Below are 54,496 nucleotides of genomic sequence, written 5' to 3'. Positions count from 1 at the left end.
CGCCGAGGGTGTCCGCCACCCGTCCGGCGAAGGGCCGGCTGAGCAGGGTGGCCAGGTACTGCAGGCCGATGGTCAGGCCGGCGATCACCGCGCCGAAGCCCAGCTGGTCGTGCACATGGCCAGGCAGCACCGCGATCGGCAGGCCGATGCAGAGGAAGGCGATGAAGGTATAGAAGACGATCGAGAGGATCTGCAGGGTGACGCTGGAGGCGTGTGGCGCGGTCATGGGGCTCGTTCGCGGGCGGGCGGTGGGGCTGTGCCCATCATGGCCGCTGCGCGACGGAAAAGAAAGCAGGCTAACTAATTGGCCGCCCTGGCCAAGGATTTCACTGAGGCATTCGCGGGTAAATCCGCTCCCGCAGGGCTGCGCTGTGCTGGGCCGCAGCGCGATACCTGTGGGAGCGGGTTTACCCGCGAAAGGGCCAACCCGGTCGCCGCAAGACCACCAGGCAAGCTTGGTTACATCAGACCACTACACCCTGGCTGCGCAGGTAGTCGTCGTAGGTGCCGCTGAAGTCCACCACGCCATCGGCCGTCAGCTCGATGATGCGGGTGGCCAGCGACGACACGAACTCACGGTCGTGGCTGACGAACAGCAGGGTGCCCGGATAGTTCTCCAGCGCCAGGTTCAGCGCCTCGATCGATTCCATGTCCAGGTGGTTGGTCGGTTCGTCCATCACCAGCACGTTGGGTTTTTGCAGGATCAGCTTGCCGAACAGCATGCGGCCCTGCTCACCACCGGAGATCACCTTCACCGACTTGAGGATCTCATCGTTGGAGAACAGCATGCGCCCCAGGGTGCCGCGAATCACCTGCTCGCCGCTGGTCCACTGGCCCATCCAGTCGAACAGGGTCACGTCGTCTTCGAAGTCGTGGGCGTGATCCTGGGCGTAATAGCCCACCTCGGCGCTGTCGGTCCACTTCACTTCGCCCTTGTCCGGGGTCATCTCACCGACCAGGGTGCGCAGCAGGGTGGTCTTGCCGATACCGTTGGGGCCGATGATGGCCACGCGCTCGCCGGCTTCGATGGTGAAGCTGAAGTCCTTGAACAGCACCTTGTCGTCGAAGGCCTTGGCCATCTTGTCGACGATCACTGCCTGGCGGTGCAGTTTCTTGGTCTGCTCGAAGCGGATGAACGGGCTGACCCGGCTCGATGGCTTGACCTCGGCCAGCTGGATCTTGTCGATCTGCTTGGCGCGCGAGGTGGCCTGCTTGGCTTTCGAGGCGTTGGCCGAGAAGCGGCTGACGAAGGTCTGCAGTTCGGCGATCTGGGCTTTCTTCTTGGCGTTGTCCGACAGCAGCTGCTCGCGGGACTGGGTCGCGGCGGTCATGTACTCGTCGTAGTTGCCCGGGAACAGACGCAGCTCGCCGTAGTCCAGGTCGGCCATGTGGGTGCAGACGCTGTTGAGGAAGTGACGGTCGTGGGAAATGATGATCATGGTGCTGTTACGCGCCGTGAGGATCGTTTCCAGCCAGCGGATGGTGTTGATGTCCAGGTGGTTGGTCGGTTCGTCGAGCAGCAGCACGTCCGGATCGGAGAACAGCGCCTGGGCCAGCAGCACGCGCAGCTTCCAGCCCGGGGCTACTTCGCTCATCGGTCCGAAGTGCTGTTCCAGCGGGATACCCAGGCCCAGCAGCAACTCGCCGGCGCGGGACTCGGCGGTGTAGCCGTCCATCTCGGCGAATTCGGTTTCCAGCTCGGCGACGGCCATGCCGTCTTCCTCGCTCATCTCAGGCAGCGAATAGATGCGGTCGCGCTCGGCCTTGACCTTCCACAGCTGCTCGTGGCCCATGATCACCGTGTCGATCACGGCGAACTCTTCGTAGGCGAACTGATCCTGGCGCAGCTTGCCCAGGCGGGTGTTGGGCTCGAGCATCACCTGGCCACCGGACGGCTCCAGGTCGCCGCCGAGGATCTTCATGAAGGTCGACTTGCCGCAACCGTTGGCGCCGATCAGGCCGTAGCGGTTGCCGTTGTTGAATTTGACCGAGACGTTTTCGAACAGGGGCTTGGAGCCGAACTGCATGGTGATGTTGGCGGTAGAAATCAAGTGCTTGTCCTGCGGGGGTTCCAGAGGTGTATTTAGGCCCTCTCGTCAGTTTTGGGCCAGTTCTTGGCCAATTCGACTCGGGGCGGCAGCTTCTCCAGCTCCCTCCAGTCCGAGGAGGAGCTGATCCATTTCGCGTAGGTAGAGAGCAACATCTCGACGCTATGGCCGAGCAGGTTCGCGATGAACGCTTCGGTTCATCCCAGCTCTCAGGCACATGGTTGCGTAGGTGTGGCGGGTGTCGTACTGCCGGCGTTCACGGATGTCCAACGCCTTGGGCGCTGATTTGAAAGGCGGATTGTAACACTTGGTTCGTTGATCCACAGCCCACCTTTGCTCGGTTGGAGCACAAATGGGCAATCTGCACATGCCGCCGCCGGAGCGGTATGCGTTGATCCCACCAAACCCGCGTACACTCATTCGCTCCGTTGGTTGCCGTCGGGCGCGAATGGCCGTGAATTCGGACGGCGTCGGGGGAAAGGGGTGACTAACGCTACGCAATAGCGTCTATGCGGGTCGGTGCAAGGAATAATAAGGACGTTACGTGGTTCGGAAGGTGACTTTACTGGTGCTGATGGCCAGCTTGAGCGGGTGCATGGCAACCGCGATGCGGATGGACTATGACAAGCACCGTTGCCCCTACATCGGACTCAGGTTCGATTGGTGGCTGGTAGGCACATCCAAGGGAAAGCTGATCCCGTTCTTACTCATGGACGCGCCGTTTTCCCTGGTGGTCGACACAGTTTTCTTTCCCTTCGAATATGAATACACCTGCAATTTTTAACGTATCTGACTCGTCCGCCCAGGGGGGATCTGGCCGGCACCGGGGTCATCGCAAGGGCTGATGCTTCACTCGCCAAAAGAGAACGTGTATCCAAGACAGGACACCCGGTAGATGACGAGAGGAGAAGAGGCCTCAGAGCGACGTTGCGATTGCCAACGCCAACTGCTTGTCAGACATATACGGCTGGCGATACGCCGCGTGGTAGTAACGAACCGCTTGCTCAAATTGAGCGCCGCGGATCTCGCCATCTGAGCCGATGAACGCCAGCGCGTCGGCCTTTGCCGACTTCATGTTCGAAGGGCCATAGACCGTTAGTGCAGTGGTGCCGCCGACAATAAGCGTGGGAACAATCGTCGTGATGAACATCGCTCTTTCGATGGGATCATTGTTTTCGTGTGCCACGGATGGAGCGCTGGCCAACGCCAGCAACATACCTAGTGTTTTCAGGGGATCCATTCCTAATTGCTTCCTGCCGCCTGGTGACGATGTCTGAATAGCTGATCCAGTGCCGATAAAAAAACTAGCGCCGTGTCCCTTCAAGACCGGAGATATTATGCAAAAGGATGAGTTTATGAGGAAGGCCCAGGCATGGGCCATGGCGATGCTCTAGTCTGAGGGATCGCTCTGTCGTGCCCGGTGGTCCGATATAAAACTTCTCTGGGCGCCCAAGGCGCACACTCGAATTCGCTCAGAGCTTCTGAGCATTGAGAGGTGAGTATGACCAGAGACAGGTATGGGATAGATAACAATCGGTTGGGTAGCAAGCCTGCGAAAAGCGATGGTTCGCCAGGTGGTCAAGACGTCGAGAGCGAAAGAGTGCTTCCAGAGGATCGTGATGGCCACATCGACAATCACCCCTTTCGTCGCGGGCATAGGCAAGGGCCGCCGGACCCATCGAGGGCATCCAATGCCGAGCGCTATAGCCATCACAAGCAGCCATTGGAGTAATGGACAAGCCGGCCTCTGAAGCTGACTGAAGGTGTCCCTCATGAAGGCTCTGCGCATCGTTCTTCCTCATCCCCGTGGACCTCGCATGGGGTGCTGAGCGTTGAGCCCTGGGCCGCCGCCGCTCATCCGTCACGGAATCGGCTTGATCAATTCAAGTCCTTGGTTGCGGATGTTACCCACTGCAGTTCCCACCCGGTGCCAGACAAAAGCTTCTGCCGGTTCACTCAGGTTGAGCAGTAACTGCTCGGCGTGCTCGCTGGGTAAAGACGCCGCCACCCATTCGACAGCCAGATCAGATGACAGCACCACCGGACGCCGGTCGTGCACGTCTACCAGGCCGCCCTGGGCATCGGCGGTGATGATCACGAACCCGTCGTGATCGTTGCCGGCGAATTGGCCGATGGCTGCGCACAGGGCAGGGCGACCGTCACAACGGTGGATGTAGTAGGGCTGCTTTTTCGGCCCGCCTTCGTCCACCCATTCATACCAGCCGTCCACCGGCGTGATCGCCCGATGCGGCCATATCGCCCGAAAGAACACGCCGTGAGCCACCTTCTCGACGCGGGCATTGATCGGCGCGGCGCGGTCGGTCGCCCAGTGCGGGCGCCACCCCCATCTTACCAGGTCCGCACGCGGGCCGGCGTCGTCTACCCGAAGCACAGCGACCTGCGTGGTCGGTGCAACGTTGTAGTGACCGAGCGGCTGCTCACCGACGTTGTTGCGCCAGGCCTGTGGCATGCTCAGGGTCTCTACGAAGTCATGGATTCCGCGGTACTGGCTCAGCCTGCCGCACATTTCCCATCCCTCCTGCTTGAACTCAAAGGATAGGTCGTCGAGCAGTGTCAGCGATCGTCAGTTGTTGAATGACTGCTCCAGAAACCTACTGATCAGCGAGGCAATTTGCTGCTGGATCATTGCCCGTGGTCGAGCGTTCTCGCCGTCCCGGCAAATGATGCCATTGTCTTCGAGCAATCCCATCGCGGCGGGTTTTGTGGGCTGTCCCAGCACTCACAAGAACTTGCCGAACAGCTGGTTTTCATGCGTCTCGTTCTGGAACGTATACGGTTGCGAGCCAAAGTGTTCATAGCCTTGTCGAGGATAGAATGCCAACGCTCGATCGTTCCCCGCCCAGACAGTAGCCCAAAGGAGCGATGCGCCATCGAGCCTGGCCTGTTGCTCGGCTGCCTCCAGCAAGCGGTAACCAATGCCTTGCCCGGTAAATCGTTCTTGCAGGTAAAGGCGTTGAAGTTCGCCTGCCCGAGGGCTGGCGATCCGTTCGTGGTTGGTGTTCAGTGCGACCTGGGCAAAGCCGACCAAGTGGTCGTCAACCTCTGCGAGCGTGATGAGGGTCCCTGGTCTGGCAATCACCTTCGAAAGGTTCTCTGGCGAAAAAGACTCCAAGGCCTCCTGGGCGATGGCATCGCGTATGCCTTCAGTGGCATAGGTGTCGAGAAACACCTGAATACCCAGGGCGGCAAGGCAAAGGGCATCCTGAGGAAGCGCTTTGCGCAAAGTGATTGGCTGCATTGCCTGCCTCCTGGCATTGCCTGTAGGGTTCGGCGCCTGGTCGGGCGTGAGTCCATGGCCATCCGGGTGCACTGGGCTTCTCCGGATCTGGCTCCCGGCTCACTCTATCAGGTCGAGCAGGACCTGTTCAGTCGCCGGCCGAACCTTCAAACGTAGCTCTTCTCATTCCTGCCAGGTTGACCGCTCGCTGCGGCATCGGTTTCGCCCCGCTGGGCCCATCGCCACAATTCACTCCCATCAATTCGCTGGGCGGCAGGTGCACGTGCAACTGCCGACGGCGCTGCTGGATGATCTTCTGGATGCGTCTCATCGGGGTACACCTCGATTGGCATCCTTGCGTAGAGCCGGAGGGCACGACCATCAGTAAACGCCTGTTTGCCCGAAACGCCTGTCTCGCCTGACCAATGGACGTGATTCTGGCGCAGGCAGGCTGGAATGGGAGTTGCTTGAACCCAGGAAACCGATCATGCGGGGAGAGCAGACATGTTCCAGGATGACTTCTATTTCATGAGCTTCGTCGTGGCTGCCGTGCTGGCTGTGGATGTGGTGGCGATCTTCATGTTCCTGCAAGCCAGTGCCTGATCCCAATCCTGGGGATCAGCCCCCTGAATCGGGGCCAGGCGCACGGCGGTCGTTCGGTTCAGGGTTGATTGATTAGCGCTCACCTCGAGGTGGTAGCGCGTGGCCAGGGTGATATGCTGCGCCGCTTACCTGATCGGGAGTCTGTGGATGGCGTGGATGGACCGTGTAAAAGCCACGAGTGAGCGATTCACCGCTCGGCAACGCTGCATTGTCGGTGCGGGCCTGTTGGTCGCCTGGCTTGCAGGAACGGCCGCGTTCCCCGGCGTTGATCTTGTGTTTCTGTATGTCGGTTCGATGCTCATGTTCTTCGGCGCCGTGACAGTCCGGATCAACAAACGACCCTGAGTGACCTTCGTGGTGCCATGCACTGCATCGCGGGGCAAGCCCGCTCCCACGCTGGTGATGCCTGTAGCTTTGCTTCCTGCAACCTTCTTGTTTGGCATGGAGTTTATACCGGCCTTTGAACATTCACGGCAGGCCCTTTATCTATCTGGGCGTTTGTTGATTCGAATAAGTATTCGTTTGAGTGTTCCGCTTGTCTGCTGGACCAGCCGATCCACTGGACGCTAGTACACTCACCCGTGCGGTAAGCAAGTCCCACTCATAAGGAGCATGAGTCATGGCACAGCAACAAAAGGCTTTTGATGAAGAACTGGCCGCCGATGTTCAGGTACCTCCGGGTTATACCTACCTGAGCAGCGGTCGTTGCGATGTGAAGGGCAAGGAAGGAGAGCGGGCCGGCGCGAACTTCGTCGAAGCGCAGATCCAGCAGTACAAATCCTTCATCCTCAGGACCACCGCCGGTGCGGGCACGTTCATGGTGCGCCTGGACTACTCTGGTGGCAGCGACAAGAACCTGCAGTACGTCAGTATCGATGCGAACTACTCCGCCCAGGAGACCTTCAACATTCGCAGCGTTTCGATGAGCAATCTGCGTGGTTTGTTCGCCGCCGGCAAGAGTTCGGCCAACCTGAGTTTCTACGTGTTCGGAAAACCTTGATCGGGTTCGCTTGACCTGCATGGACTCCGGCCGATCGATGACCGGAGTCTTGCGTCTGCAATCCTGTGACTGTGCTAGATTCCTTCGCCTTGCAGGCATCGAACGGGTGGTTTTTTGCCCGGGGCGATGCGAGGAGTGCATGGTAGAAGGGAGTTTCAGTTTACCCATGTTCATCGAAACACCGCGTCTTGTCCTGCGCCCCTGGGCCGAGCGGGACATCGAGGCTTTTGCCCTCGTCAATGCCGACCCCGAAGTCAGGCGCTACTACTATCCCGCGATACTGTCTCCCGATGAAACCCGGTCGATGCTCGCGGACTGCGATCACCATCTGCAGGTCCATGGTTTCGGTTTCGTCGCCGTCGAACGCAAGGTCGATGGCGCGCTGGTCGGCGGGCTTGGCCTGTCCCTGACCGGGGATGAGATACCGGGCGACCCGCAGGTCGAAATCGGCTGGATCCTCGGGCGCAGCCACTGGCGGCAGGGGTACGCCTTCGAGGCGGCCAGCGCGTGTCTGGAGCACGCGTGGTCAACGCTTGGGCTAAGGCAGGTCATCGGCTACACCTCCAGCATTAACACCCCGTCGCGGGCTTTGATGGAGCGGTTGGGTATGCGTTCGGATCCGGCGGAGGACTTCCCCGACCCGACGGTGCCTGAAGGCAATGCATTGCGGCCGCACGTGCTCTACCGAATCGACAGGCCGGCCTGAAAGCGATGCGATATAGCGAACCGGCCTACCGCGCCCATCACCCGGAGCTAGTCTTGTAGATCGTAAGCAGACTATTAAAAAGGGTGGTAGGTGTCTGACCCTGTCCAGGGCTTCCTGCTGGGGTGGTTGGAGTCTGTATGAGCCGTTTGATGATGGCAGTGGCCGCCAGCCTGTTGCTGGTGGGCTGCGCACACGATCCCGATATCCGTGCGGGCCGCGACAACACCTTCGGCATGACCGCGAAAAGCCCGCCGGAGTACCTGAACTGCGTCAAGGCCGAGCTTCCCGACACGGCCACGACCTATGTCGTGCAAAACCAGGACGCCCTGGAGCTATTTGTCGCCAGCACTGACCCGAACAAGGCCGAGGGGCTGGTCAAGGTTCAAGGCTCCGCCGGGCGGCAGCAGTTCTCGGCGTATCAGCGGGATGCCTGGTATGACAAGGGGCGCCTGCTCGATGCCGCGCTGATGTGTTCGCGGGTATGATCGCAGCTTAGCGGGGCGCGCCAGTTTCCATCGCGCCTCGTGAAGCGATCCCGCCCCACTTCACCTCAGGTGCCCCTCATGTTGAACGGACTCAACCATCTCACCCTGGCTGTTTCGAACCTGCCGGACAGCATCGTGTTCTATCAGCAGATCTTGGGCTTCAAGCTCGATGCACGTTGGGACCGTGGTGCCTACCTGAGTCTGGGCGACCTTTGGTTGTGCCTGTCGGTCGACCAGATCGAGGCGGGCGACTTGCAGCGCAACTACACCCACTACGCATTTTCCATCCGCCAGACCGATTTCGCGGCATTTGCCCAGCGTTTGCATGAGCATGCTGTGAGCCTGTGGAAACAGGACAGCAGCGAGGGCGACTCACTGTACTTCCTCGACCCGGACGGCCACCAGCTCGAAGCCCATGTCGGCGATCTGCAGTCGCGGCTGGCGGCCTGTCGGGTCAAACCCTACGCGGGCATGGTGTTCTACGACTGACGCATCCGCGCCATGCACAGCGCATCGACGTACACCCCGTCACGCACGCCGTAATCGCGCAGCCGGCCTTCGGTCTCGAAGCCGAACTTGCGATACAGCGCCAGCGCCGGTTCATTGTCGGCGTAGACGGTGAGCTGGACCCGGCGCAGGTTCATCCAGTTGTCGGCAATGTCGAGGATGGCCGTCATCAGCCGCGAGCCGACGCCCTTGCCTTGCCAGGCCTGGGCAACGCCCATGAGCAGCTCGCCCAGGTGCGCCTGGCGGATGCGTGTGCTCTGGTCGAGGCCGATATTGCCGATCACCTGGCCTTGGTGCACCGCCACCAGGCGGACCTGGCGTTCGTGATAGGCGGCCAGGCGTTCGCGCCAGACCTCGACGGACTGATAGGGCATCTGCAGTACCTGGCGGCACACGGCCGGTTCATTGTAGAGCGCGGCGATGCCCTGCAAGTGCTGCTCGGCAAACCGTTCGATGACGATGTCGGGCGATGCGTCGGTCACTGTGTTTCCATCCTTTGAAAAACGAGTGGCGCCTGAGTGTACGGGGCGCAGGTCCAGGCTGGCCAGTGGCGATGACCTGGCAAGAAAGCGGATGCGCCGGCACGCCGCGATGGGTACAGTGCAGTGATCGTCGTCTTGCCGGAGCCTGTCATGTCCTGTTCCTTCACCCTCATGCAATCGCCTGTCGGCACCCTGACCCTGGTGGCGCGGGGCGAGCGGCTGGCCGCCGTGCTGTGGGAGCACGAGCGGGAAAACCGGGTGCGCCTGGGCGACCTGCACCGTGATGACCAGCACGGCGTGCTGCGCGAGACTGCCCGCCAGTTGGGCGAGTACTTTGCCGGGCAACGCCAGCGCTTCGAGCTGCAACTGGATTTCGCCGGCACCGAGTTCCAGCGTGAGGTCTGGGCGGCGCTGTTGACCATTCCCTTCGGCCAGACCCGCAGCTACGGTGAGATCGCGAGGCAGATCGGCAAGCCTGATGCGGTCCGAGCGGTGGGCGCGGCCAACGGGCGCAACCCGATCTCGATCATCGCGCCATGCCACCGGGTGATTGGTGCCTCGGGTAGCCTCACCGGTTTCGCCGGCGGCCTGCCGGCCAAGCAGTTCCTGCTGGCACTGGAAGGGCGGCAGAGCCTGGCGCTGGATTTCTAGGCGTCAGCCGAGCCAGAAGCAGAGCAGCGCCAACGCGAGGGCCAGCAGCGTGCCAGCGAACAGGCTGTAGTGGCGGTGGGCGCGGCGGGCGTGGGCTTCGACCTCTCGCAGGTACTGGCCTGGAGGTGGGGCGTCCGGGCGATGGCGAAGGCCTTCGGCGATATCGGCCAGGCGCCCGCGAATCAGGGTGCCCACCAGGTACCAGACGCTGGCATAGCTGGCCAGGATCACCAGCACGTATTTCATATGGCCGATAACCCGGCAGTGCCCGTCTGTGGCGCCGATCGCAGTGTGCAGATCCTCATGGTGCATCCGTCCTTGGCATGTCGTCGATTGACGAGGATACAATCGACGGGCGCAGACTCCCAGCGCCGATGTGTCGATTTCATGGACGAGACCACAATGACCCATGCCGCAGCCATCCCCGCCGACTCGCTGATCGCCCCCCATGCCGCGCAGGCGGGCTTTCGTCATTGCCGGGCAATCGACCTGGCGGACGATGGGCAGCCAGCCATGGCGCACTTCCTGCGCCTGATGGCGAGCATGCCTGGCTGGATCGACGACATGATGGTGTTGCGCAACCGCCTGGTCGGGCTGTTCGGGCTGAAGAACCTGGGGCGGTTGACTGCCATCGACCCGGCCCGCACCCCGGACAGCTACCAAACCGGAGAGCGGGTGGGCATCTTCACGTTGCTCAGCAACAGCGTGAATGAGGTGCTGCTGGTCGACTGTGATCATCACCTGGACGTGCATATTGCCTTGATGCGCCGCCCCACGGCCCCCGGGCGGTGCGAGGTGCTGGTCAGCACCGTGGTGCGCACGCACAACTGGCTGGGCCGCCTGTATATGCTGCCGGTGGCGCCGTTCCATCGGCTGATCGCGCCCATCGCCCTGCGCCGGCTGGCGTTGTGACGATCAGGACGGCGGCGCGAAGCGTTGACGGAACCAATCACCAAGCATGGCCTTTTCCGCATACAGCCGGTCGTTGCTGCCCAGACGTCCCGGGCGGCTGAGGTACATCTTGTCGCTTAGGTGTTCCTGGGCTTTGAGCGCGGGTTGCCCGGGCTGCTGGAGGGTGTAGTCGAGGTCGATGCTGGGCCAGGTGACCTCACGCATGAAGCGCACATCGTAGGCCTGGCTGTGCCACGGCTCGAAACGCCCGGCCAGGTCGATGTCGCGGATGTCGATGACCAGTTGCTGGCCAGGCTGCAGGTAGCGCTGGCCGAGCTTCTGCAGGTGCTGGGTGATGGCCTTCATCACCTGCGGGTCGGCGCCCTGGGGGTAGCCGCGGTTGTCGAGGCTGGCATCGCGGAATTTTTCCGGGTGGTCGAAACGCACCTCGACCTGCGCGGTCGGGGTGCCCTGTGCCATGCTGTCGAATGCCAGCACCAGCAACAGGGCGCTGGCCAGGGTGGTACGCATGATGCACCTCCGGGGTGGGGCGGCTTGCCGGCCTATTTTACGCCGGTACGGGGCATAAGCAGAGGACTGATGCAATGAGCGCTTTTCGGCGGATAACCGCCAATACCCGCGGGCGTGACCTGGCCGTGGGCGATATTCACGGGCACTTCGAGCGCTTGCAAGTATGCCTCGAAGCTGTCGAATTCGATCCAGCGGTCGACCGCCTGTTCAGCGTCGGCGATCTGGTCGACCGCGGGCCGGCCAGCCCGCAGGCGCTGGAATGGCTGGCCAAGCCCTGGTTCCACGCGGTGCAGGGCAACCACGAGTCGCTGGCGGTCAATCACCTGCGCGGTGGTCGGGTCGACCTGGACATGTACCGGGCGGCCGGCGGCGGCTGGTTCCTCGACCTGCCGAAAACTGAGCAAGCGCGATTCGTCGAGGTGTTCGAGCGGTTGCCGATCGCGTTGCAGGTCGACACACCCGACGGTCCGGTTGGGCTGTTGCACGCCGACAGCCCGTTCGACGACTGGGAGCGTTTGTGCGTGAACCTGCAGGCCGGGGATGACCCCGAGGTGCGCGAGGTGTGCCAGTGGTCGCGACGGCGCCTGAAGGAGGGCGACAGCCGGCCGGTGAAGGGCCTGCGGGCCTTGCTGGTCGGGCATACGCCGGTGCTGGAGGTGAAGGTGCTGGGCAATGTCTGGCACCTGGACACCGGCGGCTGGAGCCGTGGCCATTTCAGCCTGCTCGAACTGCGGGGGCTGACGTTGCTCAGCCCAGGGCCAGGTGCATGAGCACGCCGCTGGCGAGCAGGATCAGCATCACCCCCGAGGCGCGTTCCAGCCAGGGCAGGGCGCGGGCGAAGCGGCGCAGCACCCGCTGATTGCCGATGGCCACGGCCACCAGCAGGTCCCAGGCCAGGACGATGGCGAACATCCAGGTGCCGTAGGCCAGCTTGGCCAAGGTGCTGCTGCTGGCGATCATGCTCGCCAGGCTGGCGTAGAACAGCGCGTTCTTCGGGTTGAGGATGCCCGAGGCGAAGCCCATGCCCAGGCTGTTCAGCCAGCCTCTGGCGCGCGATGAAGCGTTGGCGCAAGCCCCCGTCAGGCCGCTCTTTCCAGCATGGCGCAGGAACAGTTGCCCGATGTACAGCAGGTAGCCGCAGCCGGCCAGTTGCAAGGCGACGAACAGCGGGCTGCCGTCGCGCAGAAACGACACCCCGGCGAACGCCGCGCCGATGAACACGCCATTGGCCAGGGCGATGCCTGCGCAGGCGCCACTGGCCACCCGCCAACCGGCGCTGGCCGAGGTGCGGGCCACCAGGAAGAAGTCCGGACCCGGGGAGAGCAGGGCGAGGAAGTGGGCGGTGGCGATGAGCAGGAACAGTTGCATGGGCGGGCTTCCAGAACGAGGAAACCGTAGTCTGTGACCGGGCAATAGGGCGGGTATTGAAGATTATTGCAAGGCTGCGCGGTAGGCCCCCGGCGTTACCCCCGCATGCGCCTTGAACACTCGCTGGAAGTGACTCTGGTCGGCAAAGCCCAGGCGATACGCGACTTCAGCCAGCGGCCGGCCCTGGCGCAACAGTTGCCGGGCCTTGTTTATCCGGGCGTTGAGCAGGTAGGCATGGGGTGTCATGCCGGTGGCGATGTTGAAGGAGCGGATCAATTGATAGCGCCCCATGCCCGCCAGCCGTGCCAGGCCATCAAGGCTTAGTTCGGCCAACGCCTGCTCCTCGGCATGGGCCAGCAGGTCGCGCAGTGTCGAAGGCGGCATGGGTGGCGCAGGTGGCAGGTCCGGATGGATGGAGAAGTCGTTGTCGCCAAGAAAAGCCACCAGTGCCGCCTCTTTCTCGAACGCCGTCGCCCTGGAAAACAGCAGGGTGTTCAGCGCGCAGAACTGCCGGTACAGCGCTGCCGAGCGGCTGATCCGGGCCGCTGCGCCGGGCTGGTCGGCGGCGATCCCCGACTCCAGGCACAGGCAGCGCAGCCAGTCGGCGTCCAGGTGCAGCATCTGGTAGCTCCAGGCCTGCCCAGGTTCGGGATTGCAGGCGTGCACCCGCTGGGCCGGCACGAACACCAGGGTGCCAGGCGTCAGGCGCACCTGTCCGTCGCCAGCCCCGGTGAAGCGGCTCTGGCCGGCATCCACCGCGCCGATGGAAAAGCTTGGGTGGCTGTGGGCCTTGTAGCAGGCGCGGCTGTGGCAGGCGCGTCGGCTCTCGACATAGGGCAAGGCCGGATCGTGCCAGATTTCGCTGCTCGGAAGGGGCATGTCGAGGGAGCCTGGAAATGGACGCAGGGCGCCAGTCTAGCGTCTACCTACTGTTCCGGCCATTTGCCGCGCCGCTGTGCTTGACGCGCACGCCCGCCAGACGCGACGCTGCGACGGTCCCCGCTGGAGAAGAATAATGGACCTGTCGAGCCTGCTGCTGTTCATCCCCGCCTGTTTCGCCCTGAACATGGCGCCGGGCCCCAACAACCTGCTGTCCCTGCACAACGCCAGCCGCTATGGCCTGCGCACCGCCTGCGTGGCCGGCGGCGGGCGCCTGCTCGCCTTCAGCGGCATGATCGCCCTGGCGGCCATGGGCCTGGCCGTGGTGCTGCACACCAGCGAGTACCTGTTCCTGGCGATCAAGGTGCTGGGCGCGGGCTATCTGTTCTATATCGCCTGGCAGCTGTGGCGAGCGCCGGTCGGCGAGACGGCGGTGGCTGGCGAGCAGCCGCGCGGCACCTGGAAACTGGCGCGCCAGGAGTTCTGGGTGGCGGCGGGCAACCCCAAGGCCATTCTGATCTTCACCGCCTTCCTGCCGCAGTTCGTCTCGATGGGCAGCGCCACGCCGGTGAGCGAACAGTTCCTGCAACTGGGCGTGCTGTTCCTGCTGCTGGAGTGGGCGGCCATCGCCATCTACGCGGGGCTTGGCGCCTACCTGCAGCGCTGGTTCGAGCGGCCCGGGCCACGGCGGCTGTTCAATCGGATCAGCGCGTCGCTGCTCGGCTGCGCCGGTATCGGCCTGCTCGCCGCACGGCGCTAGAACTGCCAGCGTACGCCCAGGTTCACGCCGCTGGCTTCCTGCTGGCGGCTATCCAGGTTGCTGGTGTATTGCATGCCGCCGTGCAGGCTCAAGGCCCGGTTGACCTGGGCCACCAGGCCGCCTTCGAGTTGCGCCGAGGTGTAACGGTAGTCGGTCTTGATCCTGTCCACGCCATCGAAGGTCAAGGTGTCGCGACCGCCGTCGCCATGCCACAGGTTTAGTTGTGCGTAAGGTTGTAGCAGGCGATCGCCGCTGACCTTGAAAGTGCCTTCCAGGCGCACGCCAAGGCGACCGGTCAATTCCACCTGGGCGTCATGGCTGATGCGTGAGACGCCGTCGCTGGCGCTGTCCAGTGAGGTCTTCTGGGCGATCAGCTGCGCTTGCGGCTCCAGGCTCCAGCGCTCGAACAAGGCAATCGGCAAGCCGGACTCAACCGACGCGCTCCAGGCATGGCCGTCAAGCTCCAGCTTGCCGCCGCGGTCCGAGCGCGCCCGGCCATCGAGGTCGGTGTACTGGACGACCGTGTCGAGGTACCCGCCTTGCGGCGCGACCAGCGTCCAGTAGACGCCGACGCTCTTGCCATCGAGCACCAGGTCGCCGACGCGGCGGTCTTCCACGGCCAGGGCAAAGCCTTTGACGTCAGCGTCCAGCCGGCTGTGGCCGACGTACACGCCCATCTGCTGGCGATAGCCATTGTCACTGACCGTGGCATAGAGGTCCTGGCCCACCTTGAAGCCCTGCAGGTCGCCATCCAGGCTCGGGCTGACGGTACCGCTCCAGCGCTGGCGCAATGCGCCGCCATAGGCCTGGCCCCAACTGGCCGGCAATGCGCCCTGGCCAGCCAGCAACCGCTGGTCGCCCTGGCGCTGGTGGAAGGTGCCCAGGGCCTGGCGGGCGATGATCGCGGCGCCTCGAGGGGCCGCGGCATACACGGGCACTTCCGGGCGGTACAGCGGCACGCTCTCGCCGGCCACCGGGTCGGGAAGATCGGGTTGACCGGGCGCCGGCGCCGGCACGGGCGGTGTAACGGGCGGCTCACCCGGCGCGGGCGCAGGTGGCGCGACCAGTGTCGAGCGCAGGTACCAGCTGTTCTCGCTACCCGCAGTCACGCCGCCTTTGAACAGGCGGTAGTCGTAGGCGCCGGCCGAGAGTGTCTGGGTCTGCACGAAGGCGTTGGCGCTGCTGGTGGCACCGTCGCGGGCCTCGACCACCTGGATGCCGTTCTGGGTGGTGGCGGCGCCGGTGCCACCGAGGTTGTTGACGAGTAACCGGGTGCTGCCGGTGATGGCGCCCTGGCTGACCACCAGACGGTCGGAAGCCGCATCGTCCCCAGCCAGCTGGCTGTTGAGGCGCAGGGTGCCGTTGGCGCCTTCGTAGTTGCCTTGGATCGTCAACGTGCCGAGCTTGTTCTGGCCCGTGCCGAGGTCAATGGTGCCGGCATTGCTCACAGTCGCCGGCTGGCCTGTGGCAACGGCAGAGATGATGCCTTGCCGGGAAACGAGGGTGCTGTCGGCATCGATGCTCAATGTGCCACGACCGGTATCCGCATCGCCGAGGCGCAAGGTGTCGGTCAGCTCCAGGTGGCTACCCGCGTTCAGCGCAATCCGCTCCCAGTTCAGGTACTGGCCGCCCCCGGTGCTCCGGCTGGCGTTGAAGGTCAACGTATCGTTGCCTGTGCCGCCGTCGAGCGGGATGATCAGTACATGCTGGTCCAGTCCCTTGAGGAGAGCCGTATCATCGCCGGGGCCCAGGTCCACTTGACCTGCAATGTGCCCACCGTCCCAGGTGAAGGCATCATTGCCCGTGCTGAGCAACACATCGCCGCCAATTCGGCCGCCATGCACCAGCACCCGGTCGTCGCCGCCACTGACGCTGATATTGCCACCCACGGCGCCGTCGAAGATCTCCACATAGTCCTTGTCGAAGGCCGTGATGATGTTCCGGTCGATCACGCCGCCGCGCATGATGAAGGTGTTTTCGTCCAGGCGCATGTTGACGTTGCCGATTCGCCCGGCGTTCATTTCGGCATGGTCGCCGCTGTCGAAGGTGCCTTTGATCCAGCCACCGGTCATGCGGAAGGTATCCAGGCCATCGCCCTGGTTGAGGTTGCCCTCGATTACGCCACCGCTGATCTTGAGGTCGTCGATGCCCGAACCCTGGTCGACGTTGCCGCCGATGCTGCCGGAGGCCATGTCGATACGGTCCGCACCGGCGCCGAAGGTCACATCGCCAGTAATGAGGCCTGTCCCACCGACTGGCACGCCCAGGCTGTTGTTGCCATTGGTGTCAATCAACGTGGCTGCTGTGCCGCTGTCGCAGATGTACGTATCGTCACCTGCTCCGGCGGTGAAGCTGCAGGCCGCCTGGGCGGTGGGCACGTTCAGCAGGGGCAGGGTGGCGAGAGTCAGCAGCAGGCGCGTTCGCATGGGTAGACCTCCATGGTTCCGGGAAGGCCCGCAGCGCATGCAGGCTCAACCCGGTTGTATAGAGGTCTGGGAGAGGGGCACAACTGGCAGAAATGTCAGGTAGCCAGTGGCCGCCGCCTGTCAGTCGCGGTAGAACGTCTGCACCAGGTGATAACCGAACTTGCTCTTGATCGGCCCGTGCACCACGCGCAGGGGCTTCTTGAAGATCACCTGGTCGATGGCGCCGACCAGCTGGCCAGGGCGCACTTCGCCCAGGTCGCCGCCGCGCTTGCCGGACGGGCAGGTGGAGAATTTCTTCGCCAGCACGTCGAAGGCCTCGCCGTTGGCGATGCGCTGCTTGAGCTTTTCGGCTTCGTCAGCGGTCTTGACCAGGATATGGCGGGCTTGGGCTTTCATTGGGGTACCTGTGCTTCAGGGCAAAAAGCCGACATTATGCCTGATGTCGGAGAACCTGGGGCAGCGCGGCTCCCACGAGGTTCTCCAGTTACCTTAATTCCGCACGGTCGTGGAACTGCTCCAGCGCCTCGGGGTTGGCCAGGGCATCGGTGTTCTTCACCGGCAGGCCATGCACCACATTGCGGATCGCCAGTTCCACCAGCTTGCCGCTGAGGGTGCGCGGGATGTCGTCGACCTGGGCGATCACCGCCGGCACATGGCGCGGCGTGGTGTACTGGCGGATCACCTGGCGGATACGCTGGCGCAGGGCATCGTCCAGTTGCAGGCCGTCGCGCAGGCGCACGAACAGCACCACGCGCACGTCGCCGTGCCAGTCCTGGCCGATGGCCACGCTCTCCAGCACTTCCTCGACCTTTTCCACCTGGCGATAGATCTCCGCGGTGCCGATGCGCACGCCGCCGGGGTTGAGCACGGCGTCGGAACGGCCGTGGATCACCAGGCCACCGCCGGGTATCTGCTCGGCATAGTCGCCCTGGCACCAGATGCCCTCGAACTGGCTGAAATACGCCTCATGGTAGCGGCTGCCATCGTCGTCGCCCCAGAAGCCAAGCGGCATCGAAGGGAAGGGTTGGGTACAGACCAGCTCGCCTTTCTCGCCGCTGATCGACTGTCGCTGTTCGTTCCAAACATCCACCGCCATGCCCAGGCCCTTGCCGGCGATTTCCCCACGGCGCACCGGCAGCAGCGGGTTGCCGAGCACGAAGCAGGCGACGATATCGGTGCCACCGGACATGGACGCCAGGCACACGTCGGGCTTCACCTTGGCATAGACATAGTCGTAGCTGTGCGGTGACAGGGGCGAGCCGGTGGAGAGAATCAGCCGCAGGCTGTCGAGGCGGTGGGACTTGGCCGGTTCGACACCGGCCTGTTCCAGGGCGGCAAGGTATTTGGCGCTGGTGCCGAAGGCATGGATCCCTTCGGCGTCGATCAGGTCGAGCAGGCGCGCGGGGCCTGGGTGGAACGGCGAGCCGTCGTACAGCACCAGGGTGGCGCCGACCGCCAGGCCGCTGGCCAGCCAGTTCCACATCATCCAGCCGCAGGTGGTGTAGTAGAACAGCACGTCGTCGGCCTTGAGGTCGTTGTGCAGGCCATGTTCCTTGAGGTGTTGCAGCAGCACGCCGCCGGCACGGTGGACGATGCACTTGGGCACGCCGGTGGTGCCGCTGGAGTACAGGATATAGAGCGGATGATCGAAGGATAGCGCGGTGAAGATCGGCGTCCCGCCGGGCGTGAAGTAATCGGCCCACAGGTTCGTCGGCGCGCCGATGAACTCATCGGTGCGGGTCTGCGGTCGGGTATGCGGCACCACCAGCAACTGCTTGACGCTCGGTAGCTGGGCCACGACCTGGTTGATTTTCTCCACCTGGTCGATGACCTTCCCGGCATATTGATAACCGGCGCAGGCCACCAGCAGCCTGGGCGCGATCTGGCCGAAACGGTCGATGATGCCGTGGCTGCCGAACTCCGGTGAACAGCTGGACCAGACCGCACCGAGGCTGGTGGCCGCGAGCATGGCCACCAGGGTTTCCCAGGTATTGGGCATTACCGCGGCGATACGGTCGCCGGGCTGGATGCCAGCCTGCCTGAAGGCCTGTTGCAGTCCGGCGACCTGGGCGGCCAGCTGGTTGTGGGTGAGGCGGTGGCGAGTGCCGTCCTCGCGCACGGCCACCACGGCGGGGCGGTCGTCGCGGCGCTGCAGCAGATGCTCGGCGACGTTCAGGGTGGCGCCGCGGAACCAGCGAGCGTCGGCCATGTGCTCGCCTTCCTCGAGGATGCTCGTCGGTGGCGTGTGCCAGCGCACATGGAAGTACTCGGCCAGGGCCTGCCAGAACTGCGGGCGCTGCTCGATGCTCCAGCGGTGCAGGGCGGCGTAGCTGTCGAGCTGGAGATTGAAGCGCCGGTTGACCCGGCGGCGGAAGGCTTCCATCCGGCTCGCTTCGATGCGGGAGGTGGAGGGGCGCCAGAGTACGTCGTTCATGCCGGGACCCTCGGTGATTGCTGATCAACAAGCTTCTTCAGGGCTTGCGCTCCCCCTGTAGGAGCGGCCTTGTGCCGCGAAAGGGCTGCATCGCAGCCCCCCAACCATTGGTGTCACATCATCGATCGCCGGGGCCGCTTTGCGGCCCTTTCGCGGCGCAAGGCCGCTCCTACACACAGAGAATGCGCAACCCCGACCATCATTCTAGACGCTTACTGGGCCAGCCAGCCGCCATCGACGTTCCAGGCGGCGCCACGCACCTGGCTGCCGGCCTCGCTGCACAGGAACAACACCAGCTCGCCGAGATGCCGGGGCGTGACGAAGGCCAGCGAAGGCTGCTTCTCGGCCAGCAGGTCGTGCCGCGCCTGCTGCGCGTCGCCACCGTTGGCGGCACGGTCGTCGATCTGCTTCTGCACCAGCGGGGTCAGCACCCAGCCCGGGCAGATGGCGTTGCAGGTGACATTGCTGGTGGCGGTCTCCAGGCCGATGACCTTGGTCAGGCCGACCACGCCATGCTTGGCGGCGACGTAGGCGGCCTTGCCGGTGGAGCCCACCAGGCCGTGCACCGAGGCAATGTTGACAATCCGCCCCCAGCCCCGCGCGCGCATGCCTGGCAGCACCAGACGGCTGCCGTGGAACACCGCCGACAGGTTCAGCGCGATGATCTTGTCCCAGGCCTCCACCGGAAACTGTTCGACCGGTGCCACATGCTGGATGCCGGCGTTGTTGACCAGGATATCGACCGCGCCGAACTCGCGCCCGGCCATGGCGAACATCTGTTCGATCTGCGCGACGTCGGACAGGTCGGCGGGGTGGTGGGCCACCTTGACCCCGTGCTGCCTGATCTCGGCAATGGCGGCCGCCGGGTCGCCAAAGCCGTTGAGCAGGATGTCGGCGCCGGCCTCGGCCAGCACCTGGGCTATTCCCAAGCCGATGCCGCTGGTGGAACCGGTGACCAGTGCGGTCTTGCCTTTGAGCGTCATGCCGTTCTCCTTCATACGATGCCGGTAGCGTAGAACGTGGCGATGACCACGAACACGGCCAGGGTCTTGATCAGGGTAATACCGAAGATGTCCTTGTAGGCCTCGCGGTGGGTCAGCCCGGTAACCGCCAGCAGGGTGATCACCGCGCCGTTGTGCGGCAGGGTGTCCATGCCGCCGCTGGCCATGGCGGCGACCCGGTGCAGCACCTCCAGCGGGATGTTCGCCGCGTTGGCGGCGGCGATGAAACTGTCGCTCATGGCCGCCAGGGCGATGCTCATGCCGCCGGAGGCGGAGCCGGTGATGCCGGCCAGCAGGGTGACGGTGATGGCTTCGTTGACCAGCGGGTTGGGGATGCCGCGCAGGGCGTCGGCCAGGACCAGGAAGCCCGGCAGCGAGGCGATCACCGCGCCGAAACCGTATTCCGAGGCGGTGTTCATCGCCGCCAGCAGGGCGCCGCTCACCGCGCTCTTGGTGCCTTCAGCCAGGCGCTGGCGAATGGTGCCGAAGGCACACACCAGCACCATCAGGATGCCCACCAGCAGGGCCGCCTGCACCGCCCAGATCGCCGTGAGCTTGGCCACGTCGCTGTGCACCGGCGTGGCCATGCCCGGCAACTGCAGGGTGTGACTGGTCCCGTACCACTGCGGGATCCAGTGGGTGAACAGCAGGTTCATCACCCCCACCAGCAGCAGTGGCGCCAGGGCCAGCCAGGGGTTGGGCAGGGCGATATCGTCGGCGGTTTCCGGCTCGTTGCGCAGGTTGCTGCCGTAGCCTTCGCCTTTGCGCTGGGCCTTGTTGCGCTGGCGTTGCAGGTAGAGCATGCCGGCGCAGAACACGAACAGCGTGCCGATCAGCCCCAGCCAGGGCGCGGCCCAGGCGGTGGTGTTGAAGAAGGTGCTGGGAATGATGTTCTGGATCTGCGGGGTGCCGGGCAGGGCGTCCATGGTGAAGGAGAACGCGCCCAGGGCGATGGTCGCCGGGATCAGCCGTTTGGGGATGTTGCTCTGGCGGAACATCTCGGCGGCGAACGGGTACACCGCGAACACCACCACGAACAGCGACACGCCGCCGTAGGTGAGCAGGGCGCAGACCAGCACGATCACCAGCATGGCCTGGCGGGTGCCAAGCAGGCGGATGGCGGCAGCGACGATCGAGCGTGAGAAGCCCGACAGTTCGATCAGCTTGCCGAACACGGCGCCGAGCAGGAACACCGGGAAGTACAGCTTGATGAAGCCGACCATTTTCTCCATGAACACCCCGGTAAAGGCCGGGGCCACGGCGGCAGGGTCGGTGAGCAGCACGGCGCCGAGGGCGGCGATGGGGGCGAAGAGGATTACGCTGTAGCCGCGGTAGGCGGCGAGCATCAGCAGGGCCAGGGCAGCGAGGGCGATGAGCACGGTCATCGAGGGGGATCTCCAGGGTGTTGTTTTTATGGTTGCCGGGGAGATAGCGGGAATCGTGCCATGCTTATAACTAATTGATTTTATTGAATAAATGTTCTTTTGCTGTTTTTTTTGTCTCTGTTTAGAGATGCATATGGGCTGAAGGCCATCGCGGGACAAGCCCGCTCCTACAGGGGGCGGTGTATTTGCGAGTATCACCAATCCCTGTAGGAGCGGGCTTGCCCCGCGATCGAGGGCGAAGCCCTCGCAACAGTCTCTATTATGAAACTTAAATCTCTTTATTGAGACAGTATCCCCAGCACCACCATTTTCTTGTACAGCGTCGAGCGCCCCAATCCCAATGCCTTTGCCGCCTCCGGCACATTCCCGCCACTGCGTGCCAAGGCCTGCACAATCAGCCCGCGTTCAAACTGCGCGCAGGCCTCCCGGTACCCCAATTGCGGCGCTGTCTCGGCCACCGGGCTCAACGGCCCCAATGCACTGACCAAGTCCGACACATTCAAGCGCGGCTGATCCGCCAGCAAGGTCGCCCGTTCCAGCACATTACGCAGTTCTCGGATATTCCCGGGCCAGGCATGCCGCCCCAACAATGCCTGGGCCTCGGCCTCCAGCTCATATTGGCTGCCCAACTCGGCGAGGATCGCCTCGCACAGCGCCGGCAGGTCTTCCAGGCGTTCGCGCAGCGGTGGCACCTGCACCGGCAGCACGTTCAGCCGGTAGTACAGGTCGGCACGAAACGCCCCCCGGGCCATGGCCGCCTGCAGGTCGATGGAGGTGGCGGCAATGATCCGCACGTCGCTGCGCAGCATCTGGTTGCTGCCCACCGGCTCGTATTCCTTCTCCTGCAGCACACGCAACAATTTGCTCTGCAGGGCCAGGGGCATGTCGCCGATCTCGTCGAGGAACAAGGTGCCGCCTTCGGCCAGTTGCAGCTTGCCGCTGCGGCCCTTGCGGTCGGCGCCGGTGAAGGCGCCGGGGGCGGTGCCGAAGAACTCGGCCTCCAGCAACGCTTCGGGGATCGCCGCGCTGTTGATGCTGACAAACGCCTTGTGCGCCCGCGCCGAGGCGGCATGGATGGCGTGGGCCAGCAGCTCCTTGCCGGTGCCGGTCTCGCCGAGCAGCAGCACCGGCGAGTCGCTGGTCGCGCCGCGGCGGGCGCGGCGCTTGGCCTCTAGGCAGGCAGGGCTGCTGCCGACGAACTGGGCGAAGCTGTAGCGGGCCTGGCGCGCACGCAGCTGCGAGCGGGTCGAGGCCAGTTCCTGCTGCATGCTGGCATAGCGCTTGAGCAGCGGCGACAGGCTGCGCAGTTCGTCGAACAGGGCAAAGCCGATGGCACCGATCAGCGCGCCCTGGCCGTCGTGGATCGGCAGGCGCATCACCACCAGCGGCTCGTTCGGCGTGTCGAGCATGTCCAGCAGGATCGGCTTGCCGTTGCTCACCACCTCGCGCATCAGGCTGCCGGGGATCACCGCCTCGCAGGGCTGGCCGATGGCGCTGGCGGCATCCTGCAGGCCGAAACGGCGGGCATAGCGCTCGTTCATCCAGACGATGCGCGCCTGGCGGTCGACGATCACCGTGCCTTCGCTGGACTGCTCGATGATCTCGAACAGCGAGCGGATGGCCAGTTGGCGGACCTGGGGGTAGTCCTTGAGGTTGTCGTGCATGGAAGGGATACCCGTAATCGAAATATATGCCGAACGTGTAGGAGCGGCCTTGTGCCGCGATAGGGCCGCAAAGCGGCCCCAGCGATCTTTGCGTCGCCACTGAAATCCCGGGGCCGCTCTGCGGCCCTTTCCGGCCGGTCCGACGCCTCGGCAAGGCCGCTCCTACATGCGAGGATCAAACGCCTCGCGCAGCGCATCGCCGATGAATACCAGCAACGACAGGATCAACGCCAGGGCAAAGAATGCGGTAAAGCCCAGCCAAGGCGCCTCGAGGTGCTGTTTGCCCTGGGTCACCAGCTCGCCCAGCGAGGCGCTCCCGGCGGGCATGCCGAAGCCGAGAAAATCCAGCGCGGTCAGGGTGGTGATCGCCCCGGTGAGCATGAACGGCACATAGGTCAGGGTCGCGTTCAGGGCATTGGGCAGGATATGCCGCAGCATCACCTGGGTGTCTGAAAGCCCCAGCGCCCGTGCCGCCTTGACGTACTCCAGGTTGCGCCCGCGGAGGAATTCGGCGCGCACCACATCGACCAGGGCCAGCCAGGAGAACAGCGCCATGATCCCCAGCAACCACCAGAAGTCCGGCTCGACGAACCCCGACAGGATGATCAGCAGGTACAGCACCGGCAACCCCGACCACACCTCCAGCAAGCGCTGGCCGAGCAGATCGACCCAGCCGCCGTGGTAGCCCTGCAGGGCGCCGGCGTTAACGCCGATCAGCACGCTGATCAGGGTCAGGGCGAAGGCGAACAACAGCGAGATCCGCGTGCCATACAGCACCCGCGCCAGCACATCGCGGCCCTGGTCGTCGGTGCCCAGCCAGTTGCTCGCGCTGGGCGGGCTGGGGGTGGGCACCTGCAGGTCGTAGTTGGGGGTATCGGCGCTGAACGGGATCGGCGCGAACAGCATCCAGCCGCCCTGGCCCTCGATCAGTTGGCGCACGTACTGGCTGCGGTAGTCAGGCTGGAACGGCAGCTGCCCGCCGAACTGCTGCTCGGTGTAGCGCTTGAGCGCCGGGGTGTACAGCTCACCCTGGTAGCCCAGCAGCAAAGGCTTGTCGTTGGCCACCAGCTCCGCGCCCAGGCTCAGCAGCAAGAGCCCGGCGAACAGCCACAGCGAGAGCCAGCCGCGGCGGTTGTCGCGAAAACGCCGCAGGCGGCGCCGGGCGATGGGCGAGAGCATCAGCGGCCCCTCGCGTCGAAATCGATGCGCGGGTCGAGCACCGTGTAGCACAGGTCGCCCAGCAGGCGGATCAGCAGCCCGGCCAGGGTGAAGATGAACAACGTGCCGAACACCACCGGGTAGTCCCGCGACACCGCCGCCTCGTAGCTCATGCGCCCGAGGCCGTCGAGGGAGAAGATCACCTCGATCAACAGGGAACCTGCGAAGAACACCGTGATCAGCGCCTGGGGCAGGCCGGCCACCACCAGCAGCATGGCGTTGCGCAGCACATGGCCGTACAGCACCCGGCGCTCGCTCAGGCCCTTGGCCCGGGCGGTGACCACGTACTGGCGGGCGATCTCGTCGAGGAAGGCGTTCTTGGTCAGCAGGGTCAGGGTGGCGAAGCCGCCGATCACCAGGGCGCCGACCGGCAGCACCAGGTGCCAGAAGTAGTCGGCGACCTTGCCCAGCAGGCTGAGCTGGTCGAAGTCCTCCGAGACCAGGCCGCGCACCGGGAACCAGTTGAGCGAGGTGCCGCCGGCGAACAACACGATCAACAGCAGGGCGAACAGGAACGAGGGCAGGGCGTAGCCGATCACGATCAACGCGCTGCTCCAGGCGTCGAAACGGCTGCCATGGCGTACCGCCTTGCGGATGCCCAGCGGGATCGACACCAGGTAGGTGATCAGCGTGGCCCAGAAGCCCAGCGACAGGGTCACCGGCAGCTTCTGCACGATCAGCTCGGTGACCGTGGCGCCGCGGAAGAAGCTCTGGCCGAAATCCAGCCGTGCGTACTGGCCGAGCATCAGCCACAGCCGTTCGGGCGCGGGCTTGTCGAAACCGTACTGGCGCTTGATCTCCTCGATCAGCTTCGGGTCCAGGCCGCGGGTGGCCCGGGACTCGCCTTGCACTGCCTCGACCCGGGCGCCCGGCGCGCCGCCGCCGATGCCCTGCAGGCGCGCCACGGCCTGTTCCACCGGCCCGCCGGGCGCGGCCTGGACGATGGCGAAGTTCACCAGCAGGATCGCCAGCAAGGTGGGGATGATCAGCAGCAGGCGGCGCAGGATGTAGGTGGTCATGGCGCGCTCCGCAGCCGTTCGGCCATCTGCGAGTTGGTCAGTGCCCGGGGGCTGACTTCCCACCAGGTGTCCAGGCCCTCGTCATAGGCCGGCTGTACCTTGGGCAGGCCGAAGCGGTTCCACCACACTGTCGAGCTGCCCGGCGGGTAGTAGTTGGGAATCCAGTAGTAGTTCCATTGCAGCACCCGGTCCAGGGCGCGGGCGTGGCGCAGCATGTCGGCCTGGCTGGTGGCGCGCACCAGGCCGTCGAGCAGGCGGTCCACCGCCGGGTCCTTGAGCACCATCAGGTTGTTCGAGCCCGGATCGTTGGCCGCGGCGGAACCGAAGTAGTTGTACTGCTCGCTGCCCGGGGACAGGGTTACCGGGTAGCCGGTGACGATCATGTCGTAGTCGCGGGCCATCACCCGGTTGACGTACTGGGCGGAGTCGACGTTGCGGATGTTCAGCTCGACGCCGATCTGTGCGAGGTTGCGCTTCCACGGCAGCAGCAGGCGCTCCAGGCCCGACTGGCCATTGAGGAAGGTGAAGCTCAGCGGCTGGCCCTGGGCGTTGACCAGCCGATCGCCCTGGGGATGCCAGCCGGCGTCCTGCAGCAAGGCCAGGGCCTGCAGTTGCTGCTGGCGGATGATGCCGGAGCCGTCGGTGACCGGCGCGCTGAACACCCGGCTGAACACTTCGTCCGGCACTTGGCTGCGCAGTGGCTCGAGCAGCTTGAGCTCCTCGGCGTCGGGCAGGGCGCGGGCGGCCAGAGGCGTATTGGAGTAGAGGCTCTGCTGGCGGATGTACATGTTGCGCATCATCTGCCGGTTGCTCCACTCGAAGTCCCAGAGCATGCCAAGGGCCTGGCGCACGCGGCGGTCCTTGAATTGCGGCTTGTCCAGGTTGAACACGAAGCCCTGGGCGATCTGCGGCTTGGCCGGGGCGAGGTGGGCGCGTTGTAGGCGCCCGTCATCCAGAGGCGCACCCTTGTAGCCGAGGGTGTAGGCGGTAGCGGAGTACTCGCGGTTGTAGTCGTAGCCCCCGCCCTTAAGTACCTGGCGGGCCACTTCGGTGTCGCCGAAGAATTCGACGCCGATACGCGCGAAGTTGTACAGCCCGCGGGTGACCGGCAGGTCCCGGGCCCACCAGCTCGCATCGCGCTCGAAGGTAATGCTGCGGCCGTTATCGATCCTGCCGATGCGGTACGGACCGCTACCCACTGGCTTGTCGAAACCGGCACCGTTGGCGAAGTCGCGTTGCTGCCAGTCGTGCTCGGGCAGCACCGGCAGGCCGGCCAGTTCAAGGGCCAGGGTACGGCCATGGGGTTGCTTGAAGTCGAAGCGCACCTGGCGCGGGCCTTCGACCGCCACCGCGGCGACATCGGCGAACTGGGTGCGAAACTTGAGGCTGCCCTGGTTCATCAGCAATTCGTAACTGAAGCGTACGTCCTCGGCCCGTACCGGCTTGCCGTCGGCGAAGGTGGCGCGGGGGTCGAGGTAGAAGCGCAGCCAGGCGTCGTCGGGGCCGCGTTCCATGCGCTGGGCGATCAGGCCATAGACGGTGTAGGGTTCATCGAGTGAGCGCACGGCCAGCGGTGCGTACAGCCAGCCATCGACCTGGCTGACGCCGATGCCTTTGTCGATGTAGGGCAGGATATGGTCGAAATTGCCGATCTCGATGGCCGAGCGGCGCAGGCTGCCGCCCTTGGGGGCGTCGGGGTTGACGTAGTCGAAATGGCGGAAGTTCGCAGGGTAGCGCGGGGCTTCGGCGTAGACGGTGAGGGCGTGGGTGGGGGCGGCGTGGGCTAACGAGAGCGAGCACCACAGGATCATGCAACACAGCACCTGTGGGAGCGGGTTTACCCGCGAATGCGTCAGCTCAGGCAACGATGTTGCATGTACGGGCGCATTCGCGGGTAAACCCGCTCCCACAGGGGACATCATCGCCTGCGATGACTTAGTCCTGACGGCTGGTCACTTCCAGCAGGTGGTAGCCGAACTGGGTCTTCACCGGACCCTGGACGACATTCAGCGGCGCGCTGAAGACCACGGTGTCGAATTCCTTGACCATCTGGCCCGGGCCGAACGAGCCCAGGTCGCCGCCTTGGCGGCTGGACGGGCAGGTGGAGTTGGCCTTGGCGACTTCGGCGAAGTCGGCGCCGGCTTCGATCTGCGCTTTGAGTTCGTTGCACTTCTCTTCGCTGGCAACCAGGATGTGGCGGGCGGTGGCTCGGGCCATGGGTACTGCTCCTTGGGATCAAAAAGGCAAGCCTAGCGCACTTGTTCGTGCCGTGTCTCGCAAGGCTTGCCATGCAGGCTTACAGGCGTGCGGCAGCCTCGCGCAGCAGGGCCTCGGTCGCGTCCCAGCCCAGGCAGCCGTCGGTGATCGACACGCCGTACTTCAGCGCGCCTTTGCCCAGGGCCTGGCAACCATCGAACAGGTGACCTTCGAGCATCACCCCGACCAGCGAACGGTCGCCGGCCAGGCGCTGGGCCAGCACATCTTCGAACACCGCCGGCTGGCGCGCCGGGTCCTTGCCGCTGTTGGCGTGGCTGCAGTCGACCATGATCCGTGGCGCCAGACCTGCCTTGGCCAGCCCCTGGCGGGCCAGGGCGATGCTCTGGGCGTCGTAGTTAGGACCCTTGTGCCCGCCACGCAGCACCAGGTGGGTGTCGGGGTTGCCCAGGGTCTCGATGATCGCCGGGTGGCCCTGGGCGTCCATGCCGAAGTGGCGGTGCGGGTGGGCGGCGCTGCGCATGGCGTCGCAGGCGATGCCGATACCGCCGTCGGTGCCGTTCTTGAAGCCGACCGGCAGCTCCAGGCCGCTGACCATCTCGCGGTGGATCTGCGATTCGGTGGTGCGTGCGCCGATGGCGGCCCAGCCCAGCAGGTCGTCGAAGTAGCCGGCGGCCATCGGCTGCAGCAACTCGGTGGCGATCGGCAGGCCGCGTTCGAGCATGCCCAGCATCAGGCCGCGGGACAGGGCGATGCCGGCGTGCATGTCGTCGCTGCCGTCAAGGTGGGGATCGTAGGCCAGGCCTTTCCAACCCACGGTGGTGCGCGGCTTCTCTACGTAGGCGCGCATCACCAGCAGCAGCTTGTCGTCGACTTCGCGGCTGAGCGCGGCCAGGCGGTCGGCGTATTCGAGGGCCGAGCGCGGGTCATGGATCGAGCAGGGGCCGACCACCACCAGCAGACGTTCGTCGCGGCCTTCGAGGATGGCCCGGATCGCCTGGCGGTGCGCGTGGACTTGCTGGGTGAGTTCGCTGGACAGCGGCATCTGCTGCTTGAGCAGGTGCGGGCTGGGCAGGCGCTGGCTGACGGTGGTGTTGGCAGCGTGCGGCTGGGTCAGGGGCAGGGCGAGGTTCGAGGCTTGCATGGCGTTTTTTCCCTGGGCGGACGGCGGGTTCTGGCCCGCGTCGTCGGCCCTATCGAGGTGTTCGACTGATCGTCAAATGGGGTGTCTGTGCGGCATTGCCACCGGAAATCGACCGAACGGAGGCGGCAGGCTGGCCCGAACGGAACTGGCTAAATCGCCATGCATAGGTGCGGTAGTAGGTGGTGTAGTTCATGACGCTGTCCTCAAGGTAATCGGTGTGTTTCGTGGGCCCGGAAAAGCAAAACCCCCGGTCGGGGAGCCGACCGGGGGTTTGAGTATTCTCATGTTCGGCGGCCCCTCGAAGGTGGGCGCCGGATGGGTCATCGGCGCCTAGTGGCTAAACCAATACCCAAAATAAAAGCTGGCAACGGCGTTACGACCGGCAACGGCCAGCACGCGGTGCGCGGAGCGACCGGTGTGGTTGGCGTGGTTGCGGGTTTGTTTCGACATGTTGCTCTCCAGTGATTGAGGCCGAGCTTACTGCACCTTTGCGCGGGTGTTCAATCACTAAATGCTATTGATTCGATTGCGTGGGAGCGGCACACAGGTACCACGCCAACCTGTAGGAGCGGCCTTGTGCCGCGAAAGGGCTGCGTAGCGGCCCCGGGATTTCAGCGTTGTTGCAAAGAACGCCGGGGCTGCGGTGCAGCCCTTTCGCGGCACAAGGCCGCTCCTACAGAGATCTTGCTCCCACGCGGTTCCAGCAAAGCCCCCCAATTAAGGGTGAAAGCGCCCAGTTCATTCTTTCTAAACTTCACAACTGACTGATTTATAACAATTAAATTCATGGCACAAGCCTTGCTCACCTCCCCGCAGTATCCCTGTGTCCCCGGAGGTGCCCCATGTCGACCCCTCGCAAAGGCCCGGTCCTGTCCACCTTCCTGCTGGCCCTGCTGGGCTGGCAGGTCTCCAGCGAAGCCGCGGTGCAGTGCCAGCGCACGCTGGTGGCCAACGTGGTGGCGCTGGATCAGCCACTGATGTTCAACCGCCTCGGTGCGCAGAACGCCAACGGCATGATGTACGCCCTGCGCCACGATGTGGTGGACGAGCACCGGGTGCCTTTGAGCAAGGGCGGCGCGGCGGTACCGGGCAAGGTCACCCTGCGCCCGGACAAGCGCCCGCGGCCGATCGTGCTGCGGGTCGCCGCCGGTGACTGCCTGACGGTCAACCTGACCAACCTGCTGGCCTACCAGGCTAACCCCAACAAGCACGGCATCGACCACGACGAAACCGAAGTCGAAGGCGAGGAAGAAGAGGGCGCCGAGGTCGAGAACGAGGGTGACGAACACTTCGTTGCCGACGAGCAGGTCACCGACCGCCATGTCGGCTTCCAGGTCAACGGCCTGCAGGCGGTCAACAGCATCGGCGACATCGCCGCCAACACCGGGCGCAACGGCAACTTCCTGGTCGCTCCGGGCGGCACCCGCAGCTACACCCTGTACGCCGAGCGCGAAGGCGCGTTCGCCGTCACCAGCCAGGGCGCCACCTTCGGCGGCCAGGGCGGCGCCGGCAACGTCGCCAACGGCCTGTTCGGCCAGGTGGTGGTGGTGCCCAAGGCCGGGCGTACCTACCGCAACACCCTGACCGAGGAAGAGATGCGCCTGGCCACCACGGGGCGCACGGCCACCGGCCAGCCGGTGATCGACTACCAGGCCCGCTACCCCAACGCCGAGCCGTGGATCGCCGAGGGCAAGGCCGGCAAGCCGATCATCGCCATGCTCGATGGTAACGAGATCCTCAGCAGCGAGACCGACGCCATCGTCATGGGCCCCAACCCCGACGGCAGCTTCCCGGCCAGCACCTACCCATTGGAAAGCGTTGGCAAGCGCAACCCGGCGCTGCCCAATCGGTTGGAGGCCTTCCGCGACTTCGCCTCGCAATTCGCCGACGAGGTGGCCGCGACCCAGGCGTTCCCCGCCTACTGGGCGGACCCGGTCATGGGCCATGTGCTCGAGCCGACCCGCGATTCGTTCATGATCAACTACGGCTCCGGTGGCATGGGCGCCGAGGTGGTGGCCAACCGTCTGGGCGTGGGGCCGATGCACGACTGCCTGTCGTGCGCCTACGAGGAGTTCTTCCTCAGTGCCCACACCGTGGGCGATATCGGCACCCTGGTGGATATCCCGGCCAACGTCGGGCTGGAGAACATCCGCCCTGGCCAGACGCCGCCGGCCAGCGCTACCGGGGTCAAGGCGACCATGGCCCTGTACCCGGCCGAGCCCGCCAACGTGCACCACAGCTACATCGGCGACTTCACCAAGTTCCGCAACACCCACAACGGCCACGAGCAGCACATCTTCCACCTGCACGGGCACCAGTGGCTGTTCAACCCCAACGACGACAACTCCGACTACATCGACGCCCAGGGCATCGGCCCGGGGGTGGGCTACACCTACGAGATCGCCAACGGTGGCTCGGGCAACCGCAATCGGGTGGCGGGCGACGCCATCTATCACTGCCACTTCTACCCGCACTTCGCCCAGGGCATGTGGGCCATGTGGCGGGTGCACGATGTGTTCGAGCCGGGTACCCGCCTGGAAGTCAGCGGCGAGGGCGCCAACGGCTTCCACAGCACGCCATTCGCCCTGCGCAATGGCAAGCCGGCCCAAGGCGCCCGGGCGCTGCCGGACGGCGAGATCATTGCCGGCACGCCGATCCCGGCCATCGTGCCGCTGCCGGGCAAGGCCATGGCGCCTATGCCGGGCAAGGTCACCGTGGTGCCCAAGCTGTCCGAGACCCTGGTCGCCGGGCATGCAGATGACGACGAAGAGGAGGAGGGCGACGACCATCCGCACGTGCCAGCCACCCCGCGCGCGGTCGGCTCCCTGGCCCTGGTCGACCGCAGCGAGACCAACCGCAACGCCGACGGCAGCCTGAAGAACCCTGGTTACCCGTTCTGGATCGGCGGCATGGAAAGCAGCGTCGGCCAGCGCCCACCAACCCCGCCGCTGGACATGCTCGACCCGGCCCTGGCTCGCCAGCTCAAGGACAGTGGCAAGGCCCTGTGGGCCAACCTCGACCCCAACCAGGTCGACGGCTGGGACGGTGGCCTCGGTCGTCACGCGCTGGACGGCGTATCGGCCGGCGGTGAGGCGGTGACCACCACCACCAAGCTGGATTTCTCCAAGGTGGTGCACAAGGCCAAGCCGATCTACCTGCCCGAGGAGGGCACCGAGGTCGAGCAGGCCGCCATGCAGTTCCACGCCAAGGCCGAGCACCCGAGCTTTGCCCTGATCCCCGGCAGCGCGCCGGTGGCCAAGGCCTTCCGCACCAACGGCGCGCTGCCCACGGCAGGGGCGCCGTTCTACGAGCCATGCATGGATGACCGTGGCAAGCGCCTGACCCAGTCCTCGGGCATCGGCGAGTTCTTCAGCGGTGAGAACCTCAGCGGCATGAGTTTCCGCGGTTCGTCCACCTTCACCGCCGACCGCCCGCGTATCTACAAGGCCGCCAACATCCAGTTCGACGCGGTGTACAACAAGGTCGGCTACCACTTCCCGCAGGCGCGCATCCTCGCCCTGTGGGAGGACGCCTGGCCGGTGATCACCAAGCAGCGTCCGCCGGAGCCGCTGGTGATGCGCATGAACACCTTCGACTGCACCCAGTACGTGCACACCAACCTGATTCCGTCGTTCTACGAGATGGACGACTACCAGGTGCGCACGCCGACCGACGTGATCGGCCAGCATATCCACCTGCCCAAGTGGGACCTGACCGCCGCCGACGGTTCGGCCAATGGCTGGAACTACGAGGACGGCATCCTCTCGCCCGGTAGCGTGGTCGAGCGTGTGCATGCCATCCGCAGCTTCAACAACTGCACCGAGGGCGACGCCCGCGACGGCACTGCCGCGTGCCCGAAAGCCAAACAGCACCCGTACTTCGGGCGTTTCGGCCGGGCCGACTGGCTCGGCGCGCGCAGCGCCATGCAGCGCTGGTTCGCCGACCCGCTGGTGAACGTGCACAACGTCGACCGTGGCCTGGGCACCATCTTCACCCATGACCACCTCGGCCCATCGACCCACCAGCAACTGGGGCTGTACGCGACCGTGCTGGCCGAGCCCGCCGGTTCCACCTGGTACCACGCCGAGACCGGCGAACAGCTGTACAACCCGGCCACTCGCCAGGACGGCGGCCCGACCTCGTGGCAGGCGGTGATCCAGACCGGCGACCATGACGGCGACGGCAAAAACGACAGCTACCGCGAGTTCTTCCTCGAGTACAGCGACTTCCAGCATGCCTACGAGGCTGGTGTGTATGTGGGGGCCGGCCCCAACGGCATACCGGATGGCCAGGCTTACCCGGCCACCGCCGACAGCTTCCGCTACGCGATCAACCCGCCGGTGCGGCAGAAAGCCTCGACGCTGCTCGAATCGGTGGTCGAGTCCCGTGGCGGGCTGAGCCCGGGCTGCCCGACGCGGCCGTGCCCGCAGGCGATCTCTGTGGATGACCCGGGCATGTTCGTCGTCAACTACCGCAACGAGCCGCTGGCCCTGCGCGTGTTCGACCCGAACAAGGTCGGCCCGGACGGCAAGCGCGGCATGCAGGCCGACGGCCTGGGCGGCGACCTGGCCTACGCCATGCAGAGCCGCACCGACCGCGCCATCCCGGCGATGAACCTGGCGCCTTCGGCGATCACCCAGGCCACCGGCCCCACCGGCGGCACCACGCTGTTCCCGCCGCACGTGAACAAGGGCAGCGAGCCGGGTGACCCGTTCACGCCGTTGCTGCGCACCTACTCCGGCGACAACGTGCGCCTGCGCATGCACGCCGGTGGCCATGAGGAGGAGCACAACGTCACCCTGCACGGCGTGAAGTGGCTGCAGAACGGTTCAGGCTTCGGCAACAGCTCCAACTCGGGGTGGAAGTCGTCGCAGATGGTGGGCATCTCCGAGCAGCTCGGGTTCATGGCGCCGGTGTCGATGATCTCGAGCTCCGCCGCCACCAATGGCGACTACCTGTACTCGCTGGACGCCGCGCTGGAAGGCTACTGGAACGGCATCTGGGGCATCATGCGCAACTACACCGCCCAGCGCGCCGACCTGTTCGCCCTGCCCAACAACCCGCAGCCGGTGGCCATGCGCAACACCGTCAACTTCGACGGCATCTGCCCGAAAACCACGGCCAACGCCAATGGCATCGGCACCCGGCCTACGGTCAAGCGCAGCTACGAGATCGTCGCGGCCCTGGCCAACGACATCCTCGAGAATCGCCACGGGGTCAGCATCAGCGACCCGGCCGGGATCGGCCAGCACGTGGGCGGCGCGCTCAAGGCCAATGGCGGCACCCTGGTGTTCAACAGCCGCAAGGTCGATATCCCCATGGCCACGGTCACCGACGAGGAGGACGGCGCGACCTTCACCGTCGGTGGTCATAGCTCGCCATTGCACGACCCGACCGCGGTGCTCTACGTGCGCAAGGCCGACCTCGATACGAGTACCGGCAAGCTCAAGGCTGGCGTGCCGGTCGAGCCCCTGGTGCTGCGCGCCAATGCCGGCGACTGCATCAGCATCACCCTGGAGAACCGTTTGCCGCTGATGATGCCGGACCTGCCCAGCACCGCGGTGATGCAGAACGTGGTCAAGCGCGACCGGGCCGGCGGCGAGGGCTCCACGGCGTTCAACAACAACCTGATGCGCCCGTCCAGCCACGTCGGCCTGCATGCGCAGCTGCTGGCCTACGACATCACCAAATCGGATGGCGTCAACGTCGGCCTCAACCCGGTGCAGACCGTGCCGCCGCGCGCCGGCACCAGCTTCGCCTACCCGAGCCGGGTGTACCAGTACTACGCCGGGCATCTGGAGCGTGAAGGCAAGCCGGTGCTGCAACTGGGCCGCACGGTGGACAACATCAACACCACGGCCATCGAGTTCGGCGGCCTCAACCTGACCCCGGCGGATGTCATCAAGCAGCCGCAAAAGGGCCTGGTGGGCGCCATGAGCGTATTGGCGCAGGGCGCGACCTGGACCGAGGACAACGCCAGCCGCGCCCAGGCCACGGTGAAGGTCAGTGGTCAGGCGGACTACCGCGACTTCGTCACCGTGTGGCAGCGTTCGCTGAATATGCGCTGGGCCGATGGCCGGCCGGTGGAGGGTATCGCCACCGAGGGCAATGGCGTGCCCGGTGATCCGAAGGACAACGGCAACATGGCGATGAACTACAAGACCGAGCCGCTGTGGCTGCGCTTCGGCCTGGCGCCGGACGCGCCGTTCGGCCATGCCGATGGCTTCGGCTTCGCCGACGTGCCCAACGCCCACATGGCCTACAGCAACGCCCTGGTTGGAGGTGATCCGCAGACCCCGGTGCTCTGGGCCAGGCCGGGCCAGCCTGCGCGTAGCCATGTGCTGATGCCCAGCGGCGGCAGCCGCGGCATCACCTACCAGCTCGACGGGCACCTGTGGCCGCTGCACAACTACCAGGCCGAGAAGAGCGATGTGCACGGCTACCCCATGGGCTTGCCAGGCATCGGCTCGGTGCGTTACGGCTACAACCCGATGGCGATGTACGTGGGTGCGCAGGAGAGCGTGCTGCCGGCGGCGCACTTCAGTTTTATGCTGCCCAGCGCCGGGGGCGCCAACGCGGTGCCGGGGGATTACCTGTTCCGCGACTATGCCGCCTATGGCAATGCCTCGGGGTTGTGGGGGATCCTGCGGGTGACCAACGAAGCGCCGCCGGCCACGGCGCCGGCGCAGTGAATGAACCGGGTGGCCTCTTGGCAACAGGGAGGCCACCCGGTATTTGCCGGTAGGGTTGCAGCGCCAGACGCTGGCGTGACGCAACGCGATTCAAAGGGACGCGGGTGGCCCCAACTCAGAACACTCGCTGGTCAGCCTGGTCCAGTTGCCGGTCAACCAGCGCCCGGCCATGGGCCAGGGACACATGCTGGGCATTGTCCAGGTCGGCAAAGAACTTCATCGGTATCGAGATTCGTCGACTGCTATGGCCTGCGGGATCGGTGATCACGCAGCCGGCCGCGTAGGGCAGGGGCGAGTCGGGGTGGGGCATCACGCTGGCGGTGATGGTGTGGTCGCGGTATTCACAGTGAAGGGTTTGCATCGTCCTTACCTCGCTGTGGCTGGGAACAGGCGTTCCCTTTAAATACCACAGCGAAGGGCCGGGAGTTCCCGGCCCGACGAGCGCAACCGACGAGGATCAGGCCTCGAGTGCGGTCGGCTGGATGATCTCCACCCAGTAGCCGTCCGGATCCTTGACGAAGGCCAGGTGGTTCATGCGGCCATCCTGCAGGCGTTTTTGGAACGGCACGTCGAGCGCCTCGAAGCGAGCGCAGGCAACACGAACGTCCGGTACCGAAATGCAGATGTGGCCGAAGCCACGCGGGTCGGTGTTGCCATTGTGGTAGGCGAACTCGAGATCGTTCTCGGTGCCGTGGTTGTGGGTCAGCTCGAGCACGCCGGGGATGGATTTCATCCACTGGTGGCGCTCGGCGTCGTCGGCCGGAATCTGCGCCGGGTCGACCAGGGCCAGGAAGTAAAGGCTGAAGGCCGCCTCGGGGAAGTCGCGCTTGTCCACCAGGCGGAAGCCGAGGACGCGGGTGTAGAAGTCCAGGGACTTCTCGATGTCCTTGACCCGCAGCATGGTGTGGTTGAACACGAATTGGGCGGTGGCGGTGTCCGGCTGGGCGGTAACGCCGGGCAGGGTTTGCAGATCGTGCAGGCTCATGGGTACTCCAGAATCGGGGCCTAAAACAGGTGGACCATGATACGGAAGTCAGCCTTCAGCGCAAATGAAAGCGCCCCGCACGAGTGCGGGGCGCCGGAATTAGAGGCCCGCATGTGCGGGCGCGTGATGGGGTCGCTAGTCCTTTAGCTGGTTCGATACTGGGCCTGCGCATGTGAAAAAAGTGTGAAGCGGGTGTCGAGGTTTCATCAGCGCACCCAACTTTCCACCGTCTGCGCACCGTACTGTTCCTTCCAGGCTTTCAGCCCACGGTGGTTGCCGCCCTTGGTTTCGATCCGCTCGCCGGTATGCGGGTTCTGGTAGACCTTCACCACCCGTGGTCGACGCTGCTGCTTGACCTGGGCCGGAGCGCGGCTCACGGCCTTCGGATCGAGGATGGCGATGATGTCGCGCAGGTTCTTGTCATAGCTTTTCATCAGGCCGACTAGTTTCTGCTCGAATTCGATTTCGCGTTTAAGGCCGGCATCCTTTTTCAGCGCTTCCAGTTGTGCCATCTGTTCCTTGAGCGCTTTTTCGGCAGCACGAAACTCTGCAAGTCTGGACACTGTCATCACTCCTGTAAGTCTGTCGTGGCGGGACGTGACGAACATGAAACCAGACTGAACGCCGGCCACGGGGATGGGTGAAGCTGTTCGCTAAGCGAGAGTGTAGTAGTCGCTCGCAAGGGGGTAAACAGCAAACTTTCAATCAATTAGTCGGGAACTTTGCCGGTTTTTTGCGCGCTGTTCGAAAAGACCCTGCCAAACGCCTTAGACCATGGTCCCATGGCGCGGGCTAGAGCCATTGTCGGAAAATTATGGATGATGGTCGAAGTGTATTCGTTCATCGCGTAGTGCCGGTGCAGATGACTGCCCGGATGGTTTTTCGCCTTTCTTTTGGATGTTCCCTCGCATGTTTGCCCCTTTCCCCCTCGCCCCCGGGCGCCGAGTTGCCGGCCTGTTCTTCCTGTGTGCCGGTGTCAACGCCCAGGCCGCCGGTTTTCTTGAAGACAGCAGTGCCAAGGTCGAAGCACGCAATGTCTATTTCAATCGGGACTTCCGTGACGGCCACAGCAGTTCCAAACAGGGCGCGTCGAAACGCGAAGAGTGGGCGCAGGGCTTTATCCTCAATGTCCAGTCCGGTTATACCCAGGGCCCGGTCGGCTTTGGTGTGGATGCCTTGGGCATGGTCGGTTTCAAACTCGACTCCAGCCCCGCCGACAGCAATAGCGGCCTGTTGCCGTCTTCCGGCCACGATCCGCGTCACTCTGCCGACCAGTACGCCAAGATGGGCGTCGCCGGCAAGGTGAAAGTGTCCAACACCGTGCTCAAGTACGGTTCGATGATGCCGGACGTGCCGCTGCTCAAGTACAACGACGGCCGCCTGCTGCCGACCATGTTCCACGGTGCCTGGCTGACCTCCGAGGAAGTGCGCGACCTCAAGTTCACCCTGGCGCGCCTGAACCAGTACACCGCGCGTGATTCCACCGACCGCCAGGACATCCGCGTGCATTGCAAGAACAAGCGCTACGCCTGCGACATCGAGGCCGACCACTTCGACCTGGCCGGCGTCGACTACCGCGTCAACGAGCGGGTCAGCGCCCAGTACCAGGTTTCCAAGCTCGAGAACATCTACCGCCAGCACTTCCTCGGCCTGGTCGCCAGCCAGCCCCTGGAGGTCGGCACGCTGTCGGCCGACCTGCGGCTGATCAAGAGCGACGATATCGGCAACGCCCGCGCCGGGCACATCGACCACCGTGCCTTCAGCGGCATGCTCGGCTACAGCCTCGGTGGCCACAAGCTCAGCGCCGGCTGGCAGCGCATGTACGGCGACAGCGCCATGCCGTACCTCGACGGCAGCAACCCGTACCTGGTCAACTACGCCCAGGTCAACGACTTCGCCGCCGCCCAGGAACGCTCCTGGCAGGTGCGCTACGACTACGACTTCAAGGCCCTGGGCGTGCCCGGCCTGACCTTCTTCACCCGCTACATCAACGGCGACAACGTCAAGGTCCCGGGCAGCAATGCCGAAGGCAAGGAATGGGAACGCGACAGCGAGCTGAAGTACCAGGTGCAGTCCGGCACCTTCAAGGACGTCAGCGTGCGCCTGCGCAACTCCACCTACCGCAGCAACTACGAGAAGTGGGCGCGTGACATGGACGAGACCCGGGTCATCGTCAGCTACAACTTCTCGATCTTCTGAGCCGCTTTGCCAAAGGGCCGGTGGTCGGTCGACAATGACCATCGGCAACCAGGCAGGGCAGGCGATGAAACAGCTTCTTCTGATCGGCATCGGGCCGGGCGATCCGCGCCAGGTCACCTATGAGGCGGTGGAGGCATTGCGCCGCGCCACGGTGTTCTTCGTCCTCTACAAGGGCAGCGACAAGGATGAACTGGTGCGCCTGCGCCGGGCCATCCTCGAGCGCTACCGGCCCGAGGGCGGCTACCGCCTGGTGCAGGTCGAAGACCCGCGTCGGGACGGCCAGGCGCCGGACTATGTCGGCGCGGTGCAGGACTGGCACATCCAGCGCGCCGCGCTGTATGCCCGCTTGATCGAAGATGAACTGGGCGCCGATGACATCGGCGCCTTCCTGCTCTGGGGCGAGCCCGGGCTGTACGACAGCACCCTGCGTATTCTCGACCTGGTGCGCCAACGCGGCGTGGCGCTGGCCTTGCAGGTGATTCCCGGCATCAGCAGCATCCAGGCCCTGGCCGCCCGCCACCAGATCCCCCTCAACCGCATCGGCGAGCCGCTGACCGTGCTGCCGGGTCGACGCCTGGGCGAACAGGCGCGGATCGACAACGTGCTGGTGATGCTCGACGGCCAGTGCGCCTTTGCTGCCCTGGACGACCCGCAACTGGTGATCTATTGGGGCGCCTACCTGGGCACGCCGGACGAGCTGCTGGTCAGCGGGCCGTTGCTGGCGGTGAAGGCGCGCATCGTGCAGTTGCGCGAGGAAGCGCGGCGGCGCAAGGGGTGGATCATGGATACCTATCTGTTGCGCAGGGAGGGGGAGTAGTGGTTGGTTGGTGTTTGACAGGAGAGTTGCAGCGCCTATGAGATCGAGCGCCGCCCGCGCGGCGCATCGCGACGCAAGGCCGCTCCTACATCTGTTTCGGGCCAGTCAATCCTGTGCCATTACCTGGTCCGCCTTGTTTGTACGACGCGGTTTCAGCGTGAGCATTACTGCCGCCCCGCCTGTCTCAAGACATGCACCAAGGCGGGCAACCATGGCCTGACAGGTTCGGCACGTTGCAACAAATGTAGGAGCGGCCTTGCGTCGCGATGCGCCGCGCGGGCGGCGCTCGATCTTGTAGGCGCTACAACTTTATCTCCGGAAACCCAGCAGACTTCGCCAACCCCATCAAGGCCGCTGCGGCACCACCGAACTGCCAAAACTATTACCCATGCGCGTCGACGTCGCCGCCGGCGTCGCCAACCCCATCTGGTTCGGCGCCCGGCGCTGCATCTGCCGCGCCGGATCCAGCTGTTCGCGCAGCCCTTTGGCGGCGCGCGGATCAGTGCCTTGCAGCTGCTGGGTCAGGCAGTCATAGGCCAGGGCCCGTGACTGGCCCACCTGCACATCGATGCAACCCTGGCCGCCCTTGGGCGGTTCCGCGTAGGCCGGCAGGGCGCAGGTCAGCAGCAAGGGCAGGGCAGTCAGGGTCAGGCGGGCCATGGCGGGTCTCCGGGCAATCGTTCCTCGGCGCAGTCTAGCCCTCGCAGGCCGCAATCGAGGTGAAGTTTTGGTTGCCGCAGGCTGTCACCACAGCGTCATACACAGGCCCCAGGATGACGTTTCCCCGGCGACGGCGGCCAGCAAGGAGGCCCGGATATCTGTGCGTGCATTGCTCGTGGTCGGCGCGCTGATGCTGGCCTGGTTGCTGGCGGCCCCCGGTCTGCGTGGCCAGCCACTGCTGACCCTGGATATCCCGGCCCAGGCGCTGGACCGGGCGCTGGACAGCTTCGCTCGGCAGAGCGGCCTGGCGGTGCTGGTCGACCAGGCGTTGCTCGCCGGTCAGCGCTCCAGCCAGGTCCTGGGCCGTTACCCGGCACGTGAAGGCCTGCAGCGACTGTTGCAGGGCACCGGCTTGCAGGCGCACTACAGTGGCGGCGGCTTCACCCTGCAACCGCTGCGCCTGCGCGGCACGGCTGGGCGTGGGCGCAACGGCGGCCTGTCGTCGGGCAGTTATGCGCTGGCGCTGCAACACGCGGTCGAACGCGCCCTGTGCGCCTCGCCGCTGACCCGGCCAGGCGCTTACCGGGCGGCCTTGCAGGTGTGGATCGATGCCGGCGGCCAACTGGTGCAGAGCCGCCTGCTGGCCTCGACCGGCGACTTCGCCCGCGACGCCGCGCTGGTCGAGCGCCTGCGCACGGTGCGCCTGGAACAGGCGCCGCCGACATCCCTGGCGCAGCCGCTGACCCTGCTGCTGCGTCCGGAACCTATGGATTGCCCACTTTCGCAAGGAGCTGCGGCGGCATGAACAAACCTCGGGACAGTGCGCTGGTCAAGCTGTTTCTGACCTCCTATGACGCCTTCAGGGTACGCCTTAGGCGTCGGCTCGGTTCTGACGACCTGGCCAACGACGTGCTGCAGGAAACCTACCTGCGGGTGGACCGCATGGACGCGACGCACGACCTGCAGCGTCCCGGCGCCTACCTGTACCGCATGGCCCTGAACGTCGCCGCCGACCGTCGCGAGGCCGACGCCCGGCTGCTCACTGGCGCCGAGATCGAAGCGCTGCTGCAGGTGGCCGAAGACCAGGACCCGGCGCGCATCGTCGGCGGCCAGCGCGAGATCCAGAACCTGCTGGGCGCCCTCTACGAGCTGCCGGCCCGGCGTCGTCGGATCTTCATCGCCGCCCGCCTGGAGGAAGCCTCGCACCTGGAAATCTCCCAGCGCTTCGGCATCTCCACGCGCACGGTGGAGAAGGAACTCAAGGCGGCGCTGGGGCATTGCGCGATGCGCCTGGACAGAAAAGTGTTTCAGCGGTTCGGTCCCGGCGCGGGAAAACCGTCTTGAACGATAGTCGACCTCTTCATGTGAGCCCCATGTCCCAGATTCCGCCCGATTCCGACTTGCAGCGCCAGGCCCAGGACTGGCTGCTGCGGCTGACGTCCGGCCAGGCCACCCAGGCCGATGCCCGAGCCCTGCGCCAGTGGTGCGCGCGCAGCCCGGCGCATGCCGAGGCCTTTGCCCAGGCCCGCCAGCTCTGGCACCTGCTCGGCCCAGCAGCACGACAAGCCGGGCATGGCGCGCCGCTGCTCGGTCGCCGGGCGTTGCTGGGCGGCGCGCTGGCGGCGTCGGTGGCGCTGCTGGCCTGGCGTGGCGGACTGCTCGAGGAGGCCATGGCGCCGGCACCGGCGTTTGCCACCGATATCGGCGAGCAGCAACGGGTAGTGCTGACGCCCGGGATCGAGCTTGAGCTGAACGTGCGCACCCGGGTCAGCCGCGAGGCCGAGGGTATCGCCCTGCTCGCCGGCGAGATCGAGGTGCAGGCCGGCCAGCCCCTTCAGGTGCGGGCGCAGGATGGGGTGATCAGCACCGAGCAGGCCCGGTTCAACGTGCGCGAGGACGATGAGGGGGTCTGCGTCACCTGTCTGGGCGGTGAGTTGCGCGTGGCCGTCCAGGGCCGGATCGAGGTGCTCCCGGCAGGTCGCCAACTGCGCTATGGCGCGCAAGGCATCGGTATGCCGGAGTCGTTCGACCCGGGCCAGGTGATGGCCTGGCGTGAGCGCATGCTGGTGTTCCGCGACGCGCCGTTGGCCCGGGTGATCGACGAGATCAACCGCTACCGCCCGGGACGCCTGGTGTTGCTCAACCCCACGCTGGGGCGCCGGCGGGTACAGGCGCGGTTCAGTTTCGACCAGTTGCGCCAGGCCGCCGAACTGATCCGCGTCGCCTATGGCGCTCGCTGCCTGGAGTTGCCGGGCGGCGTGGTGCTGGTCAGTTGAACGGGCCCAGCACCTGGCGGTAACGCTCCTCGCCTTGGGGGCCGCGCCGGGTCAGGCGTACCTCAAGTCCGGCGGGGTTGTCGTCGGCCTCGCTGGCCGGTGAGCGCCAGCCGCCCTTGGCTTGCCAGCTGCGCAGGTCGAAGGCGCTGACGTTGTCCAGTACAGCCACCGCGGCCTTGGGCGCGGGCAGTGGAAAGCGCTCGCGCAGGGGCGCGGCTGCGCGATACAGGGTACCGTCGCGCAGGTACCAGCGAACCCGTTGCAAGCCGCTGCCGGAGACGGCGCCGGAGCGCACCAGTTCAAGTCGATCGGCACGGGCGCGCACCGCAGGCAGCAACGGTTTCCCGGGCGGTTCGCGGCCGGGCAGAGGCGGCTCGACCAGTTCGACGGTGGCGCGCAGGGCCAGGTCGCGCTCCAGTTGCTGGAACACTCGCAGGATCGCCTGTTGGTCTTCGCTGGCCTCACGCACATGGCGGTCGGCGCGGCTGACGCTGTCCAGCCCACGCCAGGCGATCAGGCTGACCACCGCCATCAGCAGGATGGCGATCATCACTTCGATCAGGGTGAAGCCTGTTTGCCGGTTCATGGCTGGCTCACCCGCACCTGGCCGGCGGCGTTGCGCGCCAGTTCCACCCGCAGCGCGCCGCTACGCAGGCGCAGGGTCAGCGGCGTGCCGATCCACTCGCCGTCGAGCCACACCGCGCCACGGGGCTCGCTTTGCACCTTGACCGCCTCGGCCTGCCAGCGGCGCGGCTTGAGCGGGCCATCGACGAGCATCTGGCCATCGGCGCGCACGAATCGGTAACCGTCGCGATCGCTTTGCCAGCGCAGCGGCTGGCCGTCGGCCTGGACCTCGCTCTGCGCCAGTTCAAGCAGGCGTGCCAGGCGCTCGGCGTCGGCGCGCAGGTGCTTGCCCGGGTCGGGGCGGATGTTCAGGCTGATGGCGGCGCTGGCGATACCGACGATCACCAGCACCACCATCAGTTCGATCAGGGTGAAACCACGTTGTCCGTTCACGGGGCGCTCCTTGTCCTGCCAGGCAGATTGCCCGAGCAAGATGATCGCCGTGTGAAACAAAACCGTGAGAATAGGTCGGTATGCTCGGTCGCAGGTACACAAGGAGCGCGTGACCATGCGTATTACCCGTCCGAACCTGTCCCTCGGCCTGTGGTTGCAGGGATTGGGATTGCTGGCCCTTATCGCCGGACTGGCGACCTGGGCCAGCCTGTTGTTGCAGTCCACGGCGGACGTGGCTCGGTTGCAACCCGCCCAGGCCCTGGCGTCGAGCGAAACGCCGGCCGGGCGCTGGTTCGCTGACCTGCCGTCGCAGGTGCAGATTCAGGTCAGCGGCGTGATGGCCGGTAGCCAGGGCGCGGTGGCCATCGTCAGTGTCGACGGTGCCCCGGCACGTGCCGTACGCAGCGGCGAGGAGCTGGCCCGCGGCGTGCGCCTGGTCGCCATCGAAGGCCGCGGCCTGGTGATCGAGCGCGGCGGTCAGCGCAGCCGCGTCGAGGTGCCGGTGCTCACGCAGGCGTCGTTCTGGGGTGAGGCGTCTCAGCCTTCGGCGAACTGACGCAGCCGCTCGCCGTCGAGGCGGTAGCGGATCCACTCGTCCTGCGGTTCGGCGCCCAGCGAGCGGTAGAAGCCGATGGCCGGCTCGTTCCAGTCCAGCACGCTCCATTCCAGGCGACCACAGCCGTTCTCCACCGCCTCGCGGGCGATATGCCGCAGCAGGTTGCGCCCGGCGCCGTCGCCGCGCTGCTGGGGCGTGATGTAGAGATCCTCGAGGTAGATGCCGTTGCGTCCCAGCCAGGTGGAGTAGCTGTAGAAGTAGACGGCGAAACCGATTGCGTGGCCGTCGCGCTCGCAGACCAGGCTGCGCACCGTGCTGCTCTCGTCGAACAGGCTGTGCTCGATGTCGGCGAGGGTCGCCACCACTTCGTGGCGGGCGCGCTCGTAGTCGGCAAGCTCGGTGATGAAGGCCAGGATCTGGGCGGCGTCGCTGCGGACTGCAGGGCGGATGGTCACGGGCATGGTGGGGCTTCCTTGTAATTGATAGGTCGGTAGTGTCAGGGAAGATGAGGTAAGGCCGCCAGGTGTCTGGCGGAAGATTTGTGCGGCCTGTGGGAGGGAGCGCAAGTCTCCTTCGAAAAGTACTGAAAAGACTCCTCTGCCCAGCCAACGATCACTAACGCTAGGCTGGTTCGGGGTACGCCATTCATGGACGACCTACATGCCAATCCCCAAAGGTAGCCACCTGTGTCGTGGCAGATACTCAGAGTCCGGTAGGTTCTATCTGCTGACCACAGTGACTCATCATCGCCGACCCTTGTTTCTCGATCTCCGCTATGCACGCACGGTAATCAAGTATCTGCGCCTGGCTGACCAGGAAGGTAGTTGCCAGTCACTGGCCTGGGTTGTGATGACTGACCATCTTCATTGGTTGGTTGAATTGAAGGATGTGACGCTGAGCACGTTGATGCGTTACTTCAAGGCGCGGTCCAGTCAAGAACTGCACAAGGTAGGGGGCAGCCCAACACCCGTCTGGCAAGCCGGTTATCACGATCGTGCCTTACGCAAGGAGGACGATGTGGTCATGGCTGCAAGGTACATCATTGCCAATCCGTTGCGAGCCGGGTTAGTGGACAGGGTGGGTAGCTACCCGCACTGGGATGCGATCTGGTTGTAGGGGTGTTCGTCTTGAGATTTCAGCGCCTGTGAGACCGAGCGCCGCGCGGGCGGCGCTCGATCTCAAGGACGACAGAAGCCTCAAGCCATACAACCAGCTCAGAAATGTGTATCCACTCAATTTCACACAACTGTACCGGTCATTCCCTCCAACCCTCCGCTACTGTGGCCTTTCGATAATCAGAAAAGCCGGAAACCGCCGCCATGCTTGCCTCCCTCGATCTGCTCAGTGCGTTCGTCCTGTTCGCCTTCGTTTCCTCCATCACCCCCGGTCCGAACAACACCATGCTGCTGGCCTCGGGGGTCAACTTCGGCGTGCGCCGCACCATTCCCCACGCCCTGGGCATCAGTGCCGGTTTCATGGTGATGGTGCTGGCGGTGGGCCTCGGGCTGGGCGAGGTGTTCAAGGCCTGGCCGCCGCTGTACAGCATCCTGCGCTACGCGGGCGCGGCGTACCTGCTGTACCTGGCCTGGAAGATCGCCACCTCCGGGCCGATGTCCGGCGACAGCGCAGCCAGCCGCAAGCCGCTTGGGTTCTGGGGCGCCGCGGCGTTCCAGTGGGTCAACCCGAAGGCCTGGGTGATGGCGATCGGGGCGATCACCACCTATACGCCGGCCCAGGGTTACGTGTTCAACGTGATCGTCATCGCCACCGTGTTCGCCCTGGTGAACCTGCCCAGCGTCGGTGTCTGGGTGATGTTCGGCAGCGCCTTGCGCAACCTTCTGCGCAATCCGCGCGCGGTGGTGCTGTTCAATGTCCTGATGGCCGTGCTGCTGGTGATTTCACTGTATCCGCTGCTGTTTGTAGAATCGGCGTTTTCATAGAGCCGATGAGTGCCGTCGATGGAGTTGATTCCCTGGTCCCATGAATGCGCAGAAGGCTTTAGCCTGCGTGGATGGCGAACCCCCGCCAGCGGCAAGCCGCTGCTGCACTTTCTGCATGGCAACGGCTTCTGCAGCCTGGTTTACCAACCGATGCTCATGCGCCTGGGCGAGCATTTCGACCTGTGGCTGAGCGATGTGCAGGGCCATGGCGACAGTGACCACGGCGGCGCCTTTTGCGGTTGGAACCGCAGCGCGGCGCTGGCGGTGGAGGCGTTCGAGGCCGGGCGCGGCGAGTATGGCGATGTCCCGCGTTACGCCCTGGGCCACAGTTTCGGCGGCGTGCTCACCGGGCTGATCCTGGCCAGCGAGCCGAAATTGTTCCAGCGCGCCGTGCTGCTGGATCCGGTGCTGTTCAGCCGGCGCATGATCGGGGTAATGGGCGCCGCCGCCATGGTCGGCCTGCACCGGCGCCACGCCCTGGCGCGCAAGGCCGCCACCCGCCGCAGCCACTGGCCCGACCGCGAGGCGGCGCAGGCCTCGCTGCAGGGGCGCGGGATCTTCAAGGGGTGGAGCGATGCGGCCTTGCAGGCTTATGTGGAGCACGCCATCGGCAATTGCGGCGAAGGCGTGGTACTCAAGTGCCGGCCCAGCCGTGAGGTGGAGATCTTCAGTTCGTTCCCAGAGCGCATGTGGCAGCACCTGGGCAGTATCCAGACGCCGACGCGGATCCTGTACGGCGAGCAGACCTATCCCTTCGTGCCACATTCGGTACAGCGCCTGGCGGGGCTCAATGCCCAGGTGAGCGCGCAGCAGGTGGCCGGTGGGCACTGTTTCATGCAGGAAGACCCGCCGATGGCCACGGAGCAGGTGCTGGCGTTCCTGCAGGATTGAGCATTACTGTAGGAGCGGCCTTGCGCCGCGAAAGGGCCGTGCAACGGCCCCAGGATGTCAGCCTGTACGCAAAGATCGCCGGGGCCGCCTTGCGGCCCTTTCGCGGCACAAGGCCGCTCCTACAGGACCTCTATTCGCTGATCTGCTGTCCATTTCGCGACGATTGCTTGCCGATTCGCGAGCGAACGACAATCTCAGATTCCGTACCCTGTCGCTCCCCCCCAACGGATGGAGCCCAGCATGAACCAGGCGGTCAGCCCAGATCCCCAGCACACCCTCGAGCAAACCCGCGCGCGGCGTCGTCAGCGCCTGCTGCGCTTCGGCCTGGCCGGGGGACTGGGGCTGCTGGTGGCGGCCTATGGCGGCTACTGGTGGCTTGACGGCCGTTACCTGGAGCAGACCGACGACGCTTACGTGCGCGCCGACTGGGCGCCGATCAGTGCCCGGGTCAGTGGCTATGTGGCCGAGGTGGCGGTGGCGGACAACGCCACGGTCAAGGCCGGCGACCTGTTGGTGCGCCTGGACGAACGAGACTTTCGCGACCGCCTGCGCAAGGCCGAGGCGCAGCTGGCAGTGAGCGAGGCGGCGCTGCAGGTGCAGCGCATGCGCCTGCGCGCCTTCGTCGCCGAGCAGGACGAGCAGGCCCACGCCATCGCCCGCGCCGACGCCGAACGCGGTGGCAGCCGCGGCGAGGCGCAGCGGGCCGAGGCCGACTGGCAGCGTTACCAGCACCTGGCGCAATGGCAGGCGGCCAGTGTGCAGCGCATGGAGCAGGCCCGCGCCACCCGCATCCAGGCCCAGGCCATGCAGCGCGCCGCCGACGCCGAACTGGCCCGCCAGCATGCACGCAAGGCGATGCTGGAACAGCAGGGCAAGCAACTGGAAGCCGAACTGCTGCAACGCCAGGCCGACCTCGACCAGGCCCGCGCCGAGGCCGATCTGGCCCGCAGCGCCCTGGCCGACACTGAGATCCGCGCGCCGTTCGACGGCGTGGTCGGCCAGCGCAAGGTGCGTCAGCAGCAGTACGTCACCCCCGGCCTGCCGCTGCTGGCGGTGGTGCCGGTGGCACAGGCCTACGTGGTGGCCAACTTCAAGGAAACCCAGCTGGCGCAGATGCGCCCCGGCCAGCCGGTGACCCTTGAGGTGGACACCTTCGGCCAGCACTGGCGCGGCACGGTGGACAGCGTCTCCCCTGGCTCCGGCGCGGTGTTCGCGCTGCTGCCGCCGGACAACGCCACCGGCAACTTCACCAAGATCGTCCAGCGCTTTCCGGTACGCATCCACCTCGACCCGGAGGGCGACGACAGCCCACGACTGCTGCCCGGCATGTCGGTGATCGCCACCGTCGACACCCGGCAGGCCCGCCATGAGCGCTGAAGACAAAGTCTCGCTGCGCGCCTGGGTGGCGGTGATCGGTGGCCTGTTCGGTTGCTTCATGGCCGGCATGAACGTGCATGTCACCAGCGCCGCCTTGCCCGAGATCGAAGGCGCGCTGGGGGCCAGCTTCGAGGAGGGTTCGTGGATATCCACCGCCTACCTGGTGGCCGAGATCAGCATGATCCCGCTGACGGCCTGGCTGGTGCAGGTGTTCTCCCTGCGCCGAGTGATGCTGGTGGGCTCGGCGGTGTTCCTGGTCAGCTCGGTGAGCTGCGCCATGGCCGGCAGCCTGGAGGCGATGATCAGCCTGCGGGTGATCCAGGGCGCCTCCGGCGCGGTGCTGATCCCGCTATCGATGCAGCTGATCATCACCGAGCTGCCGGCCAGCCGCCTGGCGCTGGGCATGGCACTGTTCAGCCTGTCCAACAGCGTGGCCCAGGCCGCCGGGCCGTCGATCGGTGGCTGGCTCACCGACATGTACTCCTGGCGCTGGATCTTCCTGCTGCAACTGCCACCGGGCATGGCCCTGCTGGCGGCGGTGGCCTGGTCGATCAAGGGCCAGGCCGGTGATCGTGGCGCCTTGCGCCAGGCGGACTGGCTGGGCATCGTCGCCATGGCGCTGGGGCTGGGGGCGTTGCAGGTGGTGCTGGAGGAGGGCGGGCGCAAGGATTGGTTCGAATCGCGCTTCATCGTCGGCTTCAGCCTCGTCGCGGTGATCGCCCTGGCGCTGTTCATCCAGCGCCAACTGTGGGGCGCGCGACCATTCATCAACCTGCGTCTGCTGGGCAGCTACAACTTCGGCGTGTCGAGCCTGGCCATGGCAGTGTTCGGCGCGGCCACCTTCGGCCTGGTGTTCCTGGTGCCCAACTACCTGTCGCTGGTGCAGGGCTACAGCGCCAGCGAGATCGGCAAGAGCCTGATCGCCTACGGCATGGTCCAACTACTGCTGGCGCCGTTGCTGCCACGGCTGATGCGCTGGCTCAATGCCAAGCTGCTGGTGGCCAGCGGCTTCGCCATCATGGCCCTGGGCTGCTGGCTGGGGTCGACGCTGACGGTGGACTCGGGCAGCAACGTGATCATCCCCTCGACGGTGGTGCGCGGCATCGGCCAGCCGTTGATCATGGTGGCGTTGTCGGTGCTGGCGGTGAAGGGCCTGGACAAGGCCCAGGCAGGCTCCGCCTCGGCGCTTATCTCGATGCTGCGCAACCTTGGTGGTGCGCTGGGCACGGCGCTGCTGACGCAACTGGTGTCGCAGCGCGAGCGCTTTCATTCGGTGCGAGTGGGCGAAGGGCTGACGCTGTTCGACGGCGCGCTGCAGCAACGCCTGCCCGGCGGCATGGTCGACCCGCAGTCGCCGCAGGTGATGCAGACGTTGGCATTGATCGACCAGAGCGTGCGCGAGCAGGCCTACCTGATGGCCTACTCGGATGCGTTCTACCTGTCGTGCGTGGCGTTGCTCGGTTGTGCGCTGGCGTCCCTGCTGCTGCGCAGTCGCTAGCGATTACGGCTGACGCTCGGCCACCGCCCGCAGGGTCTTCAGGGTGACCATCGGCGCATCGACGACGAAGCGGTTGGCCAGCCAGCCCGGCACATCGCCGGCCGGGTCGGCGCGCAGCTGATAGGTGACCTCGGTCTCGCGCTCGCCCAGCGGGCGCATGATCCACTCGCCGCTGAGCCGGCGCACGCGGATCAGCCCAGGTGTTGCCGGCACCCGCCCGGGTTCGGCGCTCAGGTGGCGGACCAGGGTGTCGTCGTCAAGGCGCTCGGTGCGTACCTTGAGCACCATGTCGCGGGGCTTGGCCGGCCAGGGCAGGGCGGTGGTGAGGTAGACCCAGGTGGTGTCGCCGTCCACCTCCAGCAGGCGCATGTCGGCGCAGGCGTACAGCCATTTGCAGGCCACCCGCAGGTTCTCCTGCAGGTCGGTCAGGGTACGGACGCTGGCCTTGATCCGGGTGATGCCGCGGAACTGCTGGTAGGGCGAACCGTCGACACTTCTCAGGTAGACATCGATGCCGTCTTCCTGGTGGGCGAGTTGCCAGTCGTCTGCCAACGATGCGGTGGTCGGCAGCAGGAGCAGCAGGGCAAGCAGGAGACGAGGCAGGCGCATGGCGTGGGGCCGGGAGGGGTGGTCCGCTCAGTATGGCCGGGAATGCATGGTGTTGCAGCCACCGATCTGTGGGAGCGGGTTTACCCGCGAATGCGGCAGTGCCTTCACCGACGCATTCGCGGGTAAACCCGCTCCCACAGGTAACCTGCAGGGCCTGGCGGCACCTGCAGAGTCACCTTGAAGCCCTCAGCGCTGCGGATTGAGCGTCAGGTGCACGTGACGGTTGACGTCCTTGTACAGCAGGTAGCTGAACGGGCCCGGGCCGCCGGAGTAGCAGGCCTGCGGGCAGAAGGCGCGCAGCCACATGAAGTCGCCGGCTTCGACCTCGACCCAGTCCTGGTTCAGGCGGTACACCGCCTTGCCTTCCAGCACGTACAGGCCGTGTTCCATGACATGGGTCTCGGCGAACGGAATCACCCCGCCCGGCTGGAAGGTCACGATGTTCACGTGCATGTCGTGGCGCATGTCGGCCATGTCGACGAAGCGGGTGGTCTTCCAGGCGCCTTCGGTGCCCGGCATCTCGATGACGGTGGCGTTGTCGCGGTGGGTGACGAACGACTCCGGAACCGGTAGGCCCTCGACCTTCTGGTAGTGCTTGCGCAGCCAGTGGAAGGTGACATTGGCCTTGCTGTTGTTGCGCAGGCTCCAGTCGGCGCCCGGGGCCAGGAACGCGTAGCCGCCCGGCACCAGGGTGTGGTGCTTGCCTTCGACGGTGATATCGATCTCGCCCTCGACCACGAACAGCACCGCTTCGGCGTTCGGGTCCAGCTCAGGGCGCTCGCTGCCGCCTTCGGGGGCGACTTCGACGATGTACTGGGAGAAGGTTTCGGCGAAACCGGTCAGCGGGCGGGCGATGACCCACATGCGCATCTTGTCCCAGAACGGCAGGTGGCTGGTGACGATGTCACGCATCACGCCCTTGGGGATGACGGCATAGGCTTCGGTGAACATGGCACGGTCAGTCAGCAGCTCGGTCTGAGCCGGGTGCCCACCGTGGGGGGCGAAGTAGGAAGGTTTCGACATGAACGGTCTCGACTTTGTTGTTCTCTCCCCATGCCTTGGACCACACCGGCCGGTGCGTGCAGGGGATGCACCGCCAGCATAGGGGCGTGGCTGTGCCATCTACAAATTAAATGTTGGAATACCCGGTATCCAATTGCTGAATGTGATGACGGTATTCTCATGGTGCGGGTGTAGGAAGTTTCCCAGGCTTTATGGCAATGACATTTTTTTCACATCACCTTGCTAGCATCGCCAGCACTTCCACGGAGCTGAATCGATGATGCCTGTCTTGCGCAAACGTGCTGTCCGCCTCGCTCTGGCCGGTACCGGAGGTCTGGTAGCCTGTACCCTGGGTTTCTTCGGCTGGCAGTCCTTCTACCCGGTGCAGGCCGCCGAAGGCTGGGGCGTGCAAGTACTGCACAACTCGGTGACCCGGGCTGCCTCGCTGCTGCCCCAGGCTGATGGCAGCCTGCTGGTCAGCCGCGAACTCAACGGCGGCAAGGGCAGCATCATGCGCATCACCGCCGAGGGCGACCGGGTGGTGTTGCTCGACGGCCTGTCCAAGCCCGACGGCATGGTCGCCGTCGACGGTGGCTGGGCGTTCAGCCAGGAAGTGGGCGGGGCGCCGGTCAGCGTGTCGCGCAACGGCCAGGTCAGCCAGCTGTTCGAAGGCAACAACGTGCAGGGCCTGTACAACGATGGCGAGCATCTCTACGCCATCGAGGACCGCAAGGGCGATGGCCGGCTGATGCGCTACGACTGGCGCAGCGGCGAACTCGATGTGCTGCGTGCGGGCCTGACCGAAACCGAAGGCCTGACCCGCTGCACCGACGGGCGCCTGTTGTACACCGAGAAAGCCACCGGCAAGATTCGTGCGTACAATGCCGAAGGCGCCGACCCGGTGGTGGTCGAAGGCCTGCGCAATCCGACGTTCCTGCTGTGCGATCAGCGTGGGTTGTGGATCAGTGAGGACTCGACCCACCGTGCGCGTCTGCTGCGTATCGACGGCGATGGCACCCGTCACACGGTGCTCAACTACCTGAAGGCGCCCCAGGCCATCGTCCCGGACGGCAGGGGCGGCTATCTGCTCGCCGAGGGTGGCCGCGACCGGGTGCTGCGCCTGACCCCGCCGGCTGCGCAGAGCACCGCCCAGGCCGAATCCCTGCCACGGGTGCCTGAAGCCTGACAAACCCCTCCATTGCAAAGGCCACGGCGCTATCCTTGATACAGGCCCCAGAGGAGTCTTTGTCATGCGCCGGCTGATGCTGTTGTTGCTGATCACCGCCATCCCGGGTTGCCAGGCGCCAATGCCCGCCGCCAACCCGCAGATGGCCTGGGTCGACCTCTCGCTGCCGTTCCCCAACGACCGCGTCCTGCTGGCCGAACGCCTGGACAAGCAGCGCCTTGTCGAAGGCCGCTTCTTCCAGGTGACTCCCGGCAGCCATGAGCTGGTGGTCAGGTTCGACTACGAAACGAGCGGCGGAGGCGGGCTGAGCATGATGGGCGGCACCACGGTCCGCCAATGCTACCTGACCCTCGACTACGCCGGTTTCCAGGCCGGCCAGCGCTATGTGCTCGAAGCCCGCTCCATGGCCCTGACACCTGAGGCAAGGCTGTACAATGCCGCCCGGGAGATCGTCGCCGAGGTCAGCGAGTTCTACTGCCTGATGTGAGTCGATGTCAGTTGATGAAGGAATCCAATCGTTGTGTGAAGCATGAATCATTCGCTGTTCATTTCCCTGGACGGGCCAAAAGGCACCGGCAAGACCACGCTGCTGGAGTCCGTTACCCAAGCACTGAGGGCGGACAACAGGAAGGTGATCCGCATCAGCGAGAAGAAAAGCGATCCCTATCGGGGCGAAACCATGGTTTTGGTCAACCAGTTTGTCAGGCATCCCTGCCGGGAACTGGAGATGAAGGTCTGTGAGCGCCTTGCGCACAGCCGGGCCTGGATTTCCCGGCATGTGCTGGCCAGACAGCCCAAGGACAGCATCATCCTGATCGATCGCTGGTACCCGTCCGATGCCGCGTTTCGCCGGCTGGTGCCGTTTGCCGAGATTCTACGGTTGAACATCGAATGCGACGTGCGGGTGCCGGACCTGCATGTGGGCGTGATCACCGACCCTGAAATTTCCTGGGGCAGGGCAGCGGCGCGCTCGCGTGGGCTAGGCAGTACCGTGATGCATGAACTGGATGAACACGTGGCCTGCACGCAAGCATTCGAGCGAGCGGTTGCCGATCAAGGCTGGTTCTTGTGCCGCAATGAAGACACCCTGGAAGCGGCGACGCGGCAGGTGGTATCGGCGATCCAGGGCGTGCTGCCAGCAGGCTGATCAGTAGCGTTCGAGCGCGGCGATACGGCTCGACAGCCAGGCGTGCAGCTGCTTCACGGCAGGCGACAACTGCTTGCGGTGCGGGCACACCAGGCTCAATGGCATGCTCGGCCCTGGGTGATCCTGCAACAGCACGACGAGCCGCCCCGCCAATACATCGTCGCTCACATCCAGCCAGGACTTGTAGGTGATCCCTTCGCCCGCCACGGCCCATCGGCGGGCAATATCGGCATCGTCGCAGAGCAGGGCGCCACGCACCTGCACGGTCTGCGTCCCCAGTTGCCACTTGTCGTAGACCCGGCCCTGCTGCATGTACAGCAGGCATTGGTGTTCGCGCAGTTCTGCGGGGGCTTGCAGCGGGCCTTGCCGCGCCAGGTACTCGGGCGAGGCCACCAGTACCTTGCGGTTCCACGGTGCCAGTGGCAGGGCGATGTAGTTGGCGTCGGTGTTCAGGCCGTAGCGGATGGCGATATCCACCGGATCGCGGAACAGGTCGGCGATCTGGTCGGAGAGAAACAGGCGCAGGTTCAATTGCGGGTGCTCGCGGCGAAACGCCGTGAGCCAGGGCAGCAGCACGTTGCGCCCCAGGTCGGACGGCGCGGCCACCTGCAGGATCCCGCTCAACTGGGCGCTCTCCTGCTGCAGGTTGTCCCGTCCTTGCCTGAGGGCCTCGAGGGCGGCCAAGGCCGAGGGCAGGTACTGCTCGCCCTCGGCCGTCAGGCGCAGGCTGCGCGTGGTACGGGCAAACAGCCGCACATCCAGCTCACGCTCCAGGCGCTTGACCGCCTCGGCTGCCTGCCCGGGCAGCAGGTCGGTTTCGTGGGCGGCTGCGGTAAAGCTGCCCAACGCGGCGCTGCGAACAAAGATGGCCAGGTCGTCGAGGCGGATCATTTTCACTCCTGCAATGAAAGTGTTCACGGGTACAACCCGTTTTTCCCAACGACCGGACACGCCAGACTGGGTTCACGAATCAAACCATATCCAGCAGCG

The 54,496-nt window shown here is 65.3% G+C and carries 56 protein-coding genes and 1 pseudogene (1 of these 57 only partly in view); 25 read left to right on the top strand and 32 right to left on the bottom strand.

Annotated elements, in window-relative coordinates; all coding sequences use genetic code 11:
- The 3 genes and pseudogenes from AC0MAZ_RS16810 to AC0MAZ_RS16800 all read right to left on the bottom strand — a co-directional run.
- Positions 1-226 carry the 5' end (the start) of an MFS transporter gene (locus tag AC0MAZ_RS16810; protein WP_203646628.1) on the bottom strand. The gene continues 941 nt to the left of window position 1, outside the view, so only the first 226 of its 1,167 coding nucleotides appear in the window; the start codon lies at positions 224-226; the stop codon falls past the left edge of the window.
- A gap of 238 nt (positions 227-464) precedes the next feature.
- The gene (locus AC0MAZ_RS16805; RefSeq protein WP_232857669.1) at positions 465-2,051 is read right to left on the bottom strand and encodes an ABC-F family ATPase; all 1,587 of its coding nucleotides are present in this window, start codon (positions 2,049-2,051) and stop codon (positions 465-467) included.
- 32 nt (positions 2,052-2,083) lie between these two features.
- Positions 2,084-2,464: pseudogene (locus tag AC0MAZ_RS16800) on the bottom strand (site-specific integrase).
- A 128-nt stretch (positions 2,465-2,592) separates the two neighbouring features.
- On the opposite strand from AC0MAZ_RS16800, the gene AC0MAZ_RS16795 reads away from it, so the two are divergent.
- Positions 2,593-2,832, top strand: a complete 240-nt coding sequence (locus AC0MAZ_RS16795; protein WP_475858641.1) for a YceK/YidQ family lipoprotein — start codon at positions 2,593-2,595, stop codon at positions 2,830-2,832.
- A gap of 132 nt (positions 2,833-2,964) precedes the next feature.
- On the opposite strand, the gene AC0MAZ_RS16790 is transcribed toward AC0MAZ_RS16795, so the two are convergent.
- The 3 genes from AC0MAZ_RS16790 to AC0MAZ_RS16780 all read right to left on the bottom strand — a co-directional run bounded on the left by AC0MAZ_RS16790 (position 2,965) and on the right by AC0MAZ_RS16780 (position 5,307).
- A complete protein-coding gene (locus AC0MAZ_RS16790) occupies positions 2,965-3,288 on the bottom strand; it encodes a DUF2388 domain-containing protein (RefSeq protein ID WP_203646622.1) in 324 nt (107 codons plus the stop codon).
- A gap of 621 nt (positions 3,289-3,909) precedes the next feature.
- On the bottom strand, positions 3,910-4,575 hold the full coding sequence (locus tag AC0MAZ_RS16785) for an SOS response-associated peptidase (RefSeq protein WP_203646620.1): 666 nt from the start codon (positions 4,573-4,575) through the stop codon (positions 3,910-3,912).
- A gap of 213 nt (positions 4,576-4,788) precedes the next feature.
- Positions 4,789-5,307 carry an N-acetyltransferase family protein gene (locus AC0MAZ_RS16780; RefSeq protein ID WP_475858638.1) on the bottom strand — a complete coding sequence of 173 codons (519 nt, stop codon included), beginning with the start codon at positions 5,305-5,307 and terminating at the stop codon, positions 4,789-4,791.
- A gap of 729 nt (positions 5,308-6,036) precedes the next feature.
- On the opposite strand from AC0MAZ_RS16780, the gene AC0MAZ_RS16775 reads away from it, so the two are divergent.
- From AC0MAZ_RS16775 to fos, 5 genes are all read left to right on the top strand, one after another.
- Positions 6,037-6,234 carry a hypothetical protein gene (locus tag AC0MAZ_RS16775; RefSeq protein WP_203646616.1) on the top strand — a complete coding sequence of 66 codons (198 nt, stop codon included), beginning with the start codon at positions 6,037-6,039 and terminating at the stop codon, positions 6,232-6,234.
- Between the two features lie 274 nt (positions 6,235-6,508).
- Positions 6,509-6,889 carry a hypothetical protein gene (locus tag AC0MAZ_RS16770; protein ID WP_050705403.1) on the top strand — a complete coding sequence of 127 codons (381 nt, stop codon included), beginning with the start codon at positions 6,509-6,511 and terminating at the stop codon, positions 6,887-6,889.
- Between the two features lie 166 nt (positions 6,890-7,055).
- A complete protein-coding gene (locus AC0MAZ_RS16765) occupies positions 7,056-7,595 on the top strand; it encodes a GNAT family N-acetyltransferase (protein WP_475858636.1) in 540 nt (179 codons plus the stop codon).
- A 137-nt stretch (positions 7,596-7,732) separates the two neighbouring features.
- Positions 7,733-8,080, top strand: coding sequence for a hypothetical protein (locus AC0MAZ_RS16760; protein WP_232857654.1), 348 nt, complete (start codon positions 7,733-7,735; stop codon positions 8,078-8,080).
- A gap of 78 nt (positions 8,081-8,158) precedes the next feature.
- On the top strand, positions 8,159-8,569 hold the full coding sequence (gene fos, locus AC0MAZ_RS16755) for a fosfomycin resistance glutathione transferase (protein ID WP_254463748.1): 411 nt from the start codon (positions 8,159-8,161) through the stop codon (positions 8,567-8,569).
- On the opposite strand, the gene AC0MAZ_RS16750 is transcribed toward fos, so the two are convergent.
- A complete protein-coding gene (locus tag AC0MAZ_RS16750; RefSeq protein ID WP_475858634.1) occupies positions 8,560-9,069 on the bottom strand; it encodes a GNAT family N-acetyltransferase in 510 nt (169 codons plus the stop codon). The genes fos and AC0MAZ_RS16750 overlap by 10 nt on opposite strands.
- Positions 9,070-9,219: 150 nt before the next feature.
- Between AC0MAZ_RS16750 and AC0MAZ_RS16745 the strand changes: the two genes are divergently transcribed.
- Entirely contained in the window at positions 9,220-9,720 is a 501-nt protein-coding gene (locus AC0MAZ_RS16745) for a methylated-DNA--[protein]-cysteine S-methyltransferase (protein WP_475858631.1), read from the top strand.
- A 3-nt stretch (positions 9,721-9,723) separates the two neighbouring features.
- On the opposite strand, the gene AC0MAZ_RS16740 is transcribed toward AC0MAZ_RS16745, so the two are convergent.
- Positions 9,724-9,966, bottom strand: a complete 243-nt coding sequence (locus AC0MAZ_RS16740; protein WP_203646606.1) for a hypothetical protein — start codon at positions 9,964-9,966, stop codon at positions 9,724-9,726.
- Positions 9,967-10,107: 141 nt separating this feature from the next.
- Here AC0MAZ_RS16740 and AC0MAZ_RS16735 point away from each other — a divergent pair, with 141 nt between their 5' ends.
- Complete coding sequence (locus AC0MAZ_RS16735) at positions 10,108-10,632, top strand: DUF2867 domain-containing protein (protein WP_232857647.1); 525 nt, start codon at positions 10,108-10,110, stop codon at positions 10,630-10,632.
- Positions 10,633-10,635: 3 nt separating this feature from the next.
- On the opposite strand, the gene AC0MAZ_RS16730 is transcribed toward AC0MAZ_RS16735, so the two are convergent.
- Complete coding sequence (locus AC0MAZ_RS16730) at positions 10,636-11,142, bottom strand: DUF3016 domain-containing protein (RefSeq protein WP_234561152.1); 507 nt, start codon at positions 11,140-11,142, stop codon at positions 10,636-10,638.
- 74 nt (positions 11,143-11,216) lie between these two features.
- Here AC0MAZ_RS16730 and AC0MAZ_RS16725 point away from each other — a divergent pair, with 74 nt between their 5' ends.
- Positions 11,217-11,912 (top strand): metallophosphoesterase, encoded by a 696-nt coding sequence (locus AC0MAZ_RS16725; RefSeq protein ID WP_254463739.1) that lies wholly within the window; start codon positions 11,217-11,219, stop codon positions 11,910-11,912.
- Here the strand turns inward: AC0MAZ_RS16725 and AC0MAZ_RS16720 are convergent.
- A complete protein-coding gene (locus AC0MAZ_RS16720; protein ID WP_475858629.1) occupies positions 11,890-12,510 on the bottom strand; it encodes a LysE family translocator in 621 nt (206 codons plus the stop codon). The genes AC0MAZ_RS16725 and AC0MAZ_RS16720 overlap by 23 nt on opposite strands.
- A gap of 63 nt (positions 12,511-12,573) precedes the next feature.
- Positions 12,574-13,389, bottom strand: coding sequence for an AraC family ligand binding domain-containing protein (locus AC0MAZ_RS16715; RefSeq protein WP_475858627.1), 816 nt, complete (start codon positions 13,387-13,389; stop codon positions 12,574-12,576).
- A gap of 136 nt (positions 13,390-13,525) precedes the next feature.
- On the opposite strand from AC0MAZ_RS16715, the gene AC0MAZ_RS16710 reads away from it, so the two are divergent.
- Positions 13,526-14,149: a LysE family translocator gene (locus tag AC0MAZ_RS16710; RefSeq protein ID WP_232857624.1), complete on the top strand. Its 624-nt coding sequence runs from the start codon at positions 13,526-13,528 to the stop codon at positions 14,147-14,149.
- Here AC0MAZ_RS16710 and AC0MAZ_RS16705 read toward each other — a convergent pair.
- The 11 genes from AC0MAZ_RS16705 to AC0MAZ_RS16655 all read right to left on the bottom strand — a co-directional run bounded on the left by AC0MAZ_RS16705 (position 14,146) and on the right by AC0MAZ_RS16655 (position 28,654).
- Positions 14,146-16,575 carry an autotransporter family protein gene (locus tag AC0MAZ_RS16705; RefSeq protein ID WP_475858625.1) on the bottom strand — a complete coding sequence of 810 codons (2,430 nt, stop codon included), beginning with the start codon at positions 16,573-16,575 and terminating at the stop codon, positions 14,146-14,148. The genes AC0MAZ_RS16710 and AC0MAZ_RS16705 overlap by 4 nt on opposite strands.
- A gap of 120 nt (positions 16,576-16,695) precedes the next feature.
- Positions 16,696-16,971, bottom strand: a complete 276-nt coding sequence (locus AC0MAZ_RS16700; RefSeq protein WP_008095636.1) for a peptidylprolyl isomerase — start codon at positions 16,969-16,971, stop codon at positions 16,696-16,698.
- A gap of 88 nt (positions 16,972-17,059) precedes the next feature.
- Positions 17,060-19,009 (bottom strand): acetoacetate--CoA ligase, encoded by a 1,950-nt coding sequence (locus AC0MAZ_RS16695; RefSeq protein ID WP_475858623.1) that lies wholly within the window; start codon positions 19,007-19,009, stop codon positions 17,060-17,062.
- Positions 19,010-19,221: 212 nt separating this feature from the next.
- The gene (hbdH, locus tag AC0MAZ_RS16690; protein WP_475858620.1) at positions 19,222-19,992 is read right to left on the bottom strand and encodes a 3-hydroxybutyrate dehydrogenase; all 771 of its coding nucleotides are present in this window, start codon (positions 19,990-19,992) and stop codon (positions 19,222-19,224) included.
- A gap of 11 nt (positions 19,993-20,003) precedes the next feature.
- Positions 20,004-21,395, bottom strand: coding sequence for a GntP family permease (locus tag AC0MAZ_RS16685; RefSeq protein WP_203646518.1), 1,392 nt, complete (start codon positions 21,393-21,395; stop codon positions 20,004-20,006).
- 278 nt (positions 21,396-21,673) lie between these two features.
- Positions 21,674-23,059: a sigma-54 interaction domain-containing protein gene (locus AC0MAZ_RS16680; protein WP_232857617.1), complete on the bottom strand. Its 1,386-nt coding sequence runs from the start codon at positions 23,057-23,059 to the stop codon at positions 21,674-21,676.
- A gap of 162 nt (positions 23,060-23,221) precedes the next feature.
- Positions 23,222-24,238 (bottom strand): ABC transporter permease, encoded by a 1,017-nt coding sequence (locus AC0MAZ_RS16675; protein ID WP_475858618.1) that lies wholly within the window; start codon positions 24,236-24,238, stop codon positions 23,222-23,224.
- Positions 24,238-25,296 (bottom strand): microcin C ABC transporter permease YejB, encoded by a 1,059-nt coding sequence (locus AC0MAZ_RS16670; protein WP_475858616.1) that lies wholly within the window; start codon positions 25,294-25,296, stop codon positions 24,238-24,240. Before AC0MAZ_RS16670 ends, AC0MAZ_RS16675 begins: the two co-directional genes overlap by 1 nt.
- A complete protein-coding gene (locus tag AC0MAZ_RS16665) occupies positions 25,293-27,215 on the bottom strand; it encodes an extracellular solute-binding protein (protein ID WP_442964155.1) in 1,923 nt (640 codons plus the stop codon). Before AC0MAZ_RS16665 ends, AC0MAZ_RS16670 begins: the two co-directional genes overlap by 4 nt.
- A 16-nt stretch (positions 27,216-27,231) precedes the next feature.
- A complete protein-coding gene (locus AC0MAZ_RS16660; protein WP_232857613.1) occupies positions 27,232-27,513 on the bottom strand; it encodes a peptidylprolyl isomerase in 282 nt (93 codons plus the stop codon).
- A gap of 79 nt (positions 27,514-27,592) precedes the next feature.
- Complete coding sequence (locus AC0MAZ_RS16655; RefSeq protein WP_232857611.1) at positions 27,593-28,654, bottom strand: 3-deoxy-7-phosphoheptulonate synthase; 1,062 nt, start codon at positions 28,652-28,654, stop codon at positions 27,593-27,595.
- Between the two features lie 842 nt (positions 28,655-29,496).
- On the opposite strand from AC0MAZ_RS16655, the gene mnxG reads away from it, so the two are divergent.
- Positions 29,497-35,346 (top strand): manganese-oxidizing multicopper oxidase MnxG, encoded by a 5,850-nt coding sequence (gene mnxG / locus AC0MAZ_RS16650; RefSeq protein WP_475858613.1) that lies wholly within the window; start codon positions 29,497-29,499, stop codon positions 35,344-35,346.
- 115 nt (positions 35,347-35,461) lie between these two features.
- Here mnxG and AC0MAZ_RS16645 read toward each other — a convergent pair whose 3' ends face one another.
- The 3 genes from AC0MAZ_RS16645 to AC0MAZ_RS16635 all read right to left on the bottom strand — a co-directional run bounded on the left by AC0MAZ_RS16645 (position 35,462) and on the right by AC0MAZ_RS16635 (position 36,894).
- Positions 35,462-35,707 (bottom strand): hypothetical protein, encoded by a 246-nt coding sequence (locus AC0MAZ_RS16645; protein WP_203646509.1) that lies wholly within the window; start codon positions 35,705-35,707, stop codon positions 35,462-35,464.
- Between the two features lie 96 nt (positions 35,708-35,803).
- A complete protein-coding gene (gene gloA / locus AC0MAZ_RS16640; protein ID WP_475858611.1) occupies positions 35,804-36,331 on the bottom strand; it encodes a lactoylglutathione lyase in 528 nt (175 codons plus the stop codon).
- Positions 36,332-36,537: 206 nt separating this feature from the next.
- Complete coding sequence (locus tag AC0MAZ_RS16635; protein ID WP_186713382.1) at positions 36,538-36,894, bottom strand: histone-like nucleoid-structuring protein, MvaT/MvaU family; 357 nt, start codon at positions 36,892-36,894, stop codon at positions 36,538-36,540.
- 346 nt (positions 36,895-37,240) lie between these two features.
- Between AC0MAZ_RS16635 and AC0MAZ_RS16630 the strand changes: the two genes are divergently transcribed.
- Both AC0MAZ_RS16630 and cobF read left to right on the top strand, forming a co-directional pair.
- Positions 37,241-38,530 carry an OprD family porin gene (locus tag AC0MAZ_RS16630; protein WP_084942878.1) on the top strand — a complete coding sequence of 430 codons (1,290 nt, stop codon included), beginning with the start codon at positions 37,241-37,243 and terminating at the stop codon, positions 38,528-38,530.
- Positions 38,531-38,594: 64 nt separating this feature from the next.
- Complete coding sequence (cobF, locus tag AC0MAZ_RS16625) at positions 38,595-39,347, top strand: precorrin-6A synthase (deacetylating) (RefSeq protein ID WP_475858609.1); 753 nt, start codon at positions 38,595-38,597, stop codon at positions 39,345-39,347.
- A gap of 345 nt (positions 39,348-39,692) precedes the next feature.
- Here the strand turns inward: cobF and AC0MAZ_RS16620 are convergent, their stop codons facing one another.
- Positions 39,693-40,007: a hypothetical protein gene (locus AC0MAZ_RS16620; RefSeq protein WP_475858608.1), complete on the bottom strand. Its 315-nt coding sequence runs from the start codon at positions 40,005-40,007 to the stop codon at positions 39,693-39,695.
- A 160-nt stretch (positions 40,008-40,167) separates the two neighbouring features.
- Between AC0MAZ_RS16620 and AC0MAZ_RS16615 the strand changes: the two genes are divergently transcribed.
- Genes AC0MAZ_RS16615 through AC0MAZ_RS16605 form a run of 3 tightly spaced genes read left to right on the top strand, consistent with a single transcriptional unit; the run spans position 40,168 to position 42,283 of the window.
- Entirely contained in the window at positions 40,168-40,812 is a 645-nt protein-coding gene (locus tag AC0MAZ_RS16615; RefSeq protein WP_254463721.1) for an STN domain-containing protein, read from the top strand.
- Positions 40,809-41,351: an RNA polymerase sigma factor gene (locus AC0MAZ_RS16610; protein WP_028692228.1), complete on the top strand. Its 543-nt coding sequence runs from the start codon at positions 40,809-40,811 to the stop codon at positions 41,349-41,351. Before AC0MAZ_RS16615 ends, AC0MAZ_RS16610 begins: the two co-directional genes overlap by 4 nt.
- A gap of 29 nt (positions 41,352-41,380) precedes the next feature.
- The gene (locus AC0MAZ_RS16605; protein WP_475858606.1) at positions 41,381-42,283 is read left to right on the top strand and encodes a FecR family protein; all 903 of its coding nucleotides are present in this window, start codon (positions 41,381-41,383) and stop codon (positions 42,281-42,283) included.
- Here the strand turns inward: AC0MAZ_RS16605 and AC0MAZ_RS16600 are convergent.
- Both AC0MAZ_RS16600 and AC0MAZ_RS16595 read right to left on the bottom strand, forming a co-directional pair.
- A complete protein-coding gene (locus tag AC0MAZ_RS16600; protein ID WP_232856253.1) occupies positions 42,276-42,869 on the bottom strand; it encodes a PulJ/GspJ family protein in 594 nt (197 codons plus the stop codon). The two genes, AC0MAZ_RS16605 and AC0MAZ_RS16600, sit on opposite strands and share 8 nt — an antisense overlap.
- Positions 42,866-43,300 (bottom strand): GspH/FimT family pseudopilin, encoded by a 435-nt coding sequence (locus tag AC0MAZ_RS16595; protein WP_254463715.1) that lies wholly within the window; start codon positions 43,298-43,300, stop codon positions 42,866-42,868. Before AC0MAZ_RS16595 ends, AC0MAZ_RS16600 begins: the two co-directional genes overlap by 4 nt.
- 115 nt (positions 43,301-43,415) lie before the next feature.
- Between AC0MAZ_RS16595 and AC0MAZ_RS16590 the strand changes: the two genes are divergently transcribed.
- Positions 43,416-43,856 (top strand): type II secretion system protein N, encoded by a 441-nt coding sequence (locus AC0MAZ_RS16590; protein WP_475858604.1) that lies wholly within the window; start codon positions 43,416-43,418, stop codon positions 43,854-43,856.
- Here AC0MAZ_RS16590 and AC0MAZ_RS16585 read toward each other — a convergent pair.
- Positions 43,838-44,317, bottom strand: coding sequence for an N-acetyltransferase family protein (locus tag AC0MAZ_RS16585; protein WP_475858603.1), 480 nt, complete (start codon positions 44,315-44,317; stop codon positions 43,838-43,840). The genes AC0MAZ_RS16590 and AC0MAZ_RS16585 overlap by 19 nt on opposite strands.
- A 199-nt stretch (positions 44,318-44,516) precedes the next feature.
- Between AC0MAZ_RS16585 and AC0MAZ_RS16580 the strand changes: the two genes are divergently transcribed.
- From AC0MAZ_RS16580 to AC0MAZ_RS16560, 5 genes are all read left to right on the top strand, one after another.
- On the top strand, positions 44,517-44,972 hold the full coding sequence (locus AC0MAZ_RS16580) for an REP-associated tyrosine transposase (protein WP_475858601.1): 456 nt from the start codon (positions 44,517-44,519) through the stop codon (positions 44,970-44,972).
- 203 nt (positions 44,973-45,175) lie between these two features.
- Positions 45,176-45,796 carry a LysE family translocator gene (locus AC0MAZ_RS16575; protein ID WP_475858600.1) on the top strand — a complete coding sequence of 207 codons (621 nt, stop codon included), beginning with the start codon at positions 45,176-45,178 and terminating at the stop codon, positions 45,794-45,796.
- A gap of 18 nt (positions 45,797-45,814) precedes the next feature.
- Positions 45,815-46,687 carry an alpha/beta fold hydrolase gene (locus AC0MAZ_RS16570; RefSeq protein WP_475858598.1) on the top strand — a complete coding sequence of 291 codons (873 nt, stop codon included), beginning with the start codon at positions 45,815-45,817 and terminating at the stop codon, positions 46,685-46,687.
- A gap of 240 nt (positions 46,688-46,927) precedes the next feature.
- Complete coding sequence (locus AC0MAZ_RS16565) at positions 46,928-48,064, top strand: HlyD family secretion protein (RefSeq protein ID WP_203646497.1); 1,137 nt, start codon at positions 46,928-46,930, stop codon at positions 48,062-48,064.
- Complete coding sequence (locus AC0MAZ_RS16560; protein WP_232856249.1) at positions 48,054-49,562, top strand: MDR family MFS transporter; 1,509 nt, start codon at positions 48,054-48,056, stop codon at positions 49,560-49,562. The genes AC0MAZ_RS16565 and AC0MAZ_RS16560 overlap by 11 nt, the downstream gene beginning before the upstream one ends.
- A gap of 3 nt (positions 49,563-49,565) precedes the next feature.
- Here the strand turns inward: AC0MAZ_RS16560 and AC0MAZ_RS16555 are convergent, their stop codons facing one another.
- Together AC0MAZ_RS16555 and AC0MAZ_RS16550 are read right to left on the bottom strand one after the other, a co-directional pair.
- On the bottom strand, positions 49,566-50,165 hold the full coding sequence (locus AC0MAZ_RS16555) for an START domain-containing protein (RefSeq protein ID WP_475861452.1): 600 nt from the start codon (positions 50,163-50,165) through the stop codon (positions 49,566-49,568).
- A gap of 192 nt (positions 50,166-50,357) precedes the next feature.
- Positions 50,358-51,194, bottom strand: coding sequence for a bifunctional allantoicase/(S)-ureidoglycine aminohydrolase (locus AC0MAZ_RS16550; protein ID WP_110739035.1), 837 nt, complete (start codon positions 51,192-51,194; stop codon positions 50,358-50,360).
- Positions 51,195-51,450: 256 nt separating this feature from the next.
- On the opposite strand from AC0MAZ_RS16550, the gene AC0MAZ_RS16545 reads away from it, so the two are divergent.
- The 3 genes from AC0MAZ_RS16545 (at position 51,451) to AC0MAZ_RS16535 (ending at position 53,506) form a co-directional block, all read left to right on the top strand.
- Positions 51,451-52,359, top strand: coding sequence for an NHL repeat-containing protein (locus tag AC0MAZ_RS16545; protein WP_232856246.1), 909 nt, complete (start codon positions 51,451-51,453; stop codon positions 52,357-52,359).
- Between the two features lie 64 nt (positions 52,360-52,423).
- A complete protein-coding gene (locus AC0MAZ_RS16540; protein ID WP_232856245.1) occupies positions 52,424-52,846 on the top strand; it encodes a PA0061/PA0062 family lipoprotein in 423 nt (140 codons plus the stop codon).
- Between the two features lie 42 nt (positions 52,847-52,888).
- Entirely contained in the window at positions 52,889-53,506 is a 618-nt protein-coding gene (locus tag AC0MAZ_RS16535; protein ID WP_203646487.1) for a dTMP kinase, read from the top strand.
- Here AC0MAZ_RS16535 and AC0MAZ_RS16530 read toward each other — a convergent pair whose 3' ends face one another.
- Positions 53,507-54,397, bottom strand: a complete 891-nt coding sequence (locus tag AC0MAZ_RS16530) for a LysR family transcriptional regulator (protein ID WP_475858595.1) — start codon at positions 54,395-54,397, stop codon at positions 53,507-53,509. It lies immediately after the preceding gene.
- Positions 54,398-54,496: the final 99 nt, after the last annotated feature.

It is taken from the genome of Pseudomonas sp. A (genome assembly GCF_056270345.1).
The sequence above is the reverse complement of the archived record's forward strand: the minus strand, read 5'-3'. Positions and strand labels throughout refer to the sequence as shown.

Excerpts from the sequence above, each read along its gene's own strand:
- AC0MAZ_RS16790 (WP_203646622.1), bottom strand. The coding sequence starts at position 3,288 with ATGGATCCCCTGAAAACACTAGGTATGTTGCTGGCGTTGGCCAGCGCT.
- AC0MAZ_RS16785 (WP_203646620.1), bottom strand. The coding sequence starts at position 4,575 with ATGTGCGGCAGGCTGAGCCAGTACCGCGGAATCCATGACTTCGTAGAG.
- AC0MAZ_RS16780 (WP_475858638.1), bottom strand. The coding sequence starts at position 5,307 with ATGCAGCCAATCACTTTGCGCAAAGCGCTTCCTCAGGATGCCCTTTGC.
- AC0MAZ_RS16775 (WP_203646616.1), top strand. The coding sequence starts at position 6,037 with ATGGCGTGGATGGACCGTGTAAAAGCCACGAGTGAGCGATTCACCGCT.
- AC0MAZ_RS16770 (WP_050705403.1), top strand. The coding sequence starts at position 6,509 with ATGGCACAGCAACAAAAGGCTTTTGATGAAGAACTGGCCGCCGATGTT.
- AC0MAZ_RS16765 (WP_475858636.1), top strand. The coding sequence starts at position 7,056 with ATGTTCATCGAAACACCGCGTCTTGTCCTGCGCCCCTGGGCCGAGCGG.
- AC0MAZ_RS16760 (WP_232857654.1), top strand. The coding sequence starts at position 7,733 with ATGAGCCGTTTGATGATGGCAGTGGCCGCCAGCCTGTTGCTGGTGGGC.
- fos (WP_254463748.1), top strand. The coding sequence starts at position 8,159 with ATGTTGAACGGACTCAACCATCTCACCCTGGCTGTTTCGAACCTGCCG.
- AC0MAZ_RS16745 (WP_475858631.1), top strand. The coding sequence starts at position 9,220 with ATGTCCTGTTCCTTCACCCTCATGCAATCGCCTGTCGGCACCCTGACC.
- AC0MAZ_RS16740 (WP_203646606.1), bottom strand. The coding sequence starts at position 9,966 with ATGAAATACGTGCTGGTGATCCTGGCCAGCTATGCCAGCGTCTGGTAC.
- AC0MAZ_RS16735 (WP_232857647.1), top strand. The coding sequence starts at position 10,108 with ATGGACGAGACCACAATGACCCATGCCGCAGCCATCCCCGCCGACTCG.
- AC0MAZ_RS16730 (WP_234561152.1), bottom strand. The coding sequence starts at position 11,142 with ATGCGTACCACCCTGGCCAGCGCCCTGTTGCTGGTGCTGGCATTCGAC.
- AC0MAZ_RS16725 (WP_254463739.1), top strand. The coding sequence starts at position 11,217 with ATGAGCGCTTTTCGGCGGATAACCGCCAATACCCGCGGGCGTGACCTG.
- AC0MAZ_RS16720 (WP_475858629.1), bottom strand. The coding sequence starts at position 12,510 with ATGCAACTGTTCCTGCTCATCGCCACCGCCCACTTCCTCGCCCTGCTC.
- AC0MAZ_RS16715 (WP_475858627.1), bottom strand. The coding sequence starts at position 13,389 with ATGCCCCTTCCGAGCAGCGAAATCTGGCACGATCCGGCCTTGCCCTAT.
- AC0MAZ_RS16710 (WP_232857624.1), top strand. The coding sequence starts at position 13,526 with ATGGACCTGTCGAGCCTGCTGCTGTTCATCCCCGCCTGTTTCGCCCTG.
- AC0MAZ_RS16705 (WP_475858625.1), bottom strand. The coding sequence starts at position 16,575 with ATGCGAACGCGCCTGCTGCTGACTCTCGCCACCCTGCCCCTGCTGAAC.
- AC0MAZ_RS16700 (WP_008095636.1), bottom strand. The coding sequence starts at position 16,971 with ATGAAAGCCCAAGCCCGCCATATCCTGGTCAAGACCGCTGACGAAGCC.
- AC0MAZ_RS16695 (WP_475858623.1), bottom strand. The coding sequence starts at position 19,009 with ATGAACGACGTACTCTGGCGCCCCTCCACCTCCCGCATCGAAGCGAGC.
- hbdH (WP_475858620.1), bottom strand. The coding sequence starts at position 19,992 with ATGACGCTCAAAGGCAAGACCGCACTGGTCACCGGTTCCACCAGCGGC.
- AC0MAZ_RS16685 (WP_203646518.1), bottom strand. The coding sequence starts at position 21,395 with ATGACCGTGCTCATCGCCCTCGCTGCCCTGGCCCTGCTGATGCTCGCC.
- AC0MAZ_RS16680 (WP_232857617.1), bottom strand. The coding sequence starts at position 23,059 with ATGCACGACAACCTCAAGGACTACCCCCAGGTCCGCCAACTGGCCATC.
- AC0MAZ_RS16675 (WP_475858618.1), bottom strand. The coding sequence starts at position 24,238 with ATGCTCTCGCCCATCGCCCGGCGCCGCCTGCGGCGTTTTCGCGACAAC.
- AC0MAZ_RS16670 (WP_475858616.1), bottom strand. The coding sequence starts at position 25,296 with ATGACCACCTACATCCTGCGCCGCCTGCTGCTGATCATCCCCACCTTG.
- AC0MAZ_RS16665 (WP_442964155.1), bottom strand. The coding sequence starts at position 27,215 with ATGTCCCCTGTGGGAGCGGGTTTACCCGCGAATGCGCCCGTACATGCA.
- AC0MAZ_RS16660 (WP_232857613.1), bottom strand. The coding sequence starts at position 27,513 with ATGGCCCGAGCCACCGCCCGCCACATCCTGGTTGCCAGCGAAGAGAAG.
- AC0MAZ_RS16655 (WP_232857611.1), bottom strand. The coding sequence starts at position 28,654 with ATGCAAGCCTCGAACCTCGCCCTGCCCCTGACCCAGCCGCACGCTGCC.
- mnxG (WP_475858613.1), top strand. The coding sequence starts at position 29,497 with ATGTCGACCCCTCGCAAAGGCCCGGTCCTGTCCACCTTCCTGCTGGCC.
- AC0MAZ_RS16645 (WP_203646509.1), bottom strand. The coding sequence starts at position 35,707 with ATGCAAACCCTTCACTGTGAATACCGCGACCACACCATCACCGCCAGC.
- gloA (WP_475858611.1), bottom strand. The coding sequence starts at position 36,331 with ATGAGCCTGCACGATCTGCAAACCCTGCCCGGCGTTACCGCCCAGCCG.
- AC0MAZ_RS16630 (WP_084942878.1), top strand. The coding sequence starts at position 37,241 with ATGTTTGCCCCTTTCCCCCTCGCCCCCGGGCGCCGAGTTGCCGGCCTG.
- cobF (WP_475858609.1), top strand. The coding sequence starts at position 38,595 with ATGAAACAGCTTCTTCTGATCGGCATCGGGCCGGGCGATCCGCGCCAG.
- AC0MAZ_RS16620 (WP_475858608.1), bottom strand. The coding sequence starts at position 40,007 with ATGGCCCGCCTGACCCTGACTGCCCTGCCCTTGCTGCTGACCTGCGCC.
- AC0MAZ_RS16610 (WP_028692228.1), top strand. The coding sequence starts at position 40,809 with ATGAACAAACCTCGGGACAGTGCGCTGGTCAAGCTGTTTCTGACCTCC.
- AC0MAZ_RS16605 (WP_475858606.1), top strand. The coding sequence starts at position 41,381 with ATGTCCCAGATTCCGCCCGATTCCGACTTGCAGCGCCAGGCCCAGGAC.
- AC0MAZ_RS16600 (WP_232856253.1), bottom strand. The coding sequence starts at position 42,869 with ATGAACCGGCAAACAGGCTTCACCCTGATCGAAGTGATGATCGCCATC.
- AC0MAZ_RS16590 (WP_475858604.1), top strand. The coding sequence starts at position 43,416 with ATGCGTATTACCCGTCCGAACCTGTCCCTCGGCCTGTGGTTGCAGGGA.
- AC0MAZ_RS16585 (WP_475858603.1), bottom strand. The coding sequence starts at position 44,317 with ATGCCCGTGACCATCCGCCCTGCAGTCCGCAGCGACGCCGCCCAGATC.
- AC0MAZ_RS16580 (WP_475858601.1), top strand. The coding sequence starts at position 44,517 with ATGCCAATCCCCAAAGGTAGCCACCTGTGTCGTGGCAGATACTCAGAG.
- AC0MAZ_RS16575 (WP_475858600.1), top strand. The coding sequence starts at position 45,176 with ATGCTTGCCTCCCTCGATCTGCTCAGTGCGTTCGTCCTGTTCGCCTTC.
- AC0MAZ_RS16570 (WP_475858598.1), top strand. The coding sequence starts at position 45,815 with ATGGAGTTGATTCCCTGGTCCCATGAATGCGCAGAAGGCTTTAGCCTG.
- AC0MAZ_RS16565 (WP_203646497.1), top strand. The coding sequence starts at position 46,928 with ATGAACCAGGCGGTCAGCCCAGATCCCCAGCACACCCTCGAGCAAACC.
- AC0MAZ_RS16560 (WP_232856249.1), top strand. The coding sequence starts at position 48,054 with ATGAGCGCTGAAGACAAAGTCTCGCTGCGCGCCTGGGTGGCGGTGATC.
- AC0MAZ_RS16550 (WP_110739035.1), bottom strand. The coding sequence starts at position 51,194 with ATGTCGAAACCTTCCTACTTCGCCCCCCACGGTGGGCACCCGGCTCAG.
- AC0MAZ_RS16545 (WP_232856246.1), top strand. The coding sequence starts at position 51,451 with ATGATGCCTGTCTTGCGCAAACGTGCTGTCCGCCTCGCTCTGGCCGGT.
- AC0MAZ_RS16540 (WP_232856245.1), top strand. The coding sequence starts at position 52,424 with ATGCGCCGGCTGATGCTGTTGTTGCTGATCACCGCCATCCCGGGTTGC.
- AC0MAZ_RS16535 (WP_203646487.1), top strand. The coding sequence starts at position 52,889 with ATGAATCATTCGCTGTTCATTTCCCTGGACGGGCCAAAAGGCACCGGC.
- AC0MAZ_RS16530 (WP_475858595.1), bottom strand. The coding sequence starts at position 54,397 with ATGATCCGCCTCGACGACCTGGCCATCTTTGTTCGCAGCGCCGCGTTG.